Here is a 56,592-nt window from a genome sequence, read left to right on the forward strand (position 1 = left end):
CCGAGGCGCCGGCCGCGGCCGGGACGGCCCCGGCCACGACGCCTGCTCCCGCCACCGAGGCTCCGGCCGTTGTGGCGGAGGCGACGCCGCCAAGCGATGTGCCCGAGACCGTGGCGCCCAAGCTCGAACATGCCGACGGCGCCGTCATCATCCGCCGCAACGATACGCTGTGGCGGATCTCGCGGCGCGTCTACGGCCATGGCGTACGCTTCTCGACCATCTACCTCGCCAACCAGGACCAGATCAGTGATCCCGACCGCATCTGGCCGGGGCAGGTGTTCAAGGTCCCGGAAAAGTCGAAGGAAGGCGAGGCAGCCGACCTCAAGACGATGGGCGAGCAGGCAACGACAGCGCCGGCCAAGACCAACTAGATCCAAGGCCGTCCAGGTCGAAATCTACTGGTGTGCTGAGCCGCTCAGGTGCAGTTTGAATCCGATCATGTTCGGATCCCCCAGGTCGGGGCGTAGTTTCATGCTCGGAATCAAATAGTCGCCGCCATTCTGCCGGCGATAGGGGATGGGTTGCGTGGTCGCGAGCGTTCTCATCCTCTCGCGCAGGCGCTCGGCGGTGGGTTCGAAGTCGGCTTCACCGAAGCGGTCGACGCTGTAGACGACGAATGGCGGAAGGACGTCGTAGCCCGGGTAGTAGAGGATCCCGTGGTTGATCGGGAACAGCAGATCATCAATTGGTCCGTTGACGCCGCGAGGGGCATAGTGCTCCTCCCAGCCGCCGGCGGTCACGATCAACATTGCGCGCTTGCCCATCAAGGTTCCCTCGCCGTAGCGGTCGCCCCATCGTTTGTCGCTATGTTCGCCCACGCCGTAAGCGAAGCCGTAGGCAAAGACCCTGTCGACCCAGCCCTTGAGGATCGCCGGCATGGCAAACCACCAGAGCGGAAATTGGAGAATCAGGGCATCCGCCCATAGCAGCTTTGCGATCTCGGCCTTGACGTCCTCTGTCAGCGCGTCGGCCTCGAAAGACTTTTTTGACGCTGCGGCAGGCATCAGCCGCGCGCCCGGCGCCAAAACCGGAAAGTCGGCCCGATCAACCGCTGATTTCCAACCCTGGGCGTAGAGGTCCGTCACCCGCACTTCGTGGCCTTGTGCCTCGAGTTCTCTGATGGCGACGTCGCGGAGCGCGCCGTTGAGCGAGCGGGATTCGGGATGTGCGAAGACAAGTAGGATTTTCATGCGGGGGACTCCGGGGATTGAAAAACTGGTCCCTTAGCTAGGCAATATCGACGCAATCCGCTATATATTCGTAATGCATAAGATTGTGCCGAATAGTGGATAAATCGGACATCACCCTCGAACGCATGCGCACCTTCGTTCGCGTCGCGGAACGGGGCAATCTGTCCTTGGTTGCCGGTGAACTGGGTATCGGACAATCGACGGTCACGCGGCATCTGCAGGAACTCGAAGAGGCAGTGGGTGCGCCTTTGCTCAGCAGGACCACCCGGCGGGTCACGCTGACCGACGAGGGCAGCCGCTACTATGCCAACAGCGTCCAGATCCTGCGCCTTGTCGAGCAGGCCGGCGACGAAGCGCGGGGCGCACGTGGCGCGCCGGCCGGCACCGTCCGGATATCCTGTACTGCCGCTTTCGGGGTCTTGCACACCAGCCGACTCATCTTCGACTTTCAGGACCGATATCCCGACATCGGCGTTGACCTCAGCCTCAGCGATGAGCGTGTCGACCTCGTCAGGGAAGGTGTCGACATCGCGCTTCGGTTGGGGCCGCTCACCGACAGCTCATTGAGGCTGCGGGCCCTCGGCCTGTCACGGCGCCTGCTCGTGGCATCGCCGGATTATCTGGCGCAGCGAGGCAGACCGGCTATCCCGTCGGATCTGTCTGGACATGAGGGTATCCGGATGTCGAACGTGGCGGGGAGTGAAACTCTTGCCTTGCAGGGCGCCGGAGGCGAGCGCCATATGGTGCCTTTCGCGGGGCGCCTGCGTGTCGACCATGGGCTTGCCGCGCGCGAGGCTTTGCTCGCGGGTCGAGGGGTCGCACCGGCTCACCGATGGCTTGTCGACGATCTTTTGGCGGCGGGCCTGCTCGAGACGATACTGGATGATTATTCACTGCCGTCCGCCCCTTTGAACATGCTGATCGTCCCGGAGCGCGCGGGCGTTGCAAGGGTCCGCCTGATGGTCGACTTCCTGGCTGAGCGGATTGCCGGCATCCCGGGGATCGAGAAGTCCAGTCCAAAGCGTTAGCCGCTATCTGCTCTGCCCAGAAGAGTAGCTTGCAGCAGCGTCGACCATCGTTTATCGCCGATGGACGATGAGCGAATCCCTAGCTGAAATAGGTATGCCTGGCTGCGCCCCGGACAGCCGAGCCGTTGCCACCCGGCTGGCAGCACTTTCGCACCCGGCTCGGATCGAAATCCTGAAATACCTGTCCGCAAGCAACTCCTGCTGCTGCCGCGAGGTTGTCGACCGTTTCGATCTGGCGCAGTCCACTGTGTCACAACATTTGAAGATACTGGTCGAAGCCGGGCTGGTCCGGTTCGAACCCGACCGTCAGCGCTCGCGCTACGAGGTCGATCGTGCCGCACTTGCCGATGTTTCCGCGTCGGTGGCCGCGCTCGTCAATTCCTGCTGCTCCGGCCGCTAGACCATGATCCCGAAAAGTGGAGCCCGGTTCTCGGACGAGATCATGGTCAAAAAGACATAAGAAGAAGGCACAAGAAATGGCCGAAAAAACCGTCTCCGACTCCTCGACCTTCAAGACGCTGCTCAATTTGTGGCCCTATATGTGGCCGGCGGATCGCGCCGATCTGAGAGCCCGGGTCACATGGGCGACGCTTCTGTTGGTCGTCGCCAAGCTGACGCTGGTCGCCGGTCCCTATTTTTTCAAATGGGCGACCGACGCGCTGGCCGGCGACGCCAAATCGGTGCCGCCGCTGCCGAGTTTTCTGCTGGCGCCGGTCATGCTGGTCGTTGCCTACAATGTCGTGCGCCTGGTGCAACTTGGCTTCAATCAATTGCGCGACGCCTTGTTTGCCCGTGTCGGCCAATACGCGGTGCGCCAGCTCGCCTTCCGCACCTTCGTCCACATGCACCAACTGTCGCTGCGCTTCCATCTCGAGCGCCGCACCGGCGGCCTGTCGCGCATCATCGAGCGCGGCACCAAGGGTATCGAGACGATCGTGCGCTTCATCATGCTCAACACGGCGCCGACCATCCTCGAATTCGCGCTGACCACCGGCATCTTCGCCTACACCTATGGCTGGAAATACGTAGTCGTCGTCGCGGTCACCGTCTGGGTCTATGTCTGGTTCACGGTCCGCGCCAGCGACTGGCGCATCTCGATCCGCCGCGACATGAACGACAGCGACACCGATGCCAACACCAAGGCAATCGACTCGTTGCTCAATTACGAGACGGTGAAATATTTCAACAATGAGGGCATGGAAGCCGAGCGCTTCGACCGCTCGATGGCACGCTACGAGGTCGCAGCGACCCGGATCTGGACCTCGCTCGGCTGGCTGAACTTCGGCCAAGGCATCATCTTTGGCCTCGGCACCGTCATCGTCATGTGCATGTCGGCGCTGGAAGTGCAGGCCGGCACGCAGACGGTCGGCGACTTCGTCTTCATCAATGCCATGCTGATGCAGCTGTCGGTGCCGCTCAATTTCATCGGCTTCATCTACCGCGAAATCCGCCAGGGGCTGACCGACATCGAGCAGATGTTCGACCTTCTGGATGTGCCGCAGGAGATCGTCGACAAGCCGGACGCGAAGCCACTTACTGTCAGCGCCGGCAAGGTCGAGTTCCGCGACGTGCATTTTTCCTATGACCCCAACCGCAAGATCCTGAAGGGCATCAGCTTCGAGGTGCCGGCCGGCAAGACCGTGGCCATTGTCGGGCCCTCGGGCGCCGGCAAGTCGACCATCTCGCGGCTTCTGTTCCGCTTCTACGACGTCCAGTCCGGCCAGGTGCTGATCGACGGCCAGGATATCAGGGACGTGACGCAGGAGAGCCTGCGCGGAGCGATCGGCATGGTGCCGCAGGACACCGTACTGTTCAACGACACCATCGCCTACAACATCCGCTATGGCCGCATCGGCGCCAGCGAGGAGGATATGCAGAAGGCCGCCGAACTCGCCCAGATCGGCCCGTTCATCGAGCGATTGCCTGACGGTTACAAGTCGATGGTCGGCGAACGCGGGCTAAAACTTTCGGGCGGCGAGAAGCAGCGCGTGGCGATCGCCCGCACCATCCTGAAGGCGCCGCCGATCCTGATGCTCGACGAAGCGACCTCGGCGCTCGACAGCCACACCGAACAGGAAATCCAGGCCGCGCTCGATCTGGTCAGCCGTGGCCGCACCACCATCGTCATCGCCCACCGCCTGTCGACGGTGATTACCGCTGATGAGATCATCGTGCTGCAGGACGGCCAGATCGCCGAGCGCGGCACCCATGCCGAGCTGATGCGCAAGCATGGCCTCTACGCCTCGATGTGGGACCGCCAGCGCGAGGCGACCGAGGCCGAGGAGCGCCTACGCATCGCCCGCGAGGGCGACGAGCTTGGCGTTGTCGTTCGTCGACGAACGTCGGAGGTGAATTGACACCGTTCCTTCTCCAACGAGGGGAAAATAGAAAATTTCCGCTTGACCTCAACTTAAGTTGAGATCGTAGGCCGTTCTTGGAGCCCGCCAACTAGCGTGTTTAAAAAACGGAGCAATCGAATGAGCGAGACAAATCAGACTGTTGACGGGGGCAGCGTGTTCAGGGTGGACAAATTCGTCGTCCCGGCCGCCGCTCGCAAGGAGATACTCGCCAAGGTCCGGACGACGCATGAATTGCTGCGCCTGCAACAAGGCTTTGTGCAGGATTTCCTGCTCGAGCAATTCTCGGGCCCAGGCGAATTCAACCTCGTCACCATCGTCGAATGGGAGAGCCAGGCGGCCGTCGACAACGTCGTGCCGATCGTTAAGGCCGCGCACGAGCGCATCGCCTTCAACCCGCAGGAGACGATCGCCCGGCTCGGCGTTCGCGCCGACATCGCCAACTATCAGAGGGTTCCCGGGCTGTAGCAAGGCTGCTACCGCCAGCCGATGCCAGGTGCCGGCGCTTCGACGCTGAGCACCTGGCCGGTGCGGGCTTCAGAAGCCTTCGGATTTGGGATCATGGACGGGCAACCTTTTCCGGCGCCTTGAACCGTCGGTGTCCCGAATTCTGCCGACAACGACACCGACCTAGCAAGCGGATCGCGACCCCTGCCGGCGCACCCAATACGGCCTTCCCTATTGTTGCGTTGCGGCGAGGGGGGCTTTCGGCTATTGAGGCCGGACTTGAAACGGAGCCTGTTTATTACCGATGAGCCTTGTCGATACGGTCAAGAACGCGTTCGTACCGATCCATCGCGAGGGCTATCCCTTCATCGCAGCCTTTGGCGCGGCGACGCTTTTCCTCGGTTATTTCTCCTCGATCCTGTTCTGGATCGGTCTGATACTGACGGCCTGGTGCGTCTATTTCTTTCGCGATCCCGAGCGCGTCACGCCGGTCGACGACCGCCTGGTGGTCAGCCCGGCCGACGGCATCATCTCGGCGGTCGGACCCGCCGTGCCACCGCGCGAACTCGGCCTCGGCAATGCCGAGATGACCCGCATCTCGGTGTTCATGAACGTCTTTTCCTGCCATGTGAATCGCGCCCCGGTGCGCGGCCGTATTGCGAAAATCGAGCACCGGCCGGGCAAATTCCTCAATGCCGAACTCGACAAGGCCAGCACCGAGAACGAGCGCAACGGCCTGGTCATCGAGAGCCCCAATGGCACGGTCGCGGCCGTCCAGATCGCCGGCCTGGTGGCGCGCCGCATCGTCTGCTGGGCCCAGGCCGGCGGCTCGATCGGCACTGGCGAGCGTTTCGGCCTGATCCGCTTCGGCTCGCGTGTCGATGTGTTCCTGCCCCTGACCGCGACGCCGCGCGTTGCCGTCGGCCAGACGGCGGTTGGCGGCGAAACCGTGCTGGCCGAATTCGGCGGTGTTGCCGGCACGCCTCTTGTTCGGGTTTCCTGACCGGTGGGCACGCAATACAAAAAGTTCGAGGCTCATGCCAGCGGCGGTCCGCGCATCCGCGAAATCCCGATGCGCATGGTGCTGCCCAATCTGGTCACCGTGCTCGCCATTTGCGCCGGCCTGTCCGGCATCCGCTTCGGCTTCGAAGGCCGCTTCGAGCCGGCGGTGGTGATGGTGCTGCTTGCAGCCTTCCTCGACGGCATCGACGGCCGCTTGGCGCGGATGTTGAAGGCGACCTCCAAATTCGGCGCGCAGATGGATTCGCTGGCCGACATCGTCAATTTCGGCGTGGCGCCGGCTCTGGTGCTCTATGCCTTCCTGCTCGACCGCGCCGGTTCGCCGGGCTGGATCGCGGCACTGCTGTTCGCCATCGCCTGCGGGCTACGCCTCGCCCGTTTCAACGTGCTCGATGACGAGAAGGCGGATCGCCCCATATGGCAGTCCGAATATTTCGTCGGCGTGCCGGCGCCGGCTGGCGCCGTGCTGGTGATGCTGCCGCTTTATCTCTATTTCCTGCGCACAGGTCTGGAGCCCAGTCGTCCAGCAGCCTTCGTCGCCACCGGCTTCACCATCCTGGTCGCTTTCCTGCTGGTCAGCCGGCTGCCTGTCTATTCCGGCAAGAGCCTGAAAATCCCGGGCGACAGGGTGTTGCCGATCATCCTGGGTGTCGTGCTCTACGTACTCCTGCTGATGACCTACCCCTGGTACACGCTGACCGCTTCGGTTGCCGGCTACCTGATCTTCCTACCGTTCAGCGTGCGCGCCTATTCGAAGCGCGCCAAGCTGGAGGGCGAGAAGGTGCCGCCTTCGGATATAGGTTAGAAGGTCGGCGGAAGTGCTTGATCTGACTCAGGCCGCGACGCCGAGCCCCAGCCTGTCGATCGCCAGTTTCCTCGTCGACACATAATCAGTCTTGCCGGAACCCAGCACCGGGATTTCCTCCACCTTGACGATGTCGTTGGGCACCATCAGTTCGGCGGCACCGGCCTGTTTGCCGAACCTGCGCAAGTCGTCGGGGTTGGCGTCGTCGGCGGTGGTGACCAGCACGATGCGCTCGCCGCGCCTCTTGTCAGGCACGGCCACAGCCGCGTGGTGCTCTTCCGGCCACAGCGACTGCACCAGCATCTCCACCGCACCCAGCGACACCATCTCGCCGGCGATCTTGGCGAAGCGCTTGGCGCGTCCGCGAATGGTGATGAAGCCTTCGCGGTCGACGGCAACGATGTCGCCGGTGTCGTGCCAGCCGGTCAGCGGCTGCAGCTCGCCGGGGCGGTCCGACGTCATGTAGCCCATCATCAGATTCGGTCCGTCGAGCCACAATTGGCCGGCGTCGGAGATGCCCTCGACCGGCTCCAGCTTCATGCGCATGGCCGGCAGCAGCCGGCCGACCGTGCCATCGCGGCCATGGATTGCCGTGTTGACGGCAACCACCGGTGCCGCCTCGGTCAGCCCGAACCCTTCGATGATCTCGGCCTGGAAGCGCTCGCGATAGACGCGGCGGGTTTCCGGCTTCACCGCCTCGGCGCCGGCGACGACGAAGCGCAGGCTGGAAAAATCGCCGTCCTTGGCGGTGCGCGCATAGTTGGCGAGGAATGTGTCGGTGCCGAACATGATGGTCGGTTTTACCTTGCGCGCAACCTCGGGGATGATCTTGTAGTGCAGCGGCGAGGGGTAGAGGAACAGCTTTACCCCGGTGACCAGCGGTAGGATGGTGCCGCCCGTTAGGCCGAAGGAGTGGAACACCGGCAGCACGTTGAGCAGGATGTCGGCAGGCGAGATGGTGATCCGCGCCTCGGCCTGCATGGCGTTGGCGTAAAGGTTCTTGTGCGACAGCACGACCGCCTTCGGCGTGCCTTCCGAGCCCGAGGTAAACAGGATCACGGCCGGCTTGGCCGCATCCTGCCGCTGCAGTGGCCAGCGCCACAGCAAGGCGGCGGCAAGCTTGTCCAGCGCGGTGACGCTGGCCCGCACATCCTCGAGCCAGAGAAGCCTGGCGCCGCCCTTTTCGATCGCCGCGACGATATCGGCAAGGTCGGCCTTCTCGACGAACGCGCGGGACGAAATCACGGTCCTTATCACCGCCGTGCGCACGGCCGCGGTGACGCTCGCCGGCCCGGCCGTATAGTTGATCATCGCCGCCACCCGGCCGGCCGACAGAAGGCCGGTGAGCGACAGCACGACGCCATTGGCGTTGGGCAGCATCACACCGACCGCTTCGCCCGGCGCCGTGACGGCCTCGAAGCGCCTGCCCAGGACGCGGGCGCCGATGAACATCTTGCGGTAGCTCAACGCACCCGAGATGACGTCTTCTATGATCGTGTGCGAAGCGCCGACGCGGTCGGCGGCATCGCGCATGGCCAGGAAAAGGCCACGATCGAGGTTGGTGCCGAAGAGCCGCGCCTCGGCGACACGGTCGAACAGCGCGTTGGTGTTCGAGGCCTGCTCGGGGTTGCGCGCCACCAGTTCGGCGATGGTCATCGGCTCCAGCACGCTGATCGACAGCTGCGGAAACCAGTGTCGTGGCGCCTTGTCCGCGGGCGTCAGCGACACCGGCAGGCTGCGCGCGCCGCCGACGAAGATCGGCACGATTTTGGCATCGGCCTGCATGGCGATGCGGGTGACGGCACGAAACAACCGAAACGTCTTGACGTCGGGCTCGACCGCATCCGGCAGATAGACGGCGAGCCGGCCCTTGCCTTTGAGCACGCGCACCAGCCGGCGGCTGACGAAGACATGTTCGGCGTTGAAGGCGATGGTACGGCCAAGCTCGCGCCAAGGTTCGAGCCACGGCGAGCGCGCCGAGACCTCATCGAGAATATGCAGCGTGTCTTCCGGCAGCAGCGACAGCATCAGCGCCGGCTCGAAGCGCGATTGATGCGAGATGACGTAGATGACTGGAGCCTGCGCCTTGCGGGCGACCCGGATGCGGCTGTCTCCGATCCGGTAGGCGAGCTTGAACGGCACATAGAGCAGCGCCTGGGTGAAGCGCAGGCCGAGGCGGAATTTTTCCGCCACGCCGATCAGCAGCCAGGCCAGAACAAGACCCGCAAGCAGCGCCAGTGTCAGGATCATGCCGCGTCTCTCCCAACGTTTTTTAGCATCTCGGCTCTTTGCGGCCGTGTCGGCCAGAACCTAGACGATGTGGGAGCAAGGTCAATGCGGAGCTTTTGCTTCCCTTGGTGCGGGAAGCTGCTTCTCACGCCGCCTGCAGCCGTCCACTGATGAAACGAAATTCCTGCGTCTTGCCGCCATAGCCATAAGCGGCTGCCGGCACTTCATGCACGAAGGCGTAGCTCTCCTCATGCACGCCGCCCAGCAGACGGCCGAAGGCTGCGAAGATCGCCTTCAGATAGGCCTCCAGTTCAAGCTTGGTATTGGTGCCGTCGACCACCTTGATATCAAGCCAGAACGTGTTGGTGCCGTGCTCGGCCAGCGACATGCCGCTGGCGAACCAGTGCTGCGGATCGACGTAGGACACGGCAACTGCCGTGATCGTCGGGTCCTTGCGCAGCTGCGTCGCGGTGATTTCGGTGGCCTCCTTTGCGATGCGAGCGGAAAGAGCCGCGTCAGGTTTGCCGGTGACGCTGATGTTGATGATGGGCATTTTTCTTCTCCTTGGCTTGAGCGGCGTCCGATCGCCGTTGAAACAACCATGCCACCATCTTTCGATCAAAAAAATCGAATTGTTTTTAACTGAAGATTCGATAAGATCGAAGTATGGAAACGCTGGATCCCGATCTGCTCCGAACCTTCCTAGCTTTCGTCGACAGCGGCTCACTGGCCAAGGCGGCTGCAAGCGTCGCACGTTCGCCCTCGGCGGTGACCGCCCAGATGCAGCGGCTGCAGGAAATCGTCGGCGAGCCGCTGCTGGCGCCGCAAGGGCGAGGGCGCGGCTTGACCCCTGCAGGCGAAGACCTCGTCGGCCATGCTAGGCGGATCCTTGCCGCCCATCGCGAGGCATGGCTGGCGCTTAAGGGCGCCCGCGCTGCCGGACGCGTCGCCATCGGCACGACACAGGATTTCGCCGACAGCGGCCTGCCGGATCTGCTGCGTGCCTTCGCCGGCAGCCATCGGCGCGTCAGGATCGAACTGCGGGTCGGCCGCTCCGCCGAACTGGCGCAGGCGCTGCAGTCTGGCGGCCTCGATCTGGCGATCGTCATGCGCCAGGCGGCAGCGCCGGACGAAGTCGGTGTGCTGCGCGAGCCGATGATATGGCTATGCTCACAAAAGGGGCTGGCCACGCGGCAGGAGGAACTGCCGCTGGCGCTGCTCGACCCATATTGCGGTTTTCGCGAAGCAGCACTTGCCGCACTCGATGCTGCCGGCCGCCGCTATCATATTGCTGCCGGCAGCGCCAGCCTGGCCGGCCTGCGCACGGCGGTGAACGCCGGTGTCGCGCTGACGCTGCGAACGGCCCGCTTTGCCCATTCCGGCATTGTCGAGGCACCGCGCGAGCTTGGCCTGCCACAGGTTCCAATGGCTGAGTTCGCCATCCGGCTGCGCGCTGGCGCCGATGGTCCGGCGGGCGATCTGGCGGCCCTGCTCGGCGGTAACCTTGCCCTGTCGGGCGGTTGAATGAAGAAAAAGCCGACCTTACGGTCGGCTTGGAGTAGGACGGGCCGAGGGGTTTGGGGGGACTTGGGGATGGCCCGTCGCAGCAATAATGCCTGACCCGGATGATGGTTCCGTGACCGCGTCACTTTTTTAAGAAATATTTGATGCTAAGCGTTGCGAGCGGGCCATCAGCCAATCCCGCCCCGCATGGGCAAACACCGCACACAACACGATGACGCCGCCGATCATGCTGGCGGCTGGGGCAATCTCGCCCAGGAACAGGAAGGCAAACAGGATCGCGAACGGCACTTCGGCTGAACCGAGCAGCCCGGATTCGGCCGGCGGGATGAGCCGCGCGCCCTCCGTCCACAGGGTCGAGGACAGCGCGAAGGACGCGCCGAAAGTGGCGAGCAGAACGGCATCCCTCGGCGAAACGGCCAGCGGATCGGTGACGAACCAGCCGAGCACGAACAACAGGAAGGCCGAAACCGCACCGGCCCACACCACGGGCGTGTCGCGGAAGGCGCGCACCATGATCATGTAGAGGCCGCTGCCGATGGTCATCAGCAGTGCCAGTCCGTCGCCGAACAGATTGCCGGTGCCGAAGCCGGACCAGACCATGATCGCCACGCCGCACAGCGACACGGCGGCGGCGACCATCGTCTGCAGTCGGAACGGTTCCCGTGTCAGAACCCACGCCAGCAGTGCGGTGACGAAGGGCGCGGTGGCGTAGATGACAGCGACATTGGCAACGAAGGTGAACTTGAACGCCGAGATGAAGGCAATGCTGGCTAGAGCGCCTTCCACCGCAAGCAGCCAGCCGCGCCAGCCAAGGCGTAGCGTTTCGCGATTGCCGGATCGGTGACGCCGCCACAGCACATACAGGCTGATCAGGATCGCGCCGACAAAGCCACGCCAGCAGATGATGGTCAGCGGGTCGGCATGGATCGACTTGGTCAGAACGCCGGTCAGGCCAAACACTGCCGCCGAGGATGACACCAGGATGATGCCGAGCGTACGCTCCGCGGCGGTGTCTATGGTGGCTGCAATCTCAGTCATGCCACCAGCCTACGTCGTTGCGTGCTGACATCGTGGTGTCAGCAGTGATGGTGATCCACATCATAGCCGTTTGCGGAAATGCTCGGTGCCGACGATCAACAGGCCGGCGGCGACGATCAGCGCAGCGCCCAGGAACACCTCGCGACGCGGCACGTCGCCCCAGATCGCAAAGCCGAGTGCGAATGCCCACAAAAGCGAGGTGTATTCCAGCGGCGCGAGGACCGAAGCCGGTGTGCGCTTCATGCCTTCGAAGAGAAGGTATTGTGCCAGGCCGCCGAGTGCGCCGACGCTGGCAAGGAGCAGCAACTGAGCCCCGTCCGGTGTCCGCCACCACAACAACGCCGGCACCGCCGAAAACAGCAGAAAATAGAAATTGTTGAGCAGGAGTTGGATCATCGAGCGCTCGGCAAGGGCGGTTTTGCGCAAGAGCACGATGGCGATGCCCCACAAGAAGGCGGCCGCCAGCACCAGCAGCACCGGCACGGACAGGCCGAGATGGGTCGGATCGCAAGCGATGAACACGCCGGCAAAGCCGATCAGCACCGCCAGCCAGCGCAGCATCGGCACCTTTTCGCCGAGCAGGAACACCGAAAACACGGTGACAATGATTGGGGCCGCGTAATAGACGGTGGTCAGTTCGGCCAGCTGCAGGCTGCGCGCCGCGTTGTAGTAGCAGAGCCACGCAGCAAGCGTGAAGGCACTGCGCACCAGCATCGGCCGCACGATCGGCGAGCGCATCGTGTCAGCAAACAACTGTCGTCCGCCGATCGCCGCGCACGCACCCAGAATGGTGATGCTGCGGAAGAACATGATCTGCCAGACGCTCATGCCGACGACCAACAGCTTGATCGAAGCATCCTGTGTCGAAAACAGCAGATAGGCCGCACCGGTCAGCAGGATGCCTGCAAGAACCCGCTCGCGTGTTTCGAGAATGGCGATATCGGCCATAAGGCGCGTGGGACCAAAATTGCCGGAGCGGCAGAAATGCTGTGAGGAGCGACACAAGGGAACTGTGAATTCAGCTCCCTTGGCACCAAGCTATACGGGCGAAAACCGCTGCGGCGCTACGCCAGCCCCGTGCTTATGTTGGGGCAGGGGTCCATGGCGAGTTGCACTGTCGCCAAGCCTATTGCGTCGCCTGGTAAAGCTCCGAAGCGGCCTCTTTCAGCGCGCGCCGACCATCGGATCGGAAATACATCATGTGCCCGCCCTCGACGACATCGAGACGGATAGGCTTGGCATTGGCGAGCGACGGGATCTGGTTCACCAGGTAGCGCGAGGCGAGGTAAGGTGTCACCAGGTCGGTGTAGCCGTTGACGATCACGACGCCCAGCGAAGGGTTCAGCGAGCGCGCCCGTTGCAGATCATCCATTACGCCGGCATAGCCTTGCCGTGACGCGCTGGTCCCGTAGTCCCAATTATGACTGATTTCGCCATTGAGCAGCCGATAGCTGACATCGGTGCGAAAATGCAGTTCGTCGCTGATATAGCCGACGAACGCCGACGTCAGCGCCGGCACGCTGCGGTCGAGCACCGGATCCGGGCCGGCGATGCGGGCGCTCTCGGGCGCGATGTCGGCCGTGCCGATCGTGGCGTCATAGGGGCTGAGCACCTTGCCGCTGGCGCGGGCGAACTCCCTTGCGAACAGGCCGGTGGGAATGCGGGCGGAGTTCCGCTGCACCAGGTCGAGCGGCAGGCCGGTGATGTCAGCCACGCGTTGGCTGGCCAGCCGCCTGCCTTGCTCCAGTCCGCTGGTGATTGCCGTGAGGTAATCGCCCATCGCATAATGTTCGACGTCTGCCAGCTTCTCCCGCAATGCATCGCCGCTGACGCCTTCGGCGCGCAGGCGCACCGCCGCCAGTGAAGGCAGTTCGAGCGCCCAATGCAGCGGCTCGAATTCGTCGGGCTGCACCAGCGTGAACTCCAGCGCCGGGGAGATCAGCACGATGCCGTTCGGACTGATGCCGATATCTTCCTGCAATGTCCTGGCGAGCAGCGCCGCGCGGAACCCGCCATAGCTTTCACCGGCAAGGAACAGCGGCGACCCGGTGCGGCCGTTCTGCGCGAGATAGAGCCGGATGAAGGCGCCAATCGAGCTGGCATCCTGGTTGACGCCCCAGAAATCGCGCGTGTCCTGCCCCGGTGCCTCGCGGCTATAGCCGGTTCCCACCGGATCGACGAAGACGAGATCGGTCATGTCGAGCCAGCTGTCGGGATTGTCGATCAGTCTTTGCGGTGACGGCAGGAATTCGCCGTCGGCTCCCGTCGCGATTATCCGTGGACCGAGTGCGCCGATATGCAGATAGGCGGACGCTGCTCCAGGGCCGCCGTTGAACACGAAGGTGATCGGCCGCTGCGGGTCTTTGGCCCCGCTTGCCGGCGGCTCCAGCGTGTAGGCGACATAGAAGATCTCCGCCGTGACGTCGCCCTTGCCGGAAAGCAGCGACAGTGTCGCCGCCTTTGCCTGGTAATCCAGCTTGCTTCCGGCCAGCGTGATCGAATGGTCGGTTGTCTGTGGCGGCGGCAGCAGGGACAGAACGCCGCCCGAGGGCGCCGGCCGCTCCGCTGTTTCAGCCAGGACGGGCTGCGCCAGGACGGCAAGCATCGGCAGGATAAGGCAGATCAGTTTCAGCTTGACCGGCATGATGGCTCCGCGACAACGACTCCCGCATAGGTATGGCCGAGAGGGTCGAAGTCAAAGGAAATGGCTGTTTTGAACTTGCAACGGCTTGCGCTAGTGTGAGCCGGAATGCAGTCGAATGTTTCCCTCGATCAGTTTGGACGCTGGAGCGGCGGTGTGGCCGCTGCGGCCGTTGCCGCGACTCCCGAAGAATTGTCGGCTCGCTTCACGGCAGCGGCGAGCGAGTTGCTTGGCTCCGACCGCGCCTATGTCGGCTTTTACCGTCGCGATATCACGTCCCTGACCATCGACGATGCCGGCCCCGATCGCTGGAACCGCGACTACGATGCACGACTGTATCGCCAGGATCCCTTCTTCCAGAGGTTCGCCAGCACAAGGCAGGATTTCCTGTTGCCGCTGTCGGCACTCCGCAATGTTGACTTCCAGCGCACCCCCTACTATCGCGAATTCTTCGGCCCTTCCGACAGTTTCGACGAGATCACCGGTGTGTTCAATCTCGACGGGCTGACCGCTGGCTATGTCACTTTTCTCAGGCGAAACGGGGCAGAACCGTTTGGCGAGCAGGATCTGGCAACGGCTTGCGCGGCAAGCAGCGCGACAAGGCTCATTTTGGAAAGATTGCTTCATCTGTGCCGCTTCCGGCACAAGGGCGCCGCAATCGGTGACGCTCGCTCGCGGCTGAGCAGGCGCGAGGCCGAAATTGCGCGGCACCTGGTCGATGGTGGCAACGCCAAGACCATTTCGCGAAGTCTCGCCGTCTCGCCCGGCACCGTCCGCAACCACATCAAACAGATCTACCGCAAGCTCGGCGTGCACTCCCAGGTCGAGCTGCTGGCGACCCTCCGCGACGTCGCTCGGGATTGACGGCTTCCGAGCGGCGCTAAAAGCGCTACGCGCTTTCCCGGAAAAACCGCTGCGCACTTTTCCCGGAATTGCTCTATTGCCCCGTCACGCGCATCTTTCGGCACCGCCATCGTATCGAAGTTGATGAGCGTGCCTTCCCTGGGGATGGAATAGGCGATCTCCAGCTTCTTCACGGATTCCGCCGCACGGGTCCTTGCCTGGAGTATGTCGCCCGACCAGCCCAACACCACGCAGATGTCGCCGTTGGCGAGGTCGTTGATGTATTTGGACGAATGGAAATAGCGGATGTAGGGTCGCACCTTGCCCATCAGGTCCTCGACCTTGGCGAGGTCGTCGGGACTGGTCGATTTGGGGTCGATGTGAAGATAGTTCATCGCCATCGGGATGACTTCGGCCGGCGCATCGATCATGGCCACGCCGCAATCCGAGAGCTTCTTGACCATTTCGACGTCGAAGACCATGGCGAAGGAATCCGTCGGCGCGTCCGGCAGCCGCTGTTTGACCGCGGCGACGTTGTAGCCAATGCCGTCGGTGACGGCCATGTAGGGCACGGCATGCAGGTTCTGTGGGTCGGCGCCGGCGATCAGCGCCAAGGCTTGCGGATCGATCTTCGAATGGTTGGCAAGCTTCGATGTGTCGAGTTCCAGGAAAGCCCCCGCCTTCACCTGGTTTTTCAGGAACGGATAGGCTGAAGGGTAGACCACGTCATATCCCGAACCGCCGGTGAGCAGCTTGGTTTCAAGCACCTCGTTGCCGTCATAGACATCGTAGCGAACCTTGATGCCCGTCTCCTTCTCGAATTTCTCGGCCGTGTTCGGAGCGATGTAGTCGGACCAGTTGTAGACGTTGACGATTTTTTCCTCGTCCGCCGAAGCGGCACTTGCGCAGATGCCGCACGTCAGCCCGGCAAGCAGGGTTGAGAAGATCAAAGCGCGCATGAGTGTTCTCCTTTTCACTGCCGGTTTTTGGCGGGCGTCATCCGTCAACGTCGTTGCGGGGCATAGACCGGCAAGGTGATGCAGGCGACATTGCCGCCGCCCAGCAGGATCTCGCGCGAGTTTTCGATGCCGACTATCCGGTGATCGGGGAACAGCGCGGCCAGTTCTTGCTTGGCCTTTACGTCGAGATCGCAGCCGAACTGCGGTACCACCACGACGCTGTTGCCCGGATAGTAGTTGATGTAGCTCGCCGCGATCCGGTTCCCGGCGGGTCGCGCCCAGGTCGAATCGAGCCGGTCCACGCTGTCGCTCTCTTCTGGCGTCATCTCGATTGGCAAGGGATGGGGCAGCCGGTGGACCTCCAGCGCGCGTCCACGCGCATCACGGGCCGAACGCAGCATCTCCTCGGCTTCCCGCACGATCTCATATTGCGGGTCCTCCCGATTGTCGGTCCAGCTCAGCACGACCACACCGGGGCGCACGAAGCAGCAGACGTCGTCGACATGACCGTCGGTCTCGTCGAAGGCAAAGCCGCGTGGCAGCCAGATGATAGTGTCGACGCCGAGATAGTCGCCAAGCTGGCGTTCCACCTCGACCTTGCCGAGATGGGCATTGCGATTTCGGTTGAGCAGGCATTGCTCCGTCGTGATGAGCGTGCCCTGACCGTCGCACTGCAGCCCGCCACCCTCGGCGATCAGCGGCGCGCGGTAGCGATCCATGTTCTCGATTTCGAGCACTTTTTGCGCGGCCAGATCATCGAGGTCCCATGGCACGTAGAGGCCGCCGTCAAAACCGCCATATGCGTTGAAGATCCAATCGACGCCACGCACGTCGCCATGATCGTTGACGACGAAATTGGGACCGCTGTCGCGCAGCCAGGAATCGTTGGTGGACATTTCCACGACGCGCACATGGCCAGGCAATCGCGCCCTGGCATTCTGCCATTGGCGAGCGGATGCAGCCACGGTCACCGGCTCGCTTTGCGCGATCGCCGCGGCGACATCGACGAACAGTTTTTGCGCGGGCTTGGCACCGAGGCGCCATGTGTCCGGTCGCTCCGGCCAGATCAGCCAGCAGCCTGATTTGGGTTCGAATTCGCCGGGCGCGCGAAACCCATCCTGTTTCGGCGTTGTCGAGAGGGTACGGGGCATCTGGGGACCGCTGGAAAATGGAGTGACGACTTGCCCGGATCAGACGTTTTTGGGACCTTGTCCGTCAATGTCCCATTTGGGATATCGGTCTTTGTGCGCCGGCGGCGGCTACCTCGTATTGCGGAATGGCATTGCCTTCCATGGCGATCGGCGCAAATCTCGACCGGACGGCGCTATGCCGGCGGCGGGAAAGGCTGACGAAAGGGGACAGCGGATGGATGCGACCGAATTGAAGGCCATGCAGGCGCCGCTGAAGCAGGCCTATCGCGATGACGCTTCGCAGGCTCTGATCACGCTTCGCGCCAAGGGCTCGATCGACGACCAGTCGGTTGCCTGCAAGGTGGAGACGGGCAGGGCGCTCGCCATCGCCGGACTGCATCCGGCAACAGGCGGCTCAGGCCTTGAGCTCTGCTCGGGCGATATGCTGCTCGAGGCCTTGGTGGCCTGCGCAGGGGTGACGCTGAAGGCGGTGGCGACGGCGCTCGAGTTCAAGCTCGGCGCCGCCACGGTGGAGGCCGAAGGCGATCTCGATTTTCGCGGCACGCTCGGTGTCGCCAAGGATGCGCCCGTCGGCTTTCGCGCCATCCGGCTCAACTTCAAGCTCGACACGGATGAGCCGCAGGAGCGGATAGATTCGCTGCTGAAGCTGACCGAGCGCTACTGCGTGGTGTTCCAGACCATCAGACAGAAGCCAGAGCTGACGGTCAGCGCACGGCGCTGACGCTTACTGTGCCGACGGCTCTTCGGCGTCGCCTTCGTCTGTGAAGGGCGAGGCGCTCGGCACGCATTGCACCGACCAGCCGGCTGGTGTCGGCTGCTTCTGATATTCGGTGATGGCGGCCGTGCACTGTTCGCGCTTGTCGAAGGTGCTGGGCAGCACGACCATGCCGCCCTGCGGGCCGGCGATTACCAGATACCAGACCAACGCTGCTGCGGTCGTAGCCATGGGGATTTCCTTGTTCTGCCAGTGGGCGCTTGTTGTGGGAGTCGCTGCGATCCTACCAACTCCACGGAAATGACGAAAGCATGACCCCCTTCCATCGCCACATCACAGCCGCGTGATGTGGCGATGGGTTTCAACCTGATTTTTGAAGCCCAATCGGCTCAGTTGGTGGCAAAGCAATAGAACAGGCCGTCGCCTCCGGTGCCCTTCAGCGCCTCCTGGCTGCAGCCGCCGCGCGAGGCATGCGAGGAATTCCAGGATTTTGCGGCAGCCGATTCGTCGAGGCCGGTGCGGTCATGATGGCCCATCATCGCGGCTCCCTCGGCCCCGCTCATCGTCCAGTCGCCGCAGGTCTGGTCGGCGATCTTCGTGCCGTCGGGCTTGGAGCCGGTCAGCACGTCGTGGCGGTTCGGCTTGTCGCCGCGGCCGTTGACCACTTCACCTTTCTCGTTCAGCGCCGTCTGCTTGGTGATGCCGTTGGCGTCGCTGTGCAGGGAGGCGACGTCGTCGGCGATCTTGACGCCCTTGGCGTTCACCCACGGCCCCTTGCCGATGCGGTCGCGCGCATCGGTGTCGCTGGTCGACAGATAGGCAGCCCAATTCTTGCCGGTGACGCCGGCGGCTTCCGCCAGCGAGGCGCAATGCGCGTCGGCACCCTTGAGGCCGCCGAGATCGGCGCCCTTGCCGGAACCGACGCTGGTGACGAAGAAGCTCATCTTTGCGTCTTGCGAATAGGTGGCGCCGGTGGCTGCGATCAGGGCGGCGGTGGCGAGAAGCAATCTGCGCATGGTGGTTCCTCCGGTTTGGGCTTCGACTACGTCGAAGAAACGTTTCCGGAGGCCTGTTTAATCCCTACGCATGCCGCCCAAAAGTGTGCAGCGGTTTCGGAAAAACCGGCATGCATCAAAAAAGACCCAAGTTTTATTCCGGCTGACGATAGGCGACGAAGCGATTGTGCTTGGCCTGGAAGATCAATCCGGTCTCTTTCAGCTCCGGGCTGGCCAGCGGCACGATACGTTTGGCGATCTCCGAGGGGTGCGGCAGCGTCTCGGGATCCTCGCCTGGCACTGCCTGCGCCCGCATGGCGGTGCGGGTGGCGCCGGGGTCGGCGGCGTTGACGCGCAACGGCAGGCTCTGCGTCTCATGCGCCCAGGAGCGCATCATCGTCTCGACCGCCGCCTTGGATGCCGCATAGGGCGCCCAGAAGGCGCGCGCCGAGTGCGCCGCGTTGGAAGACAGGATGATCGCCCTGCCGGCGTCGGATAGCCGCAACAGCGGGTCGACCGAGCGGATCAGCCGCCATGTCGAGGTGACATTGATGGTCATCACCTTCTCGAAGGTTTTTGCTTCGACATGGCCGATCGGCGAAATGACGCCGAGAACGCCGGCATTGGCGACGAGAATGTCGAGCTTGCCCCAGCGCTCGTGGATGGCGCCGCCCAGCCGGTCGATGCCGGCCATGTCGGCGAGGTCGAGCGGCACCAATGTCGCCTGGCCGCCGGCCGCCTTGATCTGGTCGTCAAGCTCTTCCAGGCCGCCGACAGTGCGCGCCACCGCGACGACATGCGCGCCGGCGGCAGCCAATTCCTTGGCGATGAAATAGCCGATGCCACGCGAAGCGCCGGTGACGACCGCAACGCGGCCGGTGAGGTCGAGGGGAGGGTTCAACGGGCAACTCCGAAGGTTAGTGCTCTAACTCGGACTTGGCTCTGCCTCGTCAGCCTGCGTGATTGGCGAAAACGGGGATGAGAGCGCAATCTCCCCCCTTGCGGGGGAGATGTCCGGCAGGACAGAGGGAGGTGTGAAGGATCGCCAATTTCCGAAATAATCCGCCCCCGAGAGAGAACCAGGCTAGGCGCGTGCCTTTGATTGGCTGACAGGTTGGCGGGACAGCACCCCCCTCTGCCCTGCCGGACATCTCCCCCGCAAGGGGGGAGATCGGCTGTTTCGAGGAGGGCGCGACAAAGCGATCGCGGCGAAATTTGCAAACCGGCGAAATTCACGGTTGCCGCAAGAGCCTACGTCCCGCTCGTCGCCAGCAGCGACAGCGTGCGCACATTGTCGTGGCCTTCGAAGTCGAGCAGGCGGGTCGGATACTGGCCGGTGAAGCAGGCGTCGCAGAATTGCGGCTGGTCGTTGTCGCGGCTGGCCTCGCCGACCGCGCGGTAGAGCCCGTCAATGGTGAGGAAGCCAAGCGAATCGACACGGATGAACTCGGCCATTTCCTCGATCGACATGCGCGATGCCAGGAGCTTCGATTTCTCCGGCGTGTCGACACCGTAGAAGCAGGACGCGCGTGTCGGCGGTGAAGCGATGCGCATATGCACCTCCTTGGCGCCGGCGTCGCGCACCATCTGCACGATCTTCTGGCTGGTGGTGCCGCGCACGATACTGTCGTCGACCAGCACCACGCGCTTGCCCTCGATCATGCGGCGGTTGGCATTGTGCTTCAGCTTGACGCCCATGTGGCGGATCGAATCGCCCGGCTGGATAAAGGTGCGGCCGACATAATGATTGCGGATGATGCCGAGCTCGAAGGGAATGCCTGCGGCCTGGCTGAAGCCGATCGCCGCCGGCGTGCCCGAATCCGGCACCGGCACGACGATGTCGGCCTCGACCGGGCTTTCGACCGCCAGCTCGGCGCCGATGCGCTTACGCACCTCATAGACGTTACGGCCTTCGACCGAGGAATCCGGCCGCGCGAAATAGACATATTCGAAGATGCAGAAGCGGGTCTTCTGCGGTTCGAAGGGGAACAGGCTCTCGATGCCCTTGGACGTGACGACAACCATCTCGCCGGGCTTCAGGTCGCGAACGAAACGCGCGCCGATGATGTCGAGCGCGCAGGTTTCGGAGGCCAGGATCCAGGCGCCGTCGAGATCGCCGAGCACCAGCGGCCGGATGCCGAGCGGATCGCGGCAGCCGATCATCTTCTTGGCCGTCATCGCCACCAGCGAGAAGGCGCCCTCGACCTGCCGCACCGCATCGATGAAACGCGAGTTCAAGTCGCGTTCCTTGCTGGTGGCGACGAGGTGCAAAAGCGTCTCGGTATCGGAGGTGGAGGAGAAGATCGCGCCTTGCTTCTGCAGCGCGCGCTGCACGGTCATGGCGTTGGTCAGATTGCCGTTGTGGGCGACGGCGAAGCCGCCATCGGCCAATTCGGCGAAAAAGGGCTGGATGTTGCGCATGCCGGCGCCGCCCGTGGTGGCGTAGCGCGTATGGCCAATGGCGCGGTTGCCTTGCAGGCTGTCGATGACGCGCTGCTTGGTGAAGGTGTCGCCAATCAGGCCGACATGGCGTTCGACATGGAACTGGCTGCCGTCATAGGAAACGATGCCGGCCGCTTCCTGGCCGCGATGCTGCAGCGCATGCAGGCCCAGTGTAACGATGGCCGCAGCGTCCTGCCGGCCGAAAATGCCGAACACACCGCATTCGTCGTGGAAATGGTCGTCGGCCTCGGCGGAAAGCACGTCGTCTGCGTCTGCCATCTTAAGCTCCGCTAAAATCGCCATATAATGCGGGTTCGCGCCGAAAGCAACGCGGGCCGTGCGGTCGTTCACACCATCGTCAGATCCTGACGCCGTTTTCGGGCGTCAGTTTGCCGGTGCCGCCGGTGCCGGAGCGTTGTTGGCCGGTGGTGTTGCGTCATTGTCGTCAGGCGCCGGCGTGTTGGCATCGTCGCCGCCCGCCGGAGCATCCGCGGCCGGTGCGTCCGGAGCCGCTGGCGTCTCGGCGCCCGGCTGATTCGGATTGAGCTTCTTGAGGATCGCGTTTTCCGGATCCTCGGGCAGCAGGCTTTCGAGCTTGGCGCCGATCTGTTCGAGCAGCGGCCGCGACTTGGCCTCCGTGACCCAGGCTGGTGCCTTGGCACCGGCCAGCCAGTTGAAGAACAGCAGGGCGACGGCAACGACCAGGATGCCGCGCGCGGCGCCGTAAAGGAAACCGAGCGTACGATCGAGTGCGCCGATCCTGGAATCGATGATCCAGTCGGCTAGCTTCATGGTGATGACCGAGACGACGATCAACGCGATGATGAAAACCACGCCGGCGGCCGCCGCCATGGCGACCTTTTCATTCTCGATGTAGGGCGCGAGGTAAGGCACAACCGGCTTGTAGAAGAAGAACGCCGCCGCTGCCGCCGCTGCCCAGGAGACGACGGACAGGACTTCGCGCGAGAAGCCGCGAACCATGGCGAGCATCGCCGAGACCAGAGTGAAGCCGACGAGAATTCCGTCAAGCAGCGTAATCGGCATGTCTTTCGCCCCACTCCATGAGCCGCATTATAGCGCGGAGCATCGGGTTCTGGGTCCGATGCTCTAATCTTCTTCGTCCACGCGGCTTCGGCGTGAGCCGGCTATGCGTGCCACGAGGTCGGCAAGCTCGGTCGGCTGGAAAGAACCGGCCCCGATCCCCCCGGCCAGTTCCCCGCTGCCCGAGGGCAGAACCGCGCTTCCAAAACCCAGCTTTTCGGCTTCCTTGAGGCGCTGTTGCGCATGCGCAACCGGCCTCACGGCGCCCGAAAGGCTGATTTCGCCGAAATAGACGCAATCGGCGGGAAGGGCAAGACCGGTGAGCGAGGAAACCAGGGCGGCCGCCACTGCCAGATCGGCCGCGGGCTCCGAAATCCGGTAGCCTCCGGCGACATTGAGATAGACATCGTGAGTGCCGAAGCGCACGCCGCAATGGGCTTCGAGAACCGCCAGGATCATCGACAGCCGGGCGCCGTCCCAGCCGACGACGGCGCGGCGCGGCGTGCCGAGCGAGGAGGGTGCGACCAGTGCCTGGATCTCGACCAGCACCGGCCTTGTCCCCTCCATGCCGGCGAAAACCGCCGCCCCCGGCGATTTGGCATGGCGTTCGCCAAGGAAAAGCTCGGACGGATTGGCGACCTCGCGCAGGCCCTTGTCCGACATTTCGAAGACGCCGATCTCGTCGGTCGGTCCAAAACGGTTCTTCACCGTGCGCAGGATGCGATAGTGATGGCCGCCTTCGCCTTCGAAGTAGAGCACGGCGTCGACCATGTGCTCGACGACGCGCGGCCCGGCGATCTGGCCTTCCTTGGTGACATGGCCGACCAGTACGATCGCAGCACCCGTAGATTTCGCATAGCGGATCATCGCCTGGGCGGCGGCGCGCACCTGTGTGACGGTCCCAGGCGCCGAATCGGCAAGGTCGGTCCACAGCGTCTGGATCGAATCCAGGATGACGAGATCAGGCCGCTTGCCGTCGGCGATCGTCGCCAGGATGTCCTCGACATTGGTCTCGGCGGCAAGTTCCACCGGAGAAGAGGCGACGCCAAGCCGCTGCGCCCGCAGCCTGATCTGCGCGACCGCCTCTTCGCCGGAGACATAGACGATGCGGTGGCCTTTTGATGCCAGCGCCGCGGCCGCCTGGGTGAGCAGCGTTGACTTGCCGATGCCGGGGTCGCCGCCGACCAGCAGCGCCGAGCCGCGCACGAAACCGCCGCCGGTGGCGCGGTCGAGTTCGCCAATGCCCGAGATGATGCGCGGCGCGTCCTCGATATCGCCGGACAGCGTGGTCAGCACCACCGCGCGGCCCTTGCGGGCGTTGCGCGTGTTGGCTGGTCCCGAGCCGATGCCGCCGGACGTGCCTTCCTCGACCAGCGTGTTCCACTCGCCACAGGCATCGCATTTGCCGGCCCAGCGCTGATGCACCGATCCGCAACTCTGGCAGATGAATTGGACGCGCGACTTGGCCATCAGCGGGATGCTGCTTGAAAATGGCCTGGGCGAGGTGGGCTGGGGTAGGTCAAAAAGCTACTCGAACCTTTCCGGCAGATGATGCTCCTCGGCGAGGTCGGAGAAGCGGGTGAACTCGCCCTGGAAGGCAAGGCTGACGGTGCCGGTCGGGCCATGGCGCTGCTTGGCGATGATCACTTCGGCCTTGCCCTGGACCTCGATCATCTTCGTTTCCCAGGCGAGGTGCTCGGGCGTGCCTTTCTCCGGTTCCTTGTTCTTGATGTAATATTCCTCACGGTACACGAACAGCACGACGTCGGCGTCCTGCTCGATCGAGCCCGATTCGCGCAGATCGGACAGCTGCGGATGCTTGTCGTCGCGGCTTTCGACCTGACGCGAGAGCTGTGAGAGGGCGATGATCGGCACGCCCAACTCTTTGCCGAGTGCCTTCAGTCCGGTGGTGATCTCGGTGATTTCCTGGACGCGGTTCTGCGACGCCTTGGCGGACGAACCCTGCATCAGCTGGATATAGTCGATGACCATCAGGTCCAGCCCGCGCTGCCGCTTGAGGCGGCGGGCGCGCGCCGCGAGCTGGGCGATCGAGATACCACCCGTCTGGTCGATGTAGAGCGGGCGCTTGTGGTTCTCCTGCGTGTAGGCGACAAGCTTGCCGAAATCGGCTTCCGTCAAATCGCCGCGCCGGATTTTCGACGATGGAATCTCGGTCTGCTCGGAGATGATGCGGGTGGCCAGCTGCTCCGACGACATTTCAAGCGAGAAGAAGCCGACGACGCCGCCATTGGCCGCCTTGACCGAACCGTCGGCCTGCTGGGCAGGCTCATAGGCGGCAGCGATGTTATAGGCGATGTTGGTGGCCAGCGACGTCTTGCCCATGCCTGGGCGGCCGGCGATGATGATCAAATCGGATGGCTGCAGGCCGCCCATGCGGTGGTCGAGATCGCGCAGGCCGGTGGCAATGCCGGATAGGTGGCCGTCGCGCATGTAAGCCGCACTGGCCATGTCGACGGCGTTCTTCAACGCATCGGAAAAACTCTCGAAGCCGCCATCGTAGCGGCCGTTTTCGGCCAGCTCGAACAGGCGGCGTTCGGCGTCCTCGATCTGTTCGCCGGGCGCCATGTCGACCGGCGCGTCATAGGCGATGTTGACCATGTCCTCGCCGACGGTGATCAGCGCGCGGCGTGTGGCAAGGTCATGGATGGCGCGGCCATAGTCGGTGGCGTTGACGACGGTGACGGCCTCGACCGCCAGCCGCACGACATATTGCGCCATCGTCATGTCGCCGACCTTCTCGTCGGCGGGCAGGAAGGTTTTCAGCGTGATCGGCGTCGCCACCTTGCCCATACGGATGAACTCGGACGCCACCTCGAAGATCTTGCGGTGCAGCGGTTCGTAGAAATGGCTGGCCTTGAGGAAGTCCGAGACGCGATAGAAGGCGTCGNATCTATGCGGATTAGCTCGGCCGCGACCTCGAAGATTTTCCGGTGCAGCGGCTCGTAGAAATGGCCGGCCTTGAGGAAGTCGGAGACGCGGTAGAAGGCATCGTTGTTGACGAGGATGGCGCCGAGCAGCGCCTGCTCGGCCTCGATGTTGTTGGGCGCTTCACGATAAAGCGGTGTTTCCGCCACGCCGAATTTTCGCGCTGCTTCTGCCATGATGTCCCCGATTTCGATCCCGGCTTCTCGATATCAGAACGTGACAAGTCCATGCTGACTTATCTGCACCAGTGCCTGTCCAATCAGCTTTGATACCCGCGATTCACAGCCGAGTTTTTTCGGTGGAAAGAATCACAATTGACTCGAATCGAAAGAACGATTGTAGCGCATCTACAGGGAGAACAAAACGGGAAAACAAGAATGGTGCCCTGTGCAGCCATCCCGCTCAAAGCTGACCGAGTCGCCCCTCGATGAACCGGCGTTCCGCCGGTTGCCGGGTCAACTCGATCGCCCGCCGGTAGGAGGTCCTTGCCGCTTCGGTCAAGCCAAGCCTGCGCTGCATGTCTGCTCGCGCCGCGTGCGCCAGATGGTAGCCGTCCAGCCCGCCTTGTCCCATGACCGCCTCGATTGCCGCCAGTCCGGCCTGCGGGCCGTCGCGCATGCCTATGGCCGCGGCGCGGTTAAGTGCCACGACGGGTGAAGGATCGACGCGGCCGAGCACATCGGAAAGCGCGACGATTTGTACCCAGTCGGTCTCCGCCGTGCCTGCCGCCTCGGCGTGGACGGAAGCAATGGCCGCCTGCAGGATGTAAGGTCCGATGCGGCGCGAGGCGATCGCCCGACCGATCAGGCCGTCGGCCTCGGCGATCAGCGCACGGTCCCACAGCGCGCGGTCCTGGTCCTCCAGCAGCACAAGATCGCCGCTGGCATCGACCCGTGTTGCGCGCCGCGCCTCGTGCAGCAGCATCAGGGCAAGCAGCCCTTGCGCCTCCGGCTGGTCGAGCAGCTCAACCATCAGCCGGCCGAGCCGGATCGCCTCGGCGCACAGATCGGCCCGCGTCAGGTTCGGCCCCTCGGTTGCCGCGTAACCCTCGTTGAAGATCAGGTAGATCACCTGCAGCGCACTCTCGAGACGCGCCGGCAGGTCGTCGCGGTCGGGCACTTCGTAAGGGATGGCCTCGTCCCGGATCTTCGCCTTGGCCCGCACGATGCGTTGCGCAATGGTCGGTGCCGGCGTCAGATAGGCGCGGGCGATCTCCTCGGTGGTCAAGCCACCCACTTCGCGCAGGGTCAGGGCAATGCGTGCATCCGGCGTCAGCGCCGGGTGGCAGCAGACGAAAATGAGCCGCAATTCATCGTCCTGAATGTCTTCCGGCATGGCTGGCTCCGGCGTCGGCTCGGCCAGAGCCATGAGCTCGGGCAGGGCCCCGGTCAGCCGCGCTTCCCGGCGCCAGCGGTCGATGGTTCTGAAGCGGCCGGCCGAGACCAGCCAGGAATAGGGATTGGCCGGAACACCCTGGCGCGGCCATTGTTCGGCGGCAGCCGTGAAGGCCTCATGCAAGGCCTCCTCCGCCGCGTCGAAACCGCCGAGCAGGCGGATCAAGGTCGCCAGCACGCGCCGCGCCTCGGTGCGGTAGGCCGCCTCCAGGGCGTCGCGCGGGCCGGCGGTGCTCACAGGGCCGGCGGCGGCTGGCTGAAGTCGACGACCGGGCGGACTTCGATAAAGCCGATCGTTGCCAGCGGATGGCCGCTCGCCACCCGCACCGCTTCATTGAGATCACGGGCTTCGATGACGATGATGCCGCCCAGGATTTCCTTGGTCTCCATGAACGGGCCGTCGACCGAAGACATCTTGCCGTCGCGGACCTGCACGGTCATCGCCTCTTCCGGCAACACCAGGGCTTCGGCGGTTACGAAGTGGCCGCTGGCCCTGAGCACCTCGTCATATCCGGCGCATTCGGCCAGCACGGCGTTGGCTTGCGGGCTGCCGCCGAACAGCGTCTTGGGGTGGTAGTAGATGAGACAGGCATAACGCATGGTGGGTTTCCTTTTCCAGGATTGTCGAAACTAGGGTTCTTGGGATCAGGCGTCGAGGATCGGTGCGAAGTCGCCATGGACCCGGCGCTGGTTGTCGTAGGGCATGGTGTCGGCATACATGCGCGGATCGGCAATCACCTTCTTCCAGGCGTCGTCACGCACCTGCTTCGACGGCCATTCGACCCAGGCATAGACGACAACCTCATCGCCCGTCGCTTTCACGGCGCTGCGGTAATCGGTGATCTCGCCGTCGGGAACATCGTCGCCCCACGCCTCGACGACGCGGGTTGCGCCATGTTCCTTGATCACCGCGGCCTGCTTCGCCGCCACGGCAAGGTAGGCTTGCTTGTTGGCGGCCGGCACCGGCACCAGCGAGCCATCGATATAGCCGGTCTTGCCGGTCGTGTTCAGGTCGATGAACGGCGTGAAACCGCCGATGATCATGTGCTTGCCGTCAAAGGGCATGGACGCGCCGATCTCCGCCATGCGCGGGTCGCTCATCATCGTCTGATAGGCAGCGTCCGCCGCCGCCTTGTCCGCGTATTCGTGCCACGAAAAGGTGATGACCTCATCCGGCTTTGCCTTCACGGCTCCCTTGAAGTCGGTGATCTTGCCGCCGGGCACGTCGTCGCCCCATCCCTCGACCATCCGGGTGGTGCCGAACTCCTTCAGCACCGATGCCGCCTTGGCGACATGCTTGCGATAGGCTTCCTTGTTGGCGGCGGGCACCGCGGCGACAAATCCTGCGATATAGCTCATTGCGTCTCTCCTGTTGGCTGATGCCGTTTGACACTCTTGGCGTCTCGAAAGATCCGAGAACGCCAATGGTCGAACGGCACGGCCTGGATTCGACATCGCTCCGAATTTTTCTTCGGAGCGGTTCGAAACGCCACTGCCGCCTATTCGGAACCCAGCCTGTCGCCCCAGTCCAGCCGCCGGGCGAGCTTGAAGTCGGCGCCGTCGCGCTTGGTGAACAAGCGCTCGGCGGCGGTACCGTCGTCCTGGCAAAGCTTGAGCAGAACCTTGCCGGAGCCGGATTTCGGCGGCGCAAGAACCCGCGCCTGGTGCGAAGTGGGCCGTTCTCGGGAAGCCGCGACATAGATGAACTTCTCGTCTTCCCACGGCACGTCGGCATCCTTGGCCAGCCGATGCAGGCGCGAGCGGGCGACGCGGCGGGAAAAATGGCACCAGTCGGGCTGGATCAGCGGGCAGGGCGCCTGATGCGCGCAAGGCGCTAGCACATGCGCGCCCGCCTCGATCAACTGCCGGCGCACGGCAAGGATGCGCTGCCAGCCGGCAGGGGTGCCCGGCTCGACCACAAGCAGCGTGTCGGCGGTGAGTTGCCAGAGGCGGTCGATGAGCTTCGGCAGTGATGCGGGAGCGATTTCATCGAGCACATAGGCGCAAGTGACCAGATCGGCCGACTTGAGGTCGGCAAGGTCGATGGTGGCATCACCCGCCAGCCACCTCGTCTGGGCGGCAATCGCACCGGCGGCAAGTGTCTCGCCGACCTTGCGTACCGCCGCACTGGCTTCGAACAACACAGCCTGTTCGAGATCGGGCCACAGCTCAGTCGTGGCCCAAAGCGCAGTACCAGGACCTGCGCCGACATCGAGCAGGCTCTTGGGTTGGAAGGCGGGCTTGGCATCGCTCAGCGCATCGAGACTGGTGCGGATCGCGGCATAGGTCGCCGGCAGCCGCGTCGCCAGATAGGCTTTCACCGCCAGATCCTCGGCCATGTGCAGACGGCCGTCGCGCAATTCGGCACGATAACGGTCGGACAGCGTTTTTGCCGCTTGTTTGAGTACAGCCAGCGGAACGTTTTCGAGCAAGCGCTCGACACCTTGGCGAAGGGATGCCGGCAACTCCATCTCACGCGCCCCGCGGGACGAGAAGGATCACGGAAGCGCCGGCAATGCAGAGCGCCGCGCCGGCAAAATCCCAGCGGTCGGGGCGCACGTCCTCCACCAGCCACAGCCAGCCAAGCGATGCCGCAATGTAGATGCCGCCATAGGCGGCGTAGGCGCGACCGGCGGCTGACGTGTCGACCAGCGCCAGCAGGAGGCCGAACAGGGCAAGCGAGCCGAGGCCGGGAAGAAGCCAAAGCGGCGACTTATCCAGCCGCCACCAGGCCCAGAACGAAAAGCAGCCGGCGATCTCGGCCAGAGCGGCGGCGGCATAGAGGACGTAGGTCATGAAAAAGGTCCCGCGACGGTCACGGGACCTTTTTCAGTGCAGGCGCCGGCAATGGCAAGCGGCAATGCTATTCCTGGTCCGCAACCTTGCGGCGACGAGCCGGCTTGGCGGTCGGACTCTTTTTGACGGGAGCCGTTTCACGATGCCCCATATCGCGCATCTCGAGCGCCTTTTCGCATTTGGCCATGTAGTCGCGCGACATCGGCAGCGTATCGTTCTTCTTGGTGATCTGGATCTGGAAGATGACCAGGTCCTGCCAGCGGAAGGCGGCTTCCGAGGCCGCCAGATAGAATTCCCACATGCGGCAGAAGCGCTCGTCATAGATCGCCTTGGCCTTGTCGCGGTTGGCAGCGAAGCGCTCGCCCCAGTGCTTCAGCGTATCGGCATAGTGGAGCCGCAGGATCTCGACGTCGGTGACGACCAGGCCCGACTTTTCGATCGCCGGCATGACTTCCGAGAGCGAAGGGATATAGCCGCCCGGGAAGATGTATTTGCGGATGAATGCGCTGGTCGCCCACGGCACGCCGGAACGACCGATCGTGTGCAACAGCATCACGCCATCGGGCTTGAGCAGCGTCGCGCTCTTGTCGAAGAACGTACGGTAGTGGTTGACGCCGACATGCTCGAACATGCCGACCGAGACGATGCGATCGAAACGCTCGTTGAGTTCGCGGTAGTCCTTGAGCTCGAAATGCACGCGGCTTTCCAGCCCTTGCGCGTGCGCCCGGTCGGTGGCGACGCCATGCTGCTCGGTCGACAGCGTCACGCCCTGCACGTCGACGTCGAACGCTTTGGCGAGGTAGAGGCCAAGCCCGCCCCAGCCGGAGCCGATGTCGAGCACCGTCTGGCCGGCTTTCAGCCGGAGCTTGGCGGCGATGTGGCGCTTCTTGGCGGCCTGCGCTTCGTCCAGCGTCATGTCCGGCTGCTCGAAATAGGCGCAGGAATACTGCATGTCCTGGTCAAGGAAGAGCCGGTAGAGGTCGCCCGACAAATCGTAGTGGCGCTGCACGTTGCGGCGCGAGCGCGAGGCGGTGTTGATCTGCTGCAGGCGGCGGAAGGCGTGGCGCAGCCCTTCGATGGCCTTCGACCAGGTGGCGTCGATGCCGCCGCTGCCCATATTCTGGAAGGCGATGCGCATCACGCCCAGCACGCCGCCTTCGAGGATGTCGAGTTCGCCGTCCATGTAGGACTCTGGCACTGCCAGCATCGGATCGAAGGTGATGGCGCGCTCGGCATGCGCCGTCTTGATATGCATGTGCACCGGTTCGCCGCTGCCGTCGCCGAAAATCACAGCCGAGCCCTTGGGGCCGGTCACCTTGAGATTGCCGGTGCGCACCAGGCGGTCGAGAACGCGCTTCAACAGAATATTCATGACCAAATGTCCCCTCTCGGCCAGACAGGCTGCCTTGGCGCGTGACCGCGAAAATCGGTATCGATTTCGCCGGGGGTCTTGCGCCGAACCAAAGTTGCACAGCGTGCTTTGCGCGGCCAAAGGACGCGCTACGCCATAGTCTGCAACAATATATAGGGGTTCGAAAAGTTCCATTTGGCACAAAAATGCCCGGGCGAGAGACCCGGGCATTGGTCCAGCATGGCTGGATGACGGCAAAGTGATCGGAGCTTGGCTTTAAGTCGTGATCAGCCCATGGCTCCAATCGTCTTGCGAAGTGTGATCAGGCGTTGTCTTCGCCGCCCTCGAACTCGGTGTTCGGATCGAAGAAGTTCTCCGGCCGGGCGTTGTCGTTGATGTCGTCGCCATAGATGGCTTCGGCAGTGGTCAGTGTCTCGCCCTTGGCCTGGCGCTCGGCTTCGTCGGCCGTGCGGGCGATGTTGAGCGTGACGGTGACCTCGACTTCCGGATGCAGCGCGATCGCCACATTGGTGACACCGATGGTCTTGATCGGCTGGTTGAGCAGGATCTGGTTGCGGTTGATCGAGAAACCTTCCGCCGTCAGCAGATCGGCGATGTCGCGGGTCGAAACGGAACCGTAAAGCTGCCCGGTTTCGCCGGCGGAGCGGACGGCGATGAAGCTCTTGCCGTCGAGCTTTTCGGCGACCTGGGCCGCTTCCGACTTGCGCTCGAGGTTACGGGCTTCGAGTTGGGCGCGCTGGCCTTCGAACTTCTTCTTGTTGGCTTCGTTGGCGCGCAGCGCCTTGCCCTGCGGCAGCAGGAAGTTACGGGCAAAGCCGTCCTTGACCTTGACGGTGTCGCCCATCTGGCCGAGGCGGGAAACGCGTTCGAGAAGAATGACGTCCATGGTTTTGTTCCTTCGGTTGGGCGCCAATCGATCGATGAGATCGACGCCGAATGTCTCTGGAACAGGTCAGGAAGCTTGAGCGCCGGGGGCGCTGGTGACGCTGTCCTGCCTGTCGCGGCAGTTAGAGGTTTTTGACCTCAACCCGGGATTTGATGTCCAACCCTGCGGCGCCCGTCGCCGCGGGAGAAGAGCGGGCGGCGAGCCGCCCGCATTGACGCTATTAGCGAACCACGTAGGGCAGCAGGCCGAGGAAGCGGGCGCGCTTGATTGCCTTGGCGAGTTCGCGCTGCTTCTTCTGGCTGACGGCGGTGATGCGCGACGGCACGATCTTGCCGCGCTCAGAAATGTAGCGCTGCAGCAGACGCACGTCCTTGTAGTCGATCTTGGGCGCGTTGGCGCCGGAGAACGGGCAGGTCTTGCGGCGGCGATGGAACGGGCGCCGGGTCGGGATCTGATTGATGTCGACCATTATTCTGCACCCCCTTCAAAGCCTTCGCGCGGACGGCGCGGACCACGATCGGCACCAGCGTCGCCGAACGAGCGCGGCGGACGATCGCCACGGTCGCCGCGATCACGATCGCCGAACGAACGCGGACCACGATCGCCACGGTCACGGTCGCCGAAGCCGCCGCGTTCCGAGCGCTCTTCGCGCTTCTGCATCATGGCCGACGGGCCTTCCTCATGCGCCTCGACCTTGATGGTCAGGAAACGCAGCACGTCTTCGGACAGGCCCATCTGGCGCTCCATCTCGTTGAGCGCGGCGGCGGGGCAATTCAGGTCCATCAGCGTGTAGTAAGCCTTCCGGTTCTTGTTGACCCGGTAGGTGAGGGACTTCAGTCCCCAGTTCTCGACCCGGCCGACGGACCCGCCATTTGCGGAGATGACACCCTTGTACTGTTCGACAAGCGCATCGACCTGCTGCTGCGAGAGGTCCTGCCGGGCAAGAAACACATGTTCGTAAAGAGCCATTATGTCTTATGCCTTTCTTCGTTTCTCTCCCGGTTCCCGGCGGCAAAAGCCTCTGCAACTTCTCTGACCCGCAAACCCTCGAAGGGCAGGGGGAAGAAAGGAGCATAACGAGACGGTCGAGAGCGGAGACACGGGAGGCGGAAGCACTTCCGGCTTCACACGAAGGTTCTAAAAAACCTCCGGCCCTCCGTTCAGCCCCCAGCAAGGACCGGCAGATTGCGGGCGTCTATATAGCAATCCGACCGTAAAGCAAGGGCAAGCGGCATTCCCGTGTGTCCCACGTGACGATCGGGGAGCAGCAACGGCGGAAGTTGTGGTTTCCGGGAACCACGTCTTAACCACACTAGAAGGTTGTGTGGAGTTGAAGCCCAGCCGTCAACGGTCGATTCATCATGGAAGGCGCAAAAGCCCGGACGACCGCACAAAAGCGGCAAGCATTTCCGGGGGTAAGGATGCTTCTCGACAAATTCTGGCGCTCGAAGAGCGGCAATTTCACGCTTGTGCTGGCACTGGGTTTGCCGGTCATCCTGACAGCAGTCGCTTTCGCAACCGATGTCTCGACCCTTATGCGGGCCAAGAGCAATTTGCAGAACGCTCTCGATTCGGCAAACCTTGCTTCCTCGCACCTTGGCGATCTCGACATCACCCGCAATGACGCTTTCAACCGCTATTTCCAAGCCAACATCGTCGGTCATGGCGAGCTCGGCAATGCGCAGGCGACGTTGACTGTCGACAAGGGCGTCAACTTCGTCAAGACAAAGGCGGTTGCCTCGGCGGACGTCAATCTCAACTTCGCCTTCCTGTTCGGCGACAGCAAGCGCATCGTCGTCGATGCCTCGGCGGTCGAATCGAACAACCAGCTCGAAGTCGTGCTGGTGCTGGACAACACCGGCTCGATGGCCGGCGCGCGGATGACGGCGTTGAGGACGGCGACAAAATCGTTGCTCGACACGGTCGAAGCGGCGAAATCGCCGACGCGCAAGATCCGCGCCTCGCTGGTTCCTTTCGTAACGGCTGTCAACGTCAATGGCGACGGCTTCGATCCGTCCTGGATCGACATGGACGGCAAGTCCTCGACCAACGGCGTCAATTTTCCCGTCATCGACGGCAAGCGGCCGAACCACATGGCGCTTTTCAAACAGCTCAAGAAGACCGGATGGACCGATGCCGGATGGAATGGCACCGGATGGAAGGGTTGTGTCGAGGCGCGGCCAGGCGCTTACAATATCTCCGACACGCCACCCGACACGGCCAAGCCCGAAACGCTGTTCGTGCCGTACTTTGCGCCGGATGATCCCGAAGACGCCCAAAAGCCGTCTGGCTCCTATGGCAATTCGGACAAATACTACAACAACTCCTACCTCAACGATGTCAGCGACAAAACCAGGCTTGCCCAGTCGGGCATCAACATTCTGGGCATCGATCTCAGCAACCTGCTCGGCAACCTCATCGATCTTTTGTCGCCCGATGACAGGGCTGCCAGGGAAAAGATCGCCAAATATGTTGCGCCCGCCAAGGAACTCATCACCGAGACCGGCTCTCCCATCACTATCGGCCCGAACCGTGCGTGTCCGACCCCGGTGGTCCCCCTGACCGACGATTTCGACAAGCTGCGCAAGGCAGCCAGTCGGATGACCGAGTGGAACGGTTCGGGCACCAATGTCTCCGAGGGCCTGTCATGGGGTATGCGGGTGCTGTCGCCCGCCGCGCCCTACACCGATGGAGCGCCGTGGAAGACGCCCGGCATCAGCAAGATCGTGCTGTTGCTCACCGACGGTGAGAACGTCGTCTATGGCGCCAGCCAACAGCCGACGAAGTCTGACTACACATCATATGGCTATCTGGCCGGCGGCCGTTTCGGATCGGATAACCAGACGACGGCGGCACGCAACGTCGATGGCTGGACCAAAAGCGTCTGCACCCAATTGAAGGACCAGGGCGTACAGATCTACACCATGGTGCTGCAGTCCGACACCGCAGCCAACCGTGCGCTTTACAGCGCATGCGCCTCTGATCCGAGCGGCTATTATGCAGTCAACGATCCGACCAAATTGCCGGACGTCTTCCAGCAGATTGCCAACAAGTTCTCGAAGCTGCAATTGACGAACTAAAGGCGATCTCAACTGGTATGGGCGACAATCTTGTCGACGGTTTCGGGGAAGAAGTCGGGCGCGGCGTGGCGTTTGCCGAACATCATATCGTACTGCAGCAGGCGGAAATCGCGGATCGCCGGATCGATCTCCTTCTGTCGCGCCCAATCGGGCGTGGCTTCGCCAGCCGGCGTCAGCAGAAGATTGCGGTCGACGACACGGTAGCGTTCGCTCATCTCGCCCAGGAAGCCGGTGTAGTAGGGATGGCTGATCCCGGCCGTTTTCAGGATATGATAGGGCAGGAAGGCTGGGCTGACGGCACCCATGTGCTCAGCCGGTCCGGTGCGGTTCGACCAGATGACCAGCGGCGTCTCGTGGTGTTCGAGGGCGGCCTCGGGCGACGCTTCCTTGCGCGGTGCGACATTGTCCTTCAGGAAGCCGGTTTCGACATAGACCGGCCCCAGCGGCGGCAGATGGTCGCCGAAGAAGGCGATCACGGTGGGGCGGGAGCGTTTCTTGGCCCATTCGACGAGGCGTTCGAGACCGCGATCGGCATCGGCTGAGCCCTCGGCGTAACTGAGCAGCGATTCGCGCGCCCACTGGCTGATTGGCGCCTGCACCGTGTGCGTCGGATTGTAATAGCGGTTCGGCTCGTAAGGACCGTGGTTTTGCAGGCTGACGGCAAAGAAGAACACTGGCTCGTCGCTGGCGTCGGCCTCGCTGATGATCTCGTCGGTCATCGCCGCGTCCGATGCCAGCGGCCCGCGCTTTTGCATGGGCGGCAGCGTCTCTTCCGACTTGAAGTCGTTGAAGCCGAAATCGGCGTAGACCGCGCCACGGTTCCAGAACCAGTTGGTGCCGGGATGGATGGCGCGCGCCCGGTAACCCTGGCTCTTGAGGAAGGTTGCCAGCGAAGGCGTCGGCGTGCGCACATATTGCTGATAGGGGATGCTGCCGGCCGGCAGGAAGGCGTTGGAAAAGCCGGTCAGGGCCTCGAACTCGATGTTGGCGGTCATGCCGCCGAATTCCGGCGAGAACATCGAGCCCGAGCGCAGCGCCCGCACGTTGGGGATCGGATCGGGCGTGATGGTGACGCCGGGCAGCTTGGTCGGATCCCAGAAGGATTCGCTCATGACGATGATGATGTCGGGCTTCTCGGCCGGCACCGAGGCGGTTACATCAGGTCTGCCGATCGCCGCGATCGCTTTGTCGGTATAGCCTGGCGGCGCCGAGACATGCGCCATCGGCACATTGAGGGCGAAGGCCAGCGCAAAACCGTTGGAGGCATAGTTTTCCTTCTGGTCCCACATGATCGGGATGATCTGCAGCCGGTCCCTGGTCCAGGAGAAGGTGGCGTAGTCCATGATCGAAACGAAGAAGGCGAGCAGCGGCACGGCCAGCGTCAGCCGGGCAAGGCGGCCCTTGCGGCTGAGCGCGGGAACCTTGCGGCGCCACAGCCGCCAGCCGTAGACGAGCAGTGACAGGCCGGCGACGATGCCGACGACCATGGCGAGCGCGGTCATCGGCCGGTCGCGCACCAAAAGCGGCAGCAGCGCGAAGATCTGGCGGGCATAGAGGAAATCGGTGGGATAGAGCGGATCGCCGAGATAATGCGACTTCTGGTGGCCGACGAAGGCAAGGGATAGCGTCAGCGGCGCGACGATCATCAGGCTCTGATGGCTGCGGCCGAGCACCGCATCGAGGCCGATCAGGATCAGCGCGAAGACGACGATGGTGGTCCAGCCGGGCTTCAGCGGCTGCAGGAAGAAGGAGACGGTGCCAGCAAAATCGCCGCGCACGATCAGTTCGATCGCAAACACCAGGACGGCCGCGATCGCCAGGCTGACAAGCCCATAGCGCACGACCGGCCATCTCCTGCCCGGCAGATAGCCGGTGGAGGGGTCGTCTTCCAGGAACTGTGGCGCGGGCTTGCCGGCGCGTTTGTAACTCTTTGCCACTTAAACTTCCCCACCCAGCGACAAACACGTCACTCGATTGTCATGGAATTGTCACGCAAAGCTAGCGCCTGTGGCCAAAATAAGAAGAGCCAGCAAACGAATCGTGAGCGGTTTTCATCAGGAGTGATCGCCAAAAAGCCTTTCGGAACAGGCACTCGGCGGATGAGGCGGCCGTCGGGCAGGGTCGAACCGGGCTTGACTTGGCGCCCCGCCATGCCTCACAGGCAAGAAAAACCCGTCTTCAGGCAAGCAAAACCAGCCCTTGGGAGCCCTCGCATGGCCGTCGCATTCACCTTTCCCGGACAAGGCAGCCAGGCGGTCAGCATGGGCAAGGATCTCGCCGACGCCTTCCCCGAAGCGCGCAGGGTCTTCCAGGAAGTCGACGACGCACTTGGTGAGAACTTGTCGAAGCTGATCTGGGAAGGGCCGGAAGAGGCGTTGACGCTGACCGCAAACGCGCAGCCGGCACTGATGGCGGTGTCCCTGGCCGTGGTCCGGGCGCTGGAATCGCGCGGCTTCTCGCTGAAAGGCAAGGTCACCTATGTCGCCGGTCATTCGCTGGGCGAATATTCGGCGTTGGCCGCTGCTGGCTTCGTTTCGGTTGCCGATGCCGCCCGGTTGCTGCGCATACGCGGCAATGCCATGCAGGCGGCGGTGCCGGCCGGCGAGGGCGCCATGGCGGCGATCATCGGATTGGAACAGGCCGATGTCGAAGCAGCCTGCACCGAGGCATCCAAAGGGTCGGTCTGTCAGATCGCCAACGACAATGGCGGCGGTCAGCTGGTTATTTCCGGAACCAAGGCTGCGGTAGAACTGGCGGCGAAACTGTGCACGGAAAAGGGCGCCAAGCGAGCGCTGATGCTGCAGGTTTCCGCGCCTTTCCACTCCGCGCTGATGGCGCCCGCGGCCGACGTCATGCGGGAAGCCCTGGCCGGCGTGACAAAGAATTCGCCGGTGGTTCCCGTCCTATCCAATGTCACGGTTAGCCCGACCAGCGATCCGGACGAGATCGCCCGCCGCCTGGTCGAGCAGATAACCGGCCGCGTGCGTTGGCGCGAGACGGTGGAGTGGTTCGGCGCGAACGGCATCACCACGCTTTACGAAATCGGCGCCGGCAAGGTGCTTTCAGGATTGGCGCGGCGCATCAACCGCGACATTGCCACCGCGTCGGTCGGCTCCGCGGCTGAGGTCGAGGCGGCGTTGGCGGCGCTTGGTTGAACGGCTTGACTTGAATTCGCTGATGCGCGGCCACATGAATACGTGCATCGCAACTAAGGTGCGGCATGTCCACATCGATCCGTCTTTCTCCTGAGATCAGGCTGCGCCTGGATGTTCTCGCGTCCAAGACTGGGCGCAGCAAAGCCTATCATATGCGTGAGTTCATTGAGCGCGGCCTTGAGGACGTAGAAGACTACTACCTTGCCGCCGAGGTGCTGGCACGGATCAGGAGCGGCGAGGAAGGTATTATGAAAGGCGACGACTTCTGGGGCTGTGATGTCTACAGATAACCGTTATCCGGTTTGAGAGAAGGAAAAGACATGTTCGAATTGACTGGCCGCAAGGCGCTCGTCACCGGCGCATCGGGAGGCATCGGTGAGGCGATCGCCAGGATGCTGCATGCGCAGGGCGCGATCGTCGGCCTGCATGGCACCCGCGTCGAGAAACTGGAAGCGCTGGCTAGCGAGCTTGGCGACCGGGTCAAGCTGTTCCCGGCCAACCTGTCGAACCGTGACGAGGTCAAGGCGCTCGGCCAGAAAGCCGAGGCCGATCTCGAAGGCGTCGACATCCTGGTCAACAATGCCGGCATCACCAAGGACGGGTTGTTCGTGCGCATGTCGGATGCCGACTGGGACACCGTGCTCGAAGTCAACCTGACCGCCGTGTTCAGGCTGACCCGCGAACTCACCCATCCGATGATGCGCCGCCGCCATGGCCGCATCATCAACATCACCTCGGTGGTCGGCGTCACCGGCAATCCCGGCCAGACCAATTATTGCGCCTCAAAGGCCGGCATGATCGGCTTTTCCAAATCGCTGGCACAGGAGATCGCCACCCGCAACATCACCGTCAACTGCGTCGCCCCGGGCTTCATCGAATCGGCGATGACCGACAAGCTCAACGACAAGCAGAAAGAGGCGATCATGGCGGCGATCCCGACGCGGCGCATGGGCACCAGCGTTGAAGTCGCGTCCGCCGTCGCTTATCTCGCCTCCAACGAAGCCGCCTACGTCACCGGCCAGACCATCCACGTGAATGGCGGCATGGCGATGATCTGACGGACCTTGTTGATAATTCTACCCTGCCGGCCATCTGCCGCGGTTATCTGCGCTTCCGGTGCTCGCGTACTGAAAGTACGCTCCGCTCCGGTTCTCGAAAACCGCACCATATGACTCGGCAGGGCGAATTCTAAACAAGGTCCGGCGGGTTGTGAAAAGAGACCATTTCGGCTTGGACCTCAGCTATTTTTCGTGTAATGCGGCCCGCAACCCGGCGGTTCGGGCAAAAACCGGTTCGTAGTCGTTGCGTTTCCGGCAGGATCATCTTTCAGCTTGATTAGCGGCATTCTGCCCGCTAACGAAGACAGACAAACAAAAGACGAGGATGCCCAAATGAGTGACACCGCAGAGCGCGTCAAGAAGATCGTCATCGAGCACCTTGGCGTCGATGCCGACAAAGTGACGGAGCAGGCGAGCTTCATCGATGATCTGGGCGCCGACAGCCTCGACACGGTCGAACTCGTCATGGCGTTCGAAGAAGAATTCGGCGTCGAGATTCCCGACGACGCGGCTGAGACCATCCTGACCGTTGGCGATGCCGTGAAGTACATCGACAAGGCTTCGGCCTGACGCTTTCCGCAGTCATCACCGGGGAGGACCTGCGATGAGGCGTGTCGTCGTCACGGGCCTTGGGTTGCTGTCGCCGTTCGGCATGGGCTTCGAGCACAGCTGGAAGGAACTTCTGACCGGCCGCAGCGCTGCCAAGCGCATCACTGAGTTCGAGGTGGAGGATCTTGCCTGCAAGATCGCCCACGTCATTCCGCGTGGTGACGGCAGCAATGCCACCTTCAATCCGGAGGCCGTGCTCGAGCCGAAGGAACTGCGCAAGATCGGCGACTTCATCCTGTATGGGATTGCCGCCGCCGACGAGGCGCTGAAGGATTCCGGCTGGGAACCCCAGACGCATGAAGAGCGGTGTGCCACCGGCGTCCTGATCGGCTCCGGCATCGGCGGCATCGAGGGCATCGCCGAGAACGCGATGATCCTCAAGGAGCGCGGCCCGCGCCGCATCAGCCCTTTCTTCATCCCGGGCCAGATCATCAATCTCGTCTCCGGGCAGGTTTCGATCCGGCACGGGCTGAAAGGCCCGAACCATGCCGTCGTCACGGCCTGTTCGACCGGCGCGCACGCCATTGGCGATGCTGCCCGGTTGATCATGTGGGGCGATGCCGACGTGATGGTCGCCGGTGGCGCCGAAGCGCCGGTGACGCGGCTGTCGATCGCCGGTTTTGCCGCATGCCGGGCACTGTCGACGGAACGCAATGATTCGCCGCAAACGGCGTCGCGACCCTATGATCGCGACCGCGACGGCTTCGTCATGGGCGAGGGCGCCGGCGTTGTCGTGCTCGAGGAGCTCGAACATGCCAGGGCGCGCGGCGCCAAGATCTATGCCGAGGTGACGGGTTATGGTCTCACTGGCGATGCGCATCACATCACCGCGCCCGCCGAGGATGGCGATGGCGCCTTCCGTTGCATGACGGCGGCACTGAACCGGGCCAAGTTGACGCCGGCCGATGTCGACTACATCAACGCGCACGGCACCTCGACCATGGCCGACACGATTGAGCTCGGTGCCGTCGAGCGGCTTGTCGGCAATGCCGCATCGAAGATTTCGATGTCGTCAACCAAGTCGTCGATCGGCCATCTGCTTGGAGCGGCGGGTGCCGCCGAAGCGATCTTCTCTATCCTTGCCATCAGAGACAATGTCGCGCCGCCGACCATCAACCTCGATAACCCGGAACGCGAAACCGCGATCGATCTGGTGCCGAACAAGCCGCGTGCCCGCCAGATCGACGTGGCGCTGTCCAATTCCTTCGGCTTTGGCGGGACCAACGCGTCGCTGGTCTTCCAGCGCTACAATGGCTGATCGTCCGGCTGCCGGGCGGCGCTTTGGCGTGCCGTCAATTTTGCCATATTCGCCCCTACTCTGCCGCTGGGGATTCGTTGGGCGATCAAACGGTAGGGCGAGATGAACACAAATCCGGCAGGCAACGGAGAATTCGGGCAACGGCCGCCGACATCCGGCCCGATCGTGCCGAAAACGGCCAGCGAGGCGTTGCGGCCGGAGGCTGGCACGCCGCCGCCGAAGCGCTCGCGTGCGTCACGCAGCCAGGTCGTCGTGTTCATGAACTTCGTCATCTCCTCGGTGATGCTGGTGGTCCTGGCGGCCGGCGTCGCGGTCTATTTCGGCAAGCAGGAATTCACCGAACCCGGACCTTCGGCTAATGGCGACACCTTCCTGGTCAAGCCGAACACCGGCGTCCAGGATATCGCCGACCAGCTCGAACGCCGGGGGCTGATCAGCGACGCCCGGGTATTCCGTCTTGGCGTGCGGGCCTTCGGCAATGATTCCGCGCTGAAAGCCGGCGAGTACGAGATCAAGCCCAGGGCTTCCATGCGCGATATCATGGAGCTTTTGAAGAGCGGCAAGTCGGTGATGTATTCGCTGACCATTCCTGAGGGACTGACGGTCGACCAGGCATTGCAGCGCATCGCCGAGGAGACTGCCTTGAGCGGCGACATGCCGGCAACCACGCCGCCGGAGGGCAGCCTCGCCACCGACACGCTGCGCTTCACGCGCGGCGCGACACGCCAGCAGATGGTCGACAAGCTGCTGGCGGATCAGAAGAAGCTGGTTGACGATGTCTGGGAGCGGCGCGCGCCTGACCTGCCGCTGGCCAACGTCGAGGAGTTCGTCACGCTGGCCTCGATCGTCGAGAAGGAGACGGGCAAGGGTGACGAGCGTTCGCGAGTTGCCGCCGTCTTCCTGAACCGGCTTGCCAAGGGCATGCGCCTGCAATCCGATCCGACCATCATCTATGGGCTGTTCGGCGGCAAGGGAAAGCCGGCGGACCGGCCGATCTACCAGTCGGACATCCAGAAACAGACTCCCTACAACACCTATGTGATCAATGGCTTGCCGCCGACGCCGATTGCCAATCCGGGTCGTGCAGCGCTGGAGGCGGTGGCCAATCCGTCGAAAACCGCCGACCTCTATTTCGTTGCCGACGGCACCGGCGGGCACGTCTTTGCCGCGACGCTGGACGAGCACAACGAGAATGTCGCCCGCTATCGCGCGTTGCTGAAGAAGCAGGCCGATGATGCCGCCAAAGCCGCCAAGACGACTGGCACCGGCGACAGCAATGCCGGCGGCGGTGACGCGGGCGCTGCCCAGTAAATGAAGAAAGGCGTTGCCCGACAGGCAGCGCCCTGACATTTGGAAGAGCGCCGCGCGTCCGATTTCGACGCCTGCGGCGCAGTCTTTTTTTCAAGCCGCACTCGTTCCTGTCCGGAAAGCCGGTTCAGGGGCGATGTGCCAGGGACGTGTGGGCGATATGAATTTGCAGAGCATGACCGGTTTTGCACGTGCCGTCGCCGAGCACGAAGGCACCTCGATCGCCTGGGAGGTCAAGTCCGTCAACGGCAAGAGCGTCGAGGTACGGCTGCGGCTGCCGCAAGGCTTCGAACGGTTGGAACCTGCTGTCCGGCAGATACTTCAGAAACGTTTTGCACGCGGCAATTTCCAGGCGACGCTGACCATCGGCCGTGCCGTTGGCGCGCAGGCGCAGCCGGTCGTCAACGAAGCCTTCCTGAAGGACCTTGCTGGGCTCGCCAAACGGCTGCAGGAGCAATTCGGCGTTGCTGCGGCGACGTCAGATGGATTGCTTTCGCTGCGCGGCGTGCTCGACATTCCTGAAACCGTCGAAACCGAGGAGGCGAGGGCCGCGCTCGATGCCGCGATCATGGTCGCGCTCGAAGTGGCCTTGAACGGGCTCGAACAGGCACGTCAGGGCGAAGGAGCCGCGCTGGCTTTGCTGTTGTCGGGTCATATCGACACGATCGAGGTGCTGACGCTGCGGGCAGAAGTGGATCCATCCCGCGAGACGACGGTGATTCGCGAACGCATCGCCGAGCAGGTCAGGCTGCTGATGGACGCTTCCGCCAATCTGGATGCCACCCGACTGCACATGGAGGCGGCGTTCCTGGCCACCAAAGCCGATATTCGCGAAGAGATCGACCGGCTGAAAACGCATGTCGCGTCCGGCCGGGCTCTGCTGCTGGGCGGCGGTGCGGTCGGTCGCAAGCTCGATTTTCTGGCACAGGAATTTAACCGCGAATCGAATACGCTGTGTTCCAAATCGAATGCCGCAGCCGTCACCGCGATCGGCCTGGACCTGAAGGCGGTGGTCGACCAGTTTCGTGAACAGATCCAGAATCTGGAGTAGCCGATGGTTGCCAAGGATTTGGGGTCCCGCATTCGCCGCCGGGGCCTGATGCTCGTCCTGTCGTCGCCATCCGGCGCCGGCAAGTCGACGATCGCGCGCAATCTTCTGGAAAGCGATTCCAGCCTCGAACTGTCGGTCTCGGTCACCACCAGGCCGCGCCGCGGAAGCGAGATCGAAGGCGTCCACTATCATTTTCGGACGATGCGCGAATTCGAGCGGCTTCGTGATTCCGACGCACTGCTGGAGTGGGCCGAGGTGCATGGCAATTGCTATGCGACACCGCGCGAACCGGCCGAATTGGCGCTGTCCGAGGGGCGCGACATGCTGTTCGACATCGACTGGCAAGGTGCCCAGCAGCTCAAGGAGAAGATGCGCGCCGACATTGTCTCGATCTTTATCCTGCCGCCATCGATGAAGGAGTTGAAGGCGCGGCTGAAACGTCGCGCTGAAGACCAGGAGGCGGTGATCGAGACGCGGCTGAAAAACGCCCGCAACGAGATCGAGCACTGGAAGGAATATGATTTCGTCATCGTCAATGACGACCTTGACCGCGCCTTCGCCGAAGTGCGCGGTATCGTCGTCGCCGAGCGGCTAAGACGCGACCGCCGGCCAGGCCTGTTCGATTTCGTCTCTGGACTGTTGGACGAGAAGACTGGCTGAGGCGGTGAAGCGCCAATCTCCACCCTCAAGGGGGAGATTGGCAGCTTCTTACACCGCATTGGTCAGCCGAACGAACTCCTCGACGCTCAGCGTTTCGGCGCGGCGTGTCGGATCGATGCCGGCGCGTTCGAGCAGGGCCTCGCCGCCGAGGCTCTTCACGCTTTGCCGCAGCATTTTGCGACGTTGGCCGAACGCGGCTTCGGTGACGCGGCCGAGTTTTTTTACCTCGGCGGACAGAGGGGTCGGGCGCGGCACCAGTTGCACCACCGAGGAGGTGACCTTTGGCGGCGGCGTGAATGCCTGTGGCGGTACGTCGAAGGCGATCCTCGCCTCCGTCCGCCAGCCGGCAAGAACCCCTAGCCGGCCATAGCTGTCGCTGCCGGCGGGCGCGACGATGCGCTCGGCCACTTCGCGCTGGAACATCAAAGTCATCGAGGTGTAGAAAGGCGGCCAGTCGCTGACCGTCAGCCAGCGCACCAGCAGCTCCGTGCCGATGTTGTAGGGCAGGTTGGCCACGATCTTGACCGGACCGCCGTTCCCGGTCGCTCGGCTGGCAAGGCCTGCGAAATCCGTCTTCAGCGCATCGCCGGAAACAACCTCCAGCCGGCCGGGATAGTGGTCGGACACTTCGGCAAGAGCAGCCAGGCAACGTTCGTCGCGCTCTATGGCGACCACATGGCGCGCTCCATTGGCAAGCAAGGCGCGGGTCAGCCCGCCGGGGCCAGGACCGACCTCGATCACTGTTGCATCGGACAAGTCGCCGGCGGTGCGCGCGATCTTGCCGGTGAGGTTGAGGTCGAGCAGAAAATTCTGGCCGAGCGCCTTCTTCGCCTGCAACCCATGACGCTCGATCACCTCGCGAAGCGGCGGCAGCCCGTCGATGCTCATGCCCGAGGTCTCATACGGCGATTGCCTTCGTGTTCGTGTCGGCCAGCCGCCGGGCAAGCTTCAGCGCCGCTATCAAGCTGTCGGGCCGCGCCACACCCTTGCCGGAGATGTCGAAGGCCGTGCCGTGGTCGGGCGAGGTGCGGATGAAGGGCAGGCCGAGCGTGACATTGACCGCCTCGTCGAAAGCCAGCGCCTTGGCCGGGATCAGCGCCTGGTCGTGATACATGCAAAGGGCCGCGTCGTAGCCCGCCCGCGCCCGGACATGGAACAACGTGTCGGCCGGCAAAGGGCCGAAAGCGTCGATGCCTTCGGCACGCAGGATGTCGACCGCCGGGCGCACGATCAGCTCGTCCTCGAGGCCCATGGCGCCGCCTTCGCCGGCATGTGGGTTGAGCCCGGCAATCGCCAGCCTCGGCTTGGCGATGCCGAAGCGGCCGGTAAGGTCGGCGGCGGTGATGCGCGCGGTGGCGACGATCAGTTCGGTGGTCAGTGCCTTCGGCACCTCGGCCAGCGCGACGTGGATGGTGACGGGAACGGTGCGCAGGTCGGGTCCTACCAGCATCATCACAGGCATCGCCTCGACGCCGCTGTGCCGGGCCGCCAGATGCGCCAGATATTCGGTGTGGCCGGGAAAGCGGAAGCCCGCATCGTAGAGCGGCTTCTTGGCGATGGGGCAGGTGACCACTGCCGAGGCTTCGCCGGCAAGGCAATCGGCGACGGCGCGGTCGATGGCCTCGATGGTGGCTTCCGCATTGGCCGGATCCGGCCGGCCGGGGCTGTCGATGCAGCCGGCGGCTAGCGGAACGATCGGCAAGGCGCGGGCAAAGACCTGCGCCGCTTGCGCTGATGTCGTTTCGACGACCGGCAGCGAAATGCCGAGCAGGCGCGCCCGGGAGGCGATCAGCGCCGGATCGGCGAGCAGGTAGAAGGGGGGCAGGGCGGCAGCTTCACGCGCCATAAAGGCGGCGATGGCGATCTCCGGCCCAATGCCGGACGGATCGCCGGCGCTCAACGCGAGCGCAGTCACTGCGTTGCCCACGTCAGCGCTTGACGATGCGGGCTTTTGCCTTCAGTTCGTCGACATATTTCTTGCTGAGCGCGTCGGCATCCTTGTCGCCGCCGGAGCCTTCGGCCTGGAACGCCATCTGCGCGACCTTGTCGTCGGACACTTCACGCGACGAGCAGATGCCGATGAATTCGACGCCGCGCTCGGTTTCGCGCGTGGCGGTGGCACCGCCGACTTTGGTAGCCTTGATCTGCTCGGCCCAGTCCGGCGGCAGCTGCGGCGCGAGCACCCGGCCCAGATCGCGAACGGTGACGTCGATCAAGCCCTTGGCGAATTCGCGCGTCGTGTTGCAGCCGTTGAAGCGGGCGCGCATGGCGTCGGCCTCGCGCTTGCGTTTGCCCAGCGTCGCGCTGCGTTCAGCCGCCGGCACCACGAAGATGACCTGCTGCAGCATGTATTCGGTGGCGCTCGGTTTGGCGCCGCCTTTTTCGAGCATCTTCCTCACGAGATCCTGCTCGCTGACGGCACCTGTGCCGTCGCCGGAACGGTAGCGTGCGCTCAAAGCCTGGTTCCAGGCCATCTGGGCGCGGATGAATTCCTTGAAGTGGCTCTTGGTGACACCTGACTTCTCCATGACGCCGTCAAGCTGGCTGAGCTGCATCTTGTTGCTCGAGGCAAAGCGCTGATACGCCGCCTCGACCTGTGCGTCGCTGATGCGGATGCCAAGCCGCTTGGCCTCGGCCATACGCAGCGTCTGGTCGATCATTTCCTGGCCGGCATCGCCCTTCTTGCGCTGCAGCTTCAGGAAGGCGGCGCGATGGGCGATGTCGCCGCTGGTGACCGGAATGTCGTTGACGACGTATTTGATCTCGCTGGCGAAAGCCGGCGGCGTCATTGCAGTGATCGACACGGACGTCGCCGCCACGAGCAACGCGAAACCTGCTGAAAAGAGGTATTTCCTCATCGTTGGTATCCCAATTCTATCCCGGTCCCGCCCAATTTCATCTTTCCAGGTGCGCGAAATCCGTGCCAGCCCTATGCGGCGAAACGATGTCGCCGATTGTTACTGGATCGTGTCGACGCCACTGGTCGACGAGCCGAAATCGCCGAGGGTGCGGAACGACAGATTGAAGCCGATGGTCTGCGACACCTCCCTGGTGTTCAGATCGCGCGACTGCGAGTAGGTCATCAGATAAGTGAAGCAGGAATCGTTGTAGGCGAAGCCGACACCGTCCTTGACCAGCAGGCTTTGCTGCAGGTCGTAGGTTCCTGTGCCGAAGACGCGCCAGTTTTCGGCCAGATGCGTGGATGCACCAAGTGTGACTTCGTGGCGGTCTTCCGTGAAACCGTACAGCGGCTGGGCCTGGATGAAGGCGTATTTGGCGCTCAGCGACACAGGCAGGCCGGAATAGGCGGCCTTCACCTCGGCACGGCGGACCTCGAAACTCTGTTCGTCGAAACGGCCGCTGACCGAGGCCGCGAAGCCGTTGGGGCTGTTGATGCCGAACAGGCCGACATAGTCGGACTTGGTCGTGTCGAGGCCGGAATTGGCGCCGACATTGACCAGATCCGGCGCGGCAAAGGAGTTCTCGCCGCCGATCTGATAGGATTGGCCGAAAATCGCATTGGTGCCCCAGCCATTATTGTACGAGCCGGAATAGCGGAAGCCGACATTGGCGCGCGAACCGCCTTCGACGCGGTCGTAACCGGAGAACTTGTCGCGCTCGAACAAGGTGGTCGCGTCGAAGACCATGCTTTGGGCGTCTTCGTTGGGCACTGAGAGGCCGCCGACATATTGCTCGTTCGGACGCATGAAGACCTGCGCCATTGGCTCGATGACATGGCTGGACCCGCTGGCCATGGAAAACAGCACCGGCCAACGCATCTCGAGGCCCGCGGTTGCCATGTAACGGGCAAATGACGAGCGCATATCGTCCTGCTCGCCCAAATGCGTTGCCATTCGGTCGATGGCGTCTAGCGAAGCCGACGATGCGTTGAGGTAGTCCACATCGCCCTGCAGCGCGAGCAACGGCGTTAGCACCAGTCCGTCATCTGTGACGAAACTCCGCTTCCACTCGGCCTCGGCGGTGAGACGGCCCGATTCGCCTTCGATGCCGCGGACGCGCTGCGTCGGAGTGAGGGCATTGTAGGGCTGGACGAAGGTCTCATCGACATCGTCGCGGCGGATGACACGCGCGTTGACATTGAGGGACAGCTGGCCGCCGGCCACCGAGGCATCAGGAATATAGGCGTAATCGAGCGACGGCAGCACCCACGGCTGTTGTCCACTTCGCGCAGAGATATTGTCGTCAGGCGTATCTTCCTGCACATCGAAATGCATGGCGCGCACGTCGAAATAATTGCGGCCGTTGAGACCCGTCAAGTAGACTGACGACTGGTGAACGCTGCTATTGTACTTGTCGATGCCGTAGGTGTTCGAGAAGTTCTTGTCGGTCTGCAGCAGCACGTCCCAGCCGAAGTTCCAGCGTGAGTTGATGGCGAACTGCCCCTGGGTACCCATCATGCCGCGGAATTTGTTGGGATCGCCGGCGCTGCCCGAATTGACGTTGTGGCCAGAGCTGGATGGGAAGGCAGTGGTGTCGAGGAAGGCGTCGGGATTCTGCTGGTGTATCCCGGCGATCTTCAAGCTGTACTCGCCATTGTCGAAGCGCTGACGCCACTCGGCCTCACCGAGGAAACCCTGCCTGGTATAGCCGGTGCCGGTGACGGTCAGGTCGTAGGTCGGCGCCAATGCGAGATAATAGGGGACTTTCACGCCGACGCCGAGATCGCTCTTGTAGATGATGCTCGGGATCAGGAAGCCGCTCTTGCGCTTCACCGTCGGGTCGGCAATTTCGAATGCAGGCAGATAGGCAAGCGGAAAACCGAAGAATTCGAAATTCGCATTCTCGAAGCGAACCGTCTTCTTCTCACCGTTCCAGATGATCTTCTTGGCCTTGACGCGCCAGGTCGGCGCTTTGTCCGGCTTATCCTCGCACGGCTCGCAGGCGGTGTAGACGCCATTGTGGAAAGTGGTCAGCACGCCGCCCATGCGTTCTGCGCTTTCGGCGGCGAAATAGGCCTTGTCGATGGTCTCGACCCGCAACGCGTTGACGAAGCCGTCGGCGAAGTCATCGGTGATGTCGATATGTTGCGAATTGATCTTGGTGCCGTCGCTGTTGATGACTTCGACGTTGCCGCTCGCGACCATCCGCTTGGTGTTGCGGTTGTATTCGACCCGCTGGGCGACAAGGCGATTGCCACCATAGTCGATCTGCACACCGCCGACGGCGGTCACGGTCTGGTTGTCGTTGTTGTAGACCAGCGTATCGGCCGCCAGCAGCATTTGCGAGCCGGCCGGAACCGATGTCGCCATGTCGCCGACGTCCTGCGCAAGCGCCGGTGCCGGAACGGCGTAGGCAAGCACGCACGCCAAGGCGGTCGCCGCATAGAGGCGCGCCAAACCGGCCTGCCTGTTGCTGGGCAAAAACGCCTCCCTCACTAGCCGTCTTCCTTGTATAGCAGGAAAGTCACCCCGAAGAACATAGCCACCATGACCGGTACCCAGGCGGCTACGACAGTCGGCACGAATCCCGCCACGCCGAATGCCTTCACCAGCACCGAAACGACATAAAGCAGAAAGCCAGCGATGATGCCACCCAGAATCATCGTCGCCGACTGTCCCATCCTGGCAAATCGCATTGAAACCGTTGCCGCGATCAGCGTCATGGCGACGAGAAGGAACGGCAACGCCACGAGCGAATCAAACTGCATGGCAAAGGCATTTGCCTTGAGGCCAAAGGAGCGGGCAACCTCGACCTTTCCGGGCAGGTCGTAGAACGGGATGGTTTCGGGGCGAGCCAGCCGCTCTTGCACGAATTCGGGCTTCAGATTGGTCGGTACGCGATCGGTTGCCGATGCCTGGATCGTGCCGTTCTGGAACGTCTTGACGTCCTGCAATTCCCAATAGCCGTCGCGCAGGAAGGCACGGGCGGCGTCCTTGCGCTCGACGATGTTGCCTTGCGGGTCGAGAATGAAAAATACGACATCGGCCATTTCCAGGCCCTGGTTCAGGATGGCCCGCGCACCGATGATGGTGTCGCCCGAACTGGTTTTCTGACGGATCCAGGGCGCGGCATCGGCCGAGACCGTATTCGATTTGCCCGAACGCAGCTGGGTTTCGATCTGCTCGGACCAGGAGAATGCGTGCGCGGCGAGTGGATTGATGACGCCAACCGACAGGACGCCGAACAGCAAGGCTCCGATACAGCAGGGCAAGAGGAACTGCCAGGCGGAAACACCGGCGGAACGCGCGATGACCAGCTCGTAGCGCCGGTTCAGCGACACCAGCGTCGCCATCGCCGAGAAGAGACCGACGAACGGCACCGTCTGCAGCATGATCATCGGCATACGGAGGCCTGAAATGGCTACCGCCGTGCCGTAGGTGAAGCCGGGCAGGCCGGTGGTGCGTCCGGACAGCTCGGTGAAATCGATCAGGAACACCAGCGCCAGGAGGCCGATGAAGAACCAGATGGTGATCGTCACATAGCGGAAAAAGAAATAGCGGCCCAGTGTCCAGCCCATCAGCCGACCCCTTGGCCTGATGCGCCGCGCCTGGACAAACGCAATTTGAAAGCATTCCAGCTGTCAGCGATGCGCGTGGCGAAGTTTGTCATCCAGTCCGCCCAGGTCACGGGCAGTTCCAGTGTCCGGTTGGAGACGATGAACCAGATCGCCACCGCGGAAGCCACGATCGGCACGCCATAGACCATATACGCATATTGCGGGACCTCATCCGCCTTGCTGGCGGCAAAAAAGCCCAGCCAACGCACGAACAGCGATATCGTGATCGCCGTGATCAGCGGATTGACGCGCGCCTCGCGGTGCGAGCGCGCATCGCCGGCGACTGCAAGCGCGATCAGCGCGAAAACCATGGAATAGGTCCATTCCGAGAACCGTTGGTTGACCTCGGCCCGGTATTCGTAGGGGTTCTGCTGATAATACTTGTCGTTGGCACCCGGGTTGAGCAGGTACTGCGTCGTCTGGTCCTTGGGCAGGAGCGTCACCGCCGAAGCCGCCGCCATGAAGGCCGACATGTCGAAGGCATAGGAGGTGAAGCGGATGACGGAGAGATCGCCGGTCAGCGTTTTGCGATGGATGACGCCGTCATTCATCATCAGCACCTTTTCACCGCCGCGTTCGACGATGCTGCCGGTCTTGGCGTAGTAGACGAGGTTGACGCCTTCTTCGCGCGAATCGGCGACGAAAATGCCACCCAGCCGATTGTTCGGAAGGCGCTCGCCGATCTGCAGGAACAACCCGTCGTCAATCTTGCGGAAGGTGCCTTCCTGGATGATCAGCGACAACAGATCCGCGCGCGACGACGCCACCAGGGCCCGGTTCTTCTGCCGTGCGTAAGGGTCGATGCCGTTGTCGACGGCAAAGGAAAAAACGGCGGCGGCGAGCGCCAGCAACATGATCGGCCGCACGATCGTCCAGCGCGAGGCCCCCGCGGCGTTGACGACGGCGAGTTCGGAATCCGAATTCATGACACTGAGTGTCTGTGCGACCGCTACCACCAGGGCAAAAGGCACCACGATCGGGATGATGGACGGAAGGATGAGGGCGGCGACTTCGAAGAAGGTCAGCGCCGACTGGCCGCTGTCGGTGACCAGATCGATCTTTGCCAGCACCTGCGTCGTCCATACGATCGCCAGCGTCCACACAAGAGCGGCCATGAAGACCACGAAAGCGCGGCGCATGATGTAGCGTTCAACGACCTTCATGAAGGCTTTTCTCGATTTTTTCGAACGGCATCATGCCACCGAACAAGGTAGCTGTCCGGCAGCGCCTGCACAACTGGCTCATCAGATGGTCTATCCGGGTTCTGTCCCACATCACGCCCCCCGGCTGGGCGGAGTGTCGGCGGGAATGGATAAGAAAGGGCGAACATCGATGGTTAACAACAGGTTGCGGCAAAAAGCGGGGCCGTGCCGCGACGAATCGTCATCGATTCCATAGGTCATATGGGATGCCAATTCGGCAAAGTCTTGCCAAATGCCGGAAAACGACCAAATGTCGCGCATCGTTTCGAACCGCTTCCCCAAAAGTCGCGCATTCCCTGAAAGCAGGACATGATGAATCAAAGACCGTCGATCGCCTTCGCCAAATTTTCCGGGTCCCAGAGCGCGGTGAACAAGAAGGGCACGGTCTTCGTGCTCGCGGCGGATGAGGGCGGCCTGAGCGACGTCGCCAAGGCCGGTGATCCCGGCAAGACACTGGAGCGGGCCTTTCCCGTGGCTGAGTTCACGGGCAAGTTCGCCAGCACGGTGGAAGTTCTGGCGCCGCAGGGAGCATCGCTCGACAGACTGGTGGCGATAGGCGCCGGCAAGGTATCGGGACTGGACGAATATGCCTGGTTGAAGCTTGGCGGCACCGTTGCCGCGTCGCTGCGCAAGGCGACCGAAGTGGCGGTGGTCCTCGATGTGGTCGGCGCCTCGCCGAGCGCGAAAGACGCGGCAAGCCTTGCCGCGGGCATTCTCCTGCGCAGCTATTCCTTCGACAAGTACAAGACCAGGAAGGACAAGGACGACGGCAAGGCAGAGCCGAAGAAGCCGGTCAAGGTGACCATCCACACCGCCGATCCGGCCGCTGCGAAGAAGGCCTTCGCCGATGCCGAGGCGGTGATAGACGGCGTCCTACTGGCGCGCGACCTCGTCAACGAACCGGCAAACGTGCTTGGGCCGGTCGAGTTCGCTGCCCGCGCCAAGGAACTCGAGGCACTAGGCGTCAAGGTCGAGATATTGGCTGAGAAGGAAATGAAGAAGCTCGGCATGGGCTCGCTGCTCGGTGTCGCGCAAGGATCGCCGCGCGGCGCCCGCATGGCGATCATGCAGTGGAACGGCGGCAAGCCGAAGGACAGCCCGATCGCCTTCGTCGGCAAGGGCGTCACTTTCGACACTGGCGGCAATTCCATAAAGCCGGCCTCGGGCATGGAGGATATGAAGGGCGACATGGGCGGTGCCGCCGCCGTTACCGGCCTGATGCATGCGCTGGCGGCCCGCAAGGCGAAAGCCAATGTCGTCGGTATCATCGGACTGGTCGAAAATGCCGTCGACGGTCATGCCCAGCGCCCCGGTGATATCGTCACTTCGATGTCGGGCCAGACCATCGAGGTGCTCAATACCGACGCCGAGGGCCGCCTCGTGCTGGCCGATGCGTTGTGGTACTGCAACGACCGCTTCCAGCCGAAATTCATGGTCAATCTGGCGACGCTGACCGGCGCCATCATGGTGGCGCTCGGTCAACATTATGCCGGCCTGTTTTCCAACAATGACGAACTGGCCGAAAAGTTGGCGGCGGCGGGGCAGGCGACGCAGGAACGGCTGTGGCGCATGCCGCTGGGGGCCGAATACGACAAGCTGATCGATTCCAAGAACGCCGACATGAAGAACATCGGCGGCCGTTTTGGCGGCGCCACCATCGCGGCGCAGTTTCTGCAGCGCTTCGTCAAGGACACGCCATGGGCCCATCTCGACATTGCCGGCACGGCGATGGGGGCGCCGTCGAACGAGATCAACCAGTCCTGGGGTTCCGGTTTCGGCGTCAGGCTGCTCGACCGGCTGGTGCGCGACAATTATGAGCAGTGAACGGGTTCAATCACTATAGGCTGAAGCGATGGCCGACGTCCTGTTCTACCACCTGACCGAATCGACGCTGGAGGATGCGCTGCCAGGCCTCCTGGAGCGCAGCGTCGACCGTGGCTGGCGCGCCGTGGTGCAGACAGGCACCGAGGAACGCCGCGATGCGCTCGACCAGCATCTTTGGACCTTCCGCGACGATTCGTTCCTGGCGCACGCAACCGATCGTGAGGCTCATCCCGGCGAACAGCCGATTCTGTTGACCACCGGCGACGGCAATCCCAACGACGCCAAGATAAGGTTCCTGGTCGACGGCGCGGTGCCGCCTGACCTTGGCGGCTACGAGCGCGCCGTGTTCCTGTTCGATGGCCACGATGCCGCCCAGCTCGAGGCGGCGCGAGGGCACTGGAAGGTGATGAAGAGCGCTGGCCACGCCGTCACCTATTGGCAACAGACGCCAGATCGCCGCTGGGAGCGCAAGGCTTAAGGCAGGTCGCCTGAACGTGACTGAGGCAGGTCGCTGACCGTTCAGTCGACCCGCTTTTGGACCAGTGCCCTGTCCCGGATGAAAGTCTCTACTACTTTGCCTTGATCCGGCTCTGTTTGCGGCTGACGTAGTCGCCGTGTTTCAATTTCATGAACGCGTCCGCAAGGTTGCGGTGCGAACTCCTGAATACGTACCATTCTCCATCTGGAACCCGGCGCTGGTAGAGAATCCTGCCTGCCTGGCGATGTTCGAAACAGGAAAGAGCGTTGGAGTCGCCTCCGGCTCCGTGCCATTTTGCGCGGAAGCACAGCTTGCCTCCTCCGGGAATGAACCAGATGCCGTCACCGTAGCCCAGCTTGCGCGCCTTGTCCGAGGTCCAGGCACTGAACTGACGGCGCTGGACGGCAAAATATCCGGCACCCTCCCGACCCCAGAGCCACGAGCGGTTCTGGTACATCTGGTAGATGCCTTTGTCCGGCACCACCTCTGCCCGCATGGCCTGTTCGGCGATTTTCGTCGCCGTCTTGGCTGTTGCGGGAATCTGGAAAGCAAACAGACCAATGGAACAGGCAAGTGCCGTTCCGATACAATTGCCCAGTACTCGTTTCACAACCCCTACCCCTACTGTTACGCCACGCCCAGTTTATGAGAACGCTTGAGATGATTTCAGGTGAATCCTGAAATCTGAATCCGCCACTAAATCAAAGAGATGGAGCATGATGCCTGGACAGATGGTGCCCCGTTTGTCCGAAAAGCCGCTTTCTCACTTTTTCAGTATCATGCTCTAGGGCAAGACATGCTGGGTCACCCTCCAGTCGGGCAGACCATAGCCGCCCAGCCACGGCCACACTTCCTTCTGGTTGAAGTAGACGACCGAAGTCAGAGCCGGAAACTCCGCGTAGGATTTGCGGGAATCTTCCTGCCATTTCGAGACATAGTCCTGCTTTCCGACATAGCCGAGTTCCGCAACGACGATCGGCTTGTTGAACACCGCAACGCGGTCATAGCCGGGCTTCAGCAGTTCAGCGAAGGTGCGGTCACGACCGGTCTCGTCACCGTCTTTTTTCTGCAGACCGAACACCGACAGGCCGATGACGTCGACATAGTCGTCGCCGGGGTAGTATTTTTCCAAACCCTCTTCGCCTTTGGGCGACCACATGTACTTGGCGGCGGGGGCAGCCTTGCGGCAGATGTCGACTTCGCGCTTGTAAGCGGAGATCCAGTCCTTGGGAGCCCAGTTGGCCCAGGTGAAGCGGCCGTTCTTGTCTTCCATTTCCTGAGCCCAGCGAATGGTCACCGGGCTCTTCATCTGTCCCACCAGGCCGCAGATTGCCTGCATGTTGGCATCATATTTGCCGCTCAAAATGCCGTCACGCAATTCGGGCGGGGTGATGCGCCAGTCCTTGGACCATGTCCACGGCTCAATCGTGATCAGAAGCGAGCGGCCGCGCTGCAGCGCATAAGCGTCGGCAAGCGGCAGCGTCGACAGATCGACGTCTTCCCAGGGCAGGAACAGCTCTTCGATGCTGGCGCTCTTGTCGGTGCTGAAGTCCCCGTAGGGATCATAGGAACCGAACGCCGACGCAGCGCTGCTCGTCTGAAGGGGGTCGGTCGCGGTTACGGAGCCGGCCCCTCCTGCAGTAGGGAAGGCGGCGCTTCCGCCCAATACCAGCGCGATTGCAAGTGCCTTTGCCGCGGAGTGTGTCATCATAGATTCTCCCATGGCCTCGACTTCTCGCGGAAGTTAAGGCTTCGCCCGTGCGCATCGATGCCTGATCGATACGGCTACCCAAAAACCTATCGGCTCGATTGGCGGAATCTGCGGGATTTCGGAGCGATCATTGGCGGTTGTGCGAACCTTCGCACGAAGCCCACCCAAAAATACTTCTCAAGGCGCCAACACAGAAGGAGCCGTCGAGAGAGTTTCGCCGCGATACTCACAAATTCGCGTCAATATTCCGATATATCATCCCTGTCTAATTTAAGAGCCGGACGGACCAAAGAGTCAAGCGCAATTAATGGTTGCTTAACCATGATCCTCGCAACATGGTTAACGCTGCCTTGAGCGGATCTTCCTGCGATAGCCTCGGCCCCTTCGACGGATTCTCCGACGCTGAAACTTTTGCCGGCTGTGATTGCTGTGCTGGTCGGGGGAGGCGTCCACGGAATTACCCTCCCGATTCAAGATGTTAAGTTAACCAATTCGCAAGAAGTATAGTTAACCAACACTTAATTTAGTTGACTCTAAGACACCCAAGTGGATTCTAAGGGCGGGTTTTCAAGGCGCGTCTGCCGTCGTTCGGCTGATGCTCGGGTGGCGGCGGTACGTGTATGAGTGTTTCCGCGGACGTGGGGATCATCAGCGGCAAGACCATGCCGAAACGGGGGCGTGGGGCGGCTCCGGGGAAGGCGGCGGAGAAGCCTCCTTTTCTGGTGCCGGTGCTGTCGGCCACCCAGCGGCGGATCTGGAGGCTGGGACTTGCCTGCTGGTCGGTAACGTTCGGATTTTTCTGGTTCTGGTGGCTGCAGCCCGGGCACATCGAACATGTCATTCCATACATGCTGGCGACATT

General features: G+C 62.8%; 56 protein-coding genes and 1 pseudogene (1 of these 57 only partly in view). 23 read left to right on the plus strand and 34 right to left on the minus strand.

Annotated elements, in window-relative coordinates; translation table 11 throughout:
• Positions 1-371: LysM peptidoglycan-binding domain-containing protein (locus X735_RS0135125; RefSeq protein ID WP_031213734.1), on the plus strand; the 371-nt coding region annotated here is incomplete at its 5' end.
• A 24-nt stretch (positions 372-395) separates the two neighbouring features.
• On the opposite strand, the gene X735_RS139080 is transcribed toward X735_RS0135125, so the two are convergent.
• A complete protein-coding gene (locus X735_RS139080; protein WP_023813729.1) occupies positions 396-1,190 on the minus strand; it encodes an NAD(P)H-dependent oxidoreductase in 795 nt (264 codons plus the stop codon).
• 95 nt (positions 1,191-1,285) lie between these two features.
• On the opposite strand from X735_RS139080, the gene X735_RS139075 reads away from it, so the two are divergent.
• The 6 genes from X735_RS139075 to X735_RS139050 all read left to right on the plus strand — a co-directional run bounded on the left by X735_RS139075 (position 1,286) and on the right by X735_RS139050 (position 6,847).
• On the plus strand, positions 1,286-2,218 hold the full coding sequence (locus X735_RS139075; protein ID WP_031213735.1) for a LysR family transcriptional regulator: 933 nt from the start codon (positions 1,286-1,288) through the stop codon (positions 2,216-2,218).
• A gap of 94 nt (positions 2,219-2,312) precedes the next feature.
• A complete protein-coding gene (locus X735_RS139070) occupies positions 2,313-2,618 on the plus strand; it encodes a metalloregulator ArsR/SmtB family transcription factor (RefSeq protein ID WP_023813731.1) in 306 nt (101 codons plus the stop codon).
• Between the two features lie 76 nt (positions 2,619-2,694).
• Entirely contained in the window at positions 2,695-4,575 is a 1,881-nt protein-coding gene (locus X735_RS139065) for an ABC transporter ATP-binding protein/permease (protein ID WP_023813732.1), read from the plus strand.
• Positions 4,576-4,695: 120 nt separating this feature from the next.
• A complete protein-coding gene (locus X735_RS139060; protein ID WP_023813733.1) occupies positions 4,696-5,043 on the plus strand; it encodes a hypothetical protein in 348 nt (115 codons plus the stop codon).
• Positions 5,044-5,326: 283 nt separating this feature from the next.
• On the plus strand, positions 5,327-6,025 hold the full coding sequence (locus tag X735_RS139055) for a phosphatidylserine decarboxylase (RefSeq protein WP_023813734.1): 699 nt from the start codon (positions 5,327-5,329) through the stop codon (positions 6,023-6,025).
• Between the two features lie 75 nt (positions 6,026-6,100).
• A complete protein-coding gene (locus tag X735_RS139050; RefSeq protein ID WP_224621703.1) occupies positions 6,101-6,847 on the plus strand; it encodes a phosphatidylcholine/phosphatidylserine synthase in 747 nt (248 codons plus the stop codon).
• Between the two features lie 27 nt (positions 6,848-6,874).
• Here the strand turns inward: X735_RS139050 and X735_RS139045 are convergent, their stop codons facing one another.
• Both X735_RS139045 and X735_RS139040 read right to left on the minus strand, forming a co-directional pair.
• A complete protein-coding gene (locus X735_RS139045; protein ID WP_023813735.1) occupies positions 6,875-9,097 on the minus strand; it encodes an AMP-binding protein in 2,223 nt (740 codons plus the stop codon).
• A 124-nt stretch (positions 9,098-9,221) separates the two neighbouring features.
• Complete coding sequence (locus X735_RS139040; RefSeq protein WP_023813736.1) at positions 9,222-9,629, minus strand: 4-oxalocrotonate tautomerase family protein; 408 nt, start codon at positions 9,627-9,629, stop codon at positions 9,222-9,224.
• Positions 9,630-9,742: 113 nt separating this feature from the next.
• Here X735_RS139040 and X735_RS139035 point away from each other — a divergent pair, with 113 nt between their 5' ends.
• On the plus strand, positions 9,743-10,600 hold the full coding sequence (locus X735_RS139035) for a LysR substrate-binding domain-containing protein (protein ID WP_023813737.1): 858 nt from the start codon (positions 9,743-9,745) through the stop codon (positions 10,598-10,600).
• Between the two features lie 129 nt (positions 10,601-10,729).
• On the opposite strand, the gene X735_RS139030 is transcribed toward X735_RS139035, so the two are convergent.
• The 3 genes from X735_RS139030 to X735_RS139020 all read right to left on the minus strand — a co-directional run bounded on the left by X735_RS139030 (position 10,730) and on the right by X735_RS139020 (position 14,282).
• Positions 10,730-11,638, minus strand: a complete 909-nt coding sequence (locus X735_RS139030; protein WP_023813738.1) for a DMT family transporter — start codon at positions 11,636-11,638, stop codon at positions 10,730-10,732.
• Between the two features lie 60 nt (positions 11,639-11,698).
• A complete protein-coding gene (locus X735_RS139025; RefSeq protein ID WP_023813739.1) occupies positions 11,699-12,586 on the minus strand; it encodes a DMT family transporter in 888 nt (295 codons plus the stop codon).
• Between the two features lie 178 nt (positions 12,587-12,764).
• Positions 12,765-14,282, minus strand: a complete 1,518-nt coding sequence (locus X735_RS139020) for an alpha/beta hydrolase (RefSeq protein ID WP_023813740.1) — start codon at positions 14,280-14,282, stop codon at positions 12,765-12,767.
• A 153-nt stretch (positions 14,283-14,435) separates the two neighbouring features.
• On the opposite strand from X735_RS139020, the gene X735_RS139015 reads away from it, so the two are divergent.
• Positions 14,436-15,143, plus strand: coding sequence for a LuxR family transcriptional regulator (locus X735_RS139015; RefSeq protein ID WP_245273298.1), 708 nt, complete (start codon positions 14,436-14,438; stop codon positions 15,141-15,143).
• Here X735_RS139015 and X735_RS139010 read toward each other — a convergent pair.
• Together X735_RS139010 and aguA are read right to left on the minus strand one after the other, a co-directional pair.
• Entirely contained in the window at positions 15,074-16,081 is a 1,008-nt protein-coding gene (locus tag X735_RS139010) for an extracellular solute-binding protein (RefSeq protein ID WP_023813742.1), read from the minus strand. The genes X735_RS139015 and X735_RS139010 overlap by 70 nt on opposite strands.
• Before the next feature lie 44 nt (positions 16,082-16,125).
• Complete coding sequence (gene aguA, locus X735_RS139005; RefSeq protein ID WP_023813743.1) at positions 16,126-17,232, minus strand: agmatine deiminase; 1,107 nt, start codon at positions 17,230-17,232, stop codon at positions 16,126-16,128.
• A 214-nt stretch (positions 17,233-17,446) separates the two neighbouring features.
• Between aguA and X735_RS139000 the strand changes: the two genes are divergently transcribed.
• A complete protein-coding gene (locus X735_RS139000; protein ID WP_031213739.1) occupies positions 17,447-17,953 on the plus strand; it encodes an OsmC family protein in 507 nt (168 codons plus the stop codon).
• Between the two features lie 3 nt (positions 17,954-17,956).
• On the opposite strand, the gene X735_RS138995 is transcribed toward X735_RS139000, so the two are convergent.
• The 7 genes and pseudogenes from X735_RS138995 to X735_RS138965 form a co-directional block, all read right to left on the minus strand.
• Entirely contained in the window at positions 17,957-18,178 is a 222-nt protein-coding gene (locus tag X735_RS138995; protein WP_013532531.1) for a hypothetical protein, read from the minus strand.
• A gap of 158 nt (positions 18,179-18,336) precedes the next feature.
• Positions 18,337-18,963, minus strand: coding sequence for a hypothetical protein (locus X735_RS138990; RefSeq protein ID WP_023813745.1), 627 nt, complete (start codon positions 18,961-18,963; stop codon positions 18,337-18,339).
• A gap of 133 nt (positions 18,964-19,096) precedes the next feature.
• Complete coding sequence (locus tag X735_RS138985) at positions 19,097-19,843, minus strand: SDR family NAD(P)-dependent oxidoreductase (RefSeq protein ID WP_023813746.1); 747 nt, start codon at positions 19,841-19,843, stop codon at positions 19,097-19,099.
• Positions 19,844-20,193: 350 nt separating this feature from the next.
• The gene (gene purF / locus X735_RS138980; RefSeq protein WP_013532528.1) at positions 20,194-21,663 is read right to left on the minus strand and encodes an amidophosphoribosyltransferase; all 1,470 of its coding nucleotides are present in this window, start codon (positions 21,661-21,663) and stop codon (positions 20,194-20,196) included.
• A gap of 105 nt (positions 21,664-21,768) precedes the next feature.
• A complete protein-coding gene (locus X735_RS138975; protein WP_023813747.1) occupies positions 21,769-22,428 on the minus strand; it encodes a CvpA family protein in 660 nt (219 codons plus the stop codon).
• Between the two features lie 63 nt (positions 22,429-22,491).
• Positions 22,492-23,895 carry a DNA repair protein RadA gene (gene radA, locus X735_RS138970; protein ID WP_023813748.1) on the minus strand — a complete coding sequence of 468 codons (1,404 nt, stop codon included), beginning with the start codon at positions 23,893-23,895 and terminating at the stop codon, positions 22,492-22,494.
• A gap of 57 nt (positions 23,896-23,952) precedes the next feature.
• Positions 23,953-25,505: pseudogene (locus X735_RS138965) on the minus strand (replicative DNA helicase); the annotation flags it as partial.
• Between X735_RS138965 and X735_RS1000000170435 the strand changes: the two are divergent.
• On the plus strand, positions 25,395-25,640 hold the full coding sequence (locus X735_RS1000000170435; RefSeq protein WP_023813750.1) for a hypothetical protein: 246 nt from the start codon (positions 25,395-25,397) through the stop codon (positions 25,638-25,640). The pseudogene X735_RS138965 and the gene X735_RS1000000170435 sit on opposite strands and share 111 nt — an antisense overlap.
• Before the next feature lie 133 nt (positions 25,641-25,773).
• Here the strand turns inward: X735_RS1000000170435 and X735_RS138955 are convergent, their stop codons facing one another.
• The 9 genes from X735_RS138955 to rpsF form a co-directional block, all read right to left on the minus strand.
• Positions 25,774-27,003, minus strand: coding sequence for an RNA polymerase sigma factor (locus X735_RS138955; protein ID WP_023813751.1), 1,230 nt, complete (start codon positions 27,001-27,003; stop codon positions 25,774-25,776).
• On the minus strand, positions 27,000-27,365 hold the full coding sequence (locus X735_RS138950; RefSeq protein WP_023813752.1) for a YciI family protein: 366 nt from the start codon (positions 27,363-27,365) through the stop codon (positions 27,000-27,002). The genes X735_RS138955 and X735_RS138950 overlap by 4 nt, the downstream gene beginning before the upstream one ends.
• Before the next feature lie 45 nt (positions 27,366-27,410).
• Positions 27,411-28,124 (minus strand): DUF1428 domain-containing protein, encoded by a 714-nt coding sequence (locus tag X735_RS138945; RefSeq protein ID WP_023813753.1) that lies wholly within the window; start codon positions 28,122-28,124, stop codon positions 27,411-27,413.
• 140 nt (positions 28,125-28,264) lie between these two features.
• Positions 28,265-29,236, minus strand: a complete 972-nt coding sequence (locus tag X735_RS138940) for a small ribosomal subunit Rsm22 family protein (RefSeq protein ID WP_023813754.1) — start codon at positions 29,234-29,236, stop codon at positions 28,265-28,267.
• Position 29,237: 1 nt separating this feature from the next.
• Positions 29,238-29,561: a YnfA family protein gene (locus X735_RS138935; protein WP_023813755.1), complete on the minus strand. Its 324-nt coding sequence runs from the start codon at positions 29,559-29,561 to the stop codon at positions 29,238-29,240.
• Between the two features lie 67 nt (positions 29,562-29,628).
• Positions 29,629-30,933 carry a cyclopropane-fatty-acyl-phospholipid synthase family protein gene (locus X735_RS138930; RefSeq protein WP_023813756.1) on the minus strand — a complete coding sequence of 435 codons (1,305 nt, stop codon included), beginning with the start codon at positions 30,931-30,933 and terminating at the stop codon, positions 29,629-29,631.
• Positions 30,934-31,234: 301 nt separating this feature from the next.
• Positions 31,235-31,819, minus strand: a complete 585-nt coding sequence (gene rplI / locus X735_RS138925) for a 50S ribosomal protein L9 (protein ID WP_023813757.1) — start codon at positions 31,817-31,819, stop codon at positions 31,235-31,237.
• Positions 31,820-32,039: 220 nt separating this feature from the next.
• Positions 32,040-32,288 carry a 30S ribosomal protein S18 gene (rpsR, locus tag X735_RS138920; RefSeq protein WP_006203718.1) on the minus strand — a complete coding sequence of 83 codons (249 nt, stop codon included), beginning with the start codon at positions 32,286-32,288 and terminating at the stop codon, positions 32,040-32,042.
• Positions 32,288-32,788: a 30S ribosomal protein S6 gene (gene rpsF, locus X735_RS138915; RefSeq protein ID WP_013532520.1), complete on the minus strand. Its 501-nt coding sequence runs from the start codon at positions 32,786-32,788 to the stop codon at positions 32,288-32,290. Before rpsF ends, rpsR begins: the two co-directional genes overlap by 1 nt.
• 452 nt (positions 32,789-33,240) lie before the next feature.
• Here rpsF and X735_RS138910 point away from each other — a divergent pair, with 452 nt between their 5' ends.
• Positions 33,241-34,899 carry a pilus assembly protein gene (locus X735_RS138910; RefSeq protein ID WP_023813758.1) on the plus strand — a complete coding sequence of 553 codons (1,659 nt, stop codon included), beginning with the start codon at positions 33,241-33,243 and terminating at the stop codon, positions 34,897-34,899.
• 8 nt (positions 34,900-34,907) lie between these two features.
• Here the strand turns inward: X735_RS138910 and X735_RS138905 are convergent, their stop codons facing one another.
• Positions 34,908-36,836, minus strand: coding sequence for an LTA synthase family protein (locus X735_RS138905; RefSeq protein WP_023813759.1), 1,929 nt, complete (start codon positions 36,834-36,836; stop codon positions 34,908-34,910).
• A 276-nt stretch (positions 36,837-37,112) separates the two neighbouring features.
• On the opposite strand from X735_RS138905, the gene fabD reads away from it, so the two are divergent.
• The 8 genes from fabD to gmk all read left to right on the plus strand — a co-directional run bounded on the left by fabD (position 37,113) and on the right by gmk (position 43,998).
• Positions 37,113-38,054 carry an ACP S-malonyltransferase gene (gene fabD / locus X735_RS138900; protein WP_023813760.1) on the plus strand — a complete coding sequence of 314 codons (942 nt, stop codon included), beginning with the start codon at positions 37,113-37,115 and terminating at the stop codon, positions 38,052-38,054.
• Between the two features lie 65 nt (positions 38,055-38,119).
• Complete coding sequence (locus X735_RS138895) at positions 38,120-38,344, plus strand: ribbon-helix-helix protein, CopG family (RefSeq protein ID WP_023813761.1); 225 nt, start codon at positions 38,120-38,122, stop codon at positions 38,342-38,344.
• A 30-nt stretch (positions 38,345-38,374) separates the two neighbouring features.
• Entirely contained in the window at positions 38,375-39,112 is a 738-nt protein-coding gene (gene fabG / locus X735_RS138890; RefSeq protein ID WP_023813762.1) for a 3-oxoacyl-[acyl-carrier-protein] reductase, read from the plus strand.
• 333 nt (positions 39,113-39,445) lie between these two features.
• Positions 39,446-39,682: an acyl carrier protein gene (locus X735_RS138885; protein ID WP_006203723.1), complete on the plus strand. Its 237-nt coding sequence runs from the start codon at positions 39,446-39,448 to the stop codon at positions 39,680-39,682.
• A gap of 34 nt (positions 39,683-39,716) precedes the next feature.
• Positions 39,717-40,979: a beta-ketoacyl-ACP synthase II gene (gene fabF, locus X735_RS138880; RefSeq protein ID WP_023813763.1), complete on the plus strand. Its 1,263-nt coding sequence runs from the start codon at positions 39,717-39,719 to the stop codon at positions 40,977-40,979.
• A 102-nt stretch (positions 40,980-41,081) separates the two neighbouring features.
• Positions 41,082-42,290 (plus strand): endolytic transglycosylase MltG, encoded by a 1,209-nt coding sequence (gene mltG, locus X735_RS138875; protein WP_023813764.1) that lies wholly within the window; start codon positions 41,082-41,084, stop codon positions 42,288-42,290.
• Between the two features lie 157 nt (positions 42,291-42,447).
• Entirely contained in the window at positions 42,448-43,338 is an 891-nt protein-coding gene (locus X735_RS138870) for a YicC/YloC family endoribonuclease (RefSeq protein ID WP_023813765.1), read from the plus strand.
• A gap of 3 nt (positions 43,339-43,341) precedes the next feature.
• Complete coding sequence (gene gmk, locus X735_RS138865; protein WP_013532512.1) at positions 43,342-43,998, plus strand: guanylate kinase; 657 nt, start codon at positions 43,342-43,344, stop codon at positions 43,996-43,998.
• A gap of 48 nt (positions 43,999-44,046) precedes the next feature.
• Here gmk and rsmA read toward each other — a convergent pair whose 3' ends face one another.
• The 7 genes from rsmA to X735_RS1000000169030 form a co-directional block, all read right to left on the minus strand.
• Entirely contained in the window at positions 44,047-44,886 is an 840-nt protein-coding gene (gene rsmA / locus X735_RS138860; protein ID WP_023813766.1) for a 16S rRNA (adenine(1518)-N(6)/adenine(1519)-N(6))-dimethyltransferase RsmA, read from the minus strand.
• A gap of 10 nt (positions 44,887-44,896) precedes the next feature.
• Complete coding sequence (pdxA, locus tag X735_RS138855) at positions 44,897-45,925, minus strand: 4-hydroxythreonine-4-phosphate dehydrogenase PdxA (protein WP_023813767.1); 1,029 nt, start codon at positions 45,923-45,925, stop codon at positions 44,897-44,899.
• A gap of 1 nt (position 45,926) precedes the next feature.
• A complete protein-coding gene (locus tag X735_RS138850; protein ID WP_023813768.1) occupies positions 45,927-46,856 on the minus strand; it encodes a peptidylprolyl isomerase in 930 nt (309 codons plus the stop codon).
• A 99-nt stretch (positions 46,857-46,955) separates the two neighbouring features.
• Positions 46,956-49,394, minus strand: coding sequence for an LPS-assembly protein LptD (locus X735_RS138845; RefSeq protein WP_023813769.1), 2,439 nt, complete (start codon positions 49,392-49,394; stop codon positions 46,956-46,958).
• A complete protein-coding gene (gene lptG / locus X735_RS138840; RefSeq protein ID WP_031213741.1) occupies positions 49,394-50,479 on the minus strand; it encodes an LPS export ABC transporter permease LptG in 1,086 nt (361 codons plus the stop codon). Before lptG ends, X735_RS138845 begins: the two co-directional genes overlap by 1 nt.
• Positions 50,476-51,678, minus strand: coding sequence for an LPS export ABC transporter permease LptF (lptF, locus tag X735_RS138835; RefSeq protein WP_023813771.1), 1,203 nt, complete (start codon positions 51,676-51,678; stop codon positions 50,476-50,478). The genes lptG and lptF overlap by 4 nt, the downstream gene beginning before the upstream one ends.
• Before the next feature lie 111 nt (positions 51,679-51,789).
• Entirely contained in the window at positions 51,790-51,978 is a 189-nt protein-coding gene (locus X735_RS1000000169030) for a hypothetical protein (RefSeq protein WP_127289235.1), read from the minus strand.
• 51 nt (positions 51,979-52,029) lie between these two features.
• Between X735_RS1000000169030 and X735_RS138830 the strand changes: the two genes are divergently transcribed.
• Positions 52,030-53,541, plus strand: a complete 1,512-nt coding sequence (locus X735_RS138830; protein ID WP_031213742.1) for a leucyl aminopeptidase — start codon at positions 52,030-52,032, stop codon at positions 53,539-53,541.
• 28 nt (positions 53,542-53,569) lie between these two features.
• Complete coding sequence (locus X735_RS138825) at positions 53,570-54,019, plus strand: DNA polymerase III subunit chi (RefSeq protein ID WP_023813773.1); 450 nt, start codon at positions 53,570-53,572, stop codon at positions 54,017-54,019.
• A 91-nt stretch (positions 54,020-54,110) separates the two neighbouring features.
• On the opposite strand, the gene X735_RS0135135 is transcribed toward X735_RS138825, so the two are convergent.
• Entirely contained in the window at positions 54,111-54,629 is a 519-nt protein-coding gene (locus X735_RS0135135; RefSeq protein ID WP_031213743.1) for a DUF995 domain-containing protein, read from the minus strand.
• A gap of 174 nt (positions 54,630-54,803) precedes the next feature.
• Positions 54,804-55,727 carry a glycoside hydrolase family 26 protein gene (locus X735_RS138820; RefSeq protein WP_031213745.1) on the minus strand — a complete coding sequence of 308 codons (924 nt, stop codon included), beginning with the start codon at positions 55,725-55,727 and terminating at the stop codon, positions 54,804-54,806.
• Positions 55,728-56,350: 623 nt separating this feature from the next.
• Between X735_RS138820 and X735_RS138815 the strand changes: the two genes are divergently transcribed.
• On the plus strand, positions 56,351-56,592 hold the start of the coding sequence (locus X735_RS138815) for a cellulose synthase catalytic subunit (RefSeq protein ID WP_023813776.1). Its footprint extends 1,645 nt past the window's final position; the window shows 242 of its 1,887 coding nt (coding positions 1-242); it begins with the start codon at positions 56,351-56,353; its stop codon lies off the right edge, out of view.

Source organism: Mesorhizobium sp. L2C084A000, assembly GCF_000502875.1.
In the GTDB taxonomy this organism is placed as follows: domain Bacteria; phylum Pseudomonadota; class Alphaproteobacteria; order Rhizobiales; family Rhizobiaceae; genus Mesorhizobium.

Bases quoted from the DNA above. Each gene is read 5' to 3' on its own strand.
- X735_RS139070 (WP_023813731.1), top strand. From the start codon at position 2,313: ATGCCTGGCTGCGCCCCGGACAGCCGAGCCGTTGCCACCCGGCTGGCA.
- aguA (WP_023813743.1), bottom strand. From the start codon at position 17,232: ATGCCCCGTACCCTCTCGACAACGCCGAAACAGGATGGGTTTCGCGCG.
- X735_RS138820 (WP_031213745.1), bottom strand. From the start codon at position 55,727: ATGACACACTCCGCGGCAAAGGCACTTGCAATCGCGCTGGTATTGGGC.
- rplI (WP_023813757.1), bottom strand. From the start codon at position 31,819: ATGGACGTCATTCTTCTCGAACGCGTTTCCCGCCTCGGCCAGATGGGC.
- X735_RS138975 (WP_023813747.1), bottom strand. From the start codon at position 22,428: ATGCCGATTACGCTGCTTGACGGAATTCTCGTCGGCTTCACTCTGGTC.
- X735_RS138850 (WP_023813768.1), bottom strand. From the start codon at position 46,856: ATGAGGAAATACCTCTTTTCAGCAGGTTTCGCGTTGCTCGTGGCGGCG.
- fabF (WP_023813763.1), top strand. From the start codon at position 39,717: ATGAGGCGTGTCGTCGTCACGGGCCTTGGGTTGCTGTCGCCGTTCGGC.
- rpsR (WP_006203718.1), bottom strand. From the start codon at position 32,288: ATGGTCGACATCAATCAGATCCCGACCCGGCGCCCGTTCCATCGCCGC.
- X735_RS139045 (WP_023813735.1), bottom strand. From the start codon at position 9,097: ATGATCCTGACACTGGCGCTGCTTGCGGGTCTTGTTCTGGCCTGGCTG.
- X735_RS138895 (WP_023813761.1), top strand. From the start codon at position 38,120: ATGTCCACATCGATCCGTCTTTCTCCTGAGATCAGGCTGCGCCTGGAT.
- gmk (WP_013532512.1), top strand. From the start codon at position 43,342: ATGGTTGCCAAGGATTTGGGGTCCCGCATTCGCCGCCGGGGCCTGATG.
- X735_RS139065 (WP_023813732.1), top strand. From the start codon at position 2,695: ATGGCCGAAAAAACCGTCTCCGACTCCTCGACCTTCAAGACGCTGCTC.
- X735_RS138950 (WP_023813752.1), bottom strand. From the start codon at position 27,365: ATGCGTTATGCCTGTCTCATCTACTACCACCCCAAGACGCTGTTCGGC.
- lptF (WP_023813771.1), bottom strand. From the start codon at position 51,678: ATGAAGGTCGTTGAACGCTACATCATGCGCCGCGCTTTCGTGGTCTTC.
- fabD (WP_023813760.1), top strand. From the start codon at position 37,113: ATGGCCGTCGCATTCACCTTTCCCGGACAAGGCAGCCAGGCGGTCAGC.
- X735_RS138825 (WP_023813773.1), top strand. From the start codon at position 53,570: ATGGCCGACGTCCTGTTCTACCACCTGACCGAATCGACGCTGGAGGAT.
- X735_RS138910 (WP_023813758.1), top strand. From the start codon at position 33,241: ATGCTTCTCGACAAATTCTGGCGCTCGAAGAGCGGCAATTTCACGCTT.
- X735_RS139050 (WP_224621703.1), top strand. From the start codon at position 6,101: ATGGTGCTGCCCAATCTGGTCACCGTGCTCGCCATTTGCGCCGGCCTG.
- rpsF (WP_013532520.1), bottom strand. From the start codon at position 32,788: ATGGCTCTTTACGAACATGTGTTTCTTGCCCGGCAGGACCTCTCGCAG.
- X735_RS139000 (WP_031213739.1), top strand. From the start codon at position 17,447: ATGGATGCGACCGAATTGAAGGCCATGCAGGCGCCGCTGAAGCAGGCC.
- X735_RS139010 (WP_023813742.1), bottom strand. From the start codon at position 16,081: ATGCGCGCTTTGATCTTCTCAACCCTGCTTGCCGGGCTGACGTGCGGC.
- X735_RS138830 (WP_031213742.1), top strand. From the start codon at position 52,030: ATGAATCAAAGACCGTCGATCGCCTTCGCCAAATTTTCCGGGTCCCAG.
- X735_RS1000000169030 (WP_127289235.1), bottom strand. From the start codon at position 51,978: ATGCGCGACATTTGGTCGTTTTCCGGCATTTGGCAAGACTTTGCCGAA.
- X735_RS138990 (WP_023813745.1), bottom strand. From the start codon at position 18,963: ATGCGCAGATTGCTTCTCGCCACCGCCGCCCTGATCGCAGCCACCGGC.
- X735_RS139060 (WP_023813733.1), top strand. From the start codon at position 4,696: ATGAGCGAGACAAATCAGACTGTTGACGGGGGCAGCGTGTTCAGGGTG.
- X735_RS138940 (WP_023813754.1), bottom strand. From the start codon at position 29,236: ATGGAGTTGCCGGCATCCCTTCGCCAAGGTGTCGAGCGCTTGCTCGAA.
- X735_RS138945 (WP_023813753.1), bottom strand. From the start codon at position 28,124: ATGAGCTATATCGCAGGATTTGTCGCCGCGGTGCCCGCCGCCAACAAG.
- X735_RS139030 (WP_023813738.1), bottom strand. From the start codon at position 11,638: ATGACTGAGATTGCAGCCACCATAGACACCGCCGCGGAGCGTACGCTC.
- X735_RS139020 (WP_023813740.1), bottom strand. From the start codon at position 14,282: ATGCCGGTCAAGCTGAAACTGATCTGCCTTATCCTGCCGATGCTTGCC.
- X735_RS139035 (WP_023813737.1), top strand. From the start codon at position 9,743: ATGGAAACGCTGGATCCCGATCTGCTCCGAACCTTCCTAGCTTTCGTC.
- purF (WP_013532528.1), bottom strand. From the start codon at position 21,663: ATGGCAGACGCAGACGACGTGCTTTCCGCCGAGGCCGACGACCATTTC.
- X735_RS138930 (WP_023813756.1), bottom strand. From the start codon at position 30,933: ATGAATATTCTGTTGAAGCGCGTTCTCGACCGCCTGGTGCGCACCGGC.
- X735_RS139040 (WP_023813736.1), bottom strand. From the start codon at position 9,629: ATGCCCATCATCAACATCAGCGTCACCGGCAAACCTGACGCGGCTCTT.
- fabG (WP_023813762.1), top strand. From the start codon at position 38,375: ATGTTCGAATTGACTGGCCGCAAGGCGCTCGTCACCGGCGCATCGGGA.
- X735_RS138870 (WP_023813765.1), top strand. From the start codon at position 42,448: ATGAATTTGCAGAGCATGACCGGTTTTGCACGTGCCGTCGCCGAGCAC.
- mltG (WP_023813764.1), top strand. From the start codon at position 41,082: ATGAACACAAATCCGGCAGGCAACGGAGAATTCGGGCAACGGCCGCCG.
- X735_RS138995 (WP_013532531.1), bottom strand. From the start codon at position 18,178: ATGGCTACGACCGCAGCAGCGTTGGTCTGGTATCTGGTAATCGCCGGC.
- X735_RS138935 (WP_023813755.1), bottom strand. From the start codon at position 29,561: ATGACCTACGTCCTCTATGCCGCCGCCGCTCTGGCCGAGATCGCCGGC.
- X735_RS1000000170435 (WP_023813750.1), top strand. From the start codon at position 25,395: ATGGCCGGCCTTGAGGAAGTCGGAGACGCGGTAGAAGGCATCGTTGTT.
- rsmA (WP_023813766.1), bottom strand. From the start codon at position 44,886: ATGAGCATCGACGGGCTGCCGCCGCTTCGCGAGGTGATCGAGCGTCAT.
- X735_RS139025 (WP_023813739.1), bottom strand. From the start codon at position 12,586: ATGGCCGATATCGCCATTCTCGAAACACGCGAGCGGGTTCTTGCAGGC.
- X735_RS139080 (WP_023813729.1), bottom strand. From the start codon at position 1,190: ATGAAAATCCTACTTGTCTTCGCACATCCCGAATCCCGCTCGCTCAAC.
- X735_RS139055 (WP_023813734.1), top strand. From the start codon at position 5,327: ATGAGCCTTGTCGATACGGTCAAGAACGCGTTCGTACCGATCCATCGC.
- radA (WP_023813748.1), bottom strand. From the start codon at position 23,895: ATGGCCAAGTCGCGCGTCCAATTCATCTGCCAGAGTTGCGGATCGGTG.
- X735_RS138885 (WP_006203723.1), top strand. From the start codon at position 39,446: ATGAGTGACACCGCAGAGCGCGTCAAGAAGATCGTCATCGAGCACCTT.